The sequence below is a fragment of the Microtetraspora fusca genome, from assembly GCF_001570365.1.
Classification (GTDB): Bacteria; Actinomycetota; Actinomycetes; order Streptosporangiales; family Streptosporangiaceae; genus Microtetraspora; species Microtetraspora fusca.
The window spans coordinates 1-55,295 of the sequence record NZ_BBYK01000081.1 but is presented as its reverse complement, the minus strand read 5'-3'; the positions used below and the strand labels follow the sequence as shown (position 1 = coordinate 55,295).

51 protein-coding genes and 1 tRNA gene are annotated in these 55,295 nt (G+C 70.1%); 31 read left to right on the top strand and 21 right to left on the bottom strand.

The genetic code is table 11. From position 1 onward, the window contains the following. Positions 1-18: 18 nt before the first annotated feature. Entirely contained in the window at positions 19-576 is a 558-nt protein-coding gene (locus AWQ68_RS37185; RefSeq protein WP_084464828.1) for a GNAT family N-acetyltransferase, read from the bottom strand. Positions 577-775: 199 nt separating this feature from the next. On the opposite strand from AWQ68_RS37185, the gene AWQ68_RS37180 reads away from it, so the two are divergent. Both AWQ68_RS37180 and AWQ68_RS37175 read left to right on the top strand, forming a co-directional pair. After that, positions 776-1,087, top strand: coding sequence for a transposase family protein (locus tag AWQ68_RS37180; protein ID WP_066950480.1), 312 nt, complete (start codon positions 776-778; stop codon positions 1,085-1,087). A 307-nt stretch (positions 1,088-1,394) separates the two neighbouring features. Beyond that, on the top strand, positions 1,395-2,021 hold the full coding sequence (locus AWQ68_RS37175; RefSeq protein WP_066950477.1) for a hypothetical protein: 627 nt from the start codon (positions 1,395-1,397) through the stop codon (positions 2,019-2,021). Positions 2,022-3,111: 1,090 nt separating this feature from the next. On the opposite strand, the gene AWQ68_RS37165 is transcribed toward AWQ68_RS37175, so the two are convergent. Beyond that, positions 3,112-6,450: a WD40 repeat domain-containing serine/threonine protein kinase gene (locus AWQ68_RS37165; RefSeq protein ID WP_169809061.1), complete on the bottom strand. Its 3,339-nt coding sequence runs from the start codon at positions 6,448-6,450 to the stop codon at positions 3,112-3,114. 112 nt (positions 6,451-6,562) lie between these two features. On the opposite strand from AWQ68_RS37165, the gene AWQ68_RS37160 reads away from it, so the two are divergent. The 3 genes from AWQ68_RS37160 to AWQ68_RS37150 all read left to right on the top strand — a co-directional run bounded on the left by AWQ68_RS37160 (position 6,563) and on the right by AWQ68_RS37150 (position 8,966). After that, positions 6,563-7,075 carry a hypothetical protein gene (locus tag AWQ68_RS37160; protein ID WP_066950469.1) on the top strand — a complete coding sequence of 171 codons (513 nt, stop codon included), beginning with the start codon at positions 6,563-6,565 and terminating at the stop codon, positions 7,073-7,075. Positions 7,076-7,488: 413 nt separating this feature from the next. Next, the gene (locus tag AWQ68_RS37155) at positions 7,489-8,733 is read left to right on the top strand and encodes a tyrosine-type recombinase/integrase (RefSeq protein WP_066950466.1); all 1,245 of its coding nucleotides are present in this window, start codon (positions 7,489-7,491) and stop codon (positions 8,731-8,733) included. Then, positions 8,730-8,966: a helix-turn-helix domain-containing protein gene (locus tag AWQ68_RS37150; RefSeq protein ID WP_066950463.1), complete on the top strand. Its 237-nt coding sequence runs from the start codon at positions 8,730-8,732 to the stop codon at positions 8,964-8,966. The genes AWQ68_RS37155 and AWQ68_RS37150 overlap by 4 nt, the downstream gene beginning before the upstream one ends. A gap of 306 nt (positions 8,967-9,272) precedes the next feature. On the opposite strand, the gene AWQ68_RS37145 is transcribed toward AWQ68_RS37150, so the two are convergent. Next, positions 9,273-9,572 (bottom strand): tyrosine-type recombinase/integrase, encoded by a 300-nt coding sequence (locus AWQ68_RS37145; protein WP_066950461.1) that lies wholly within the window; start codon positions 9,570-9,572, stop codon positions 9,273-9,275. A 490-nt stretch (positions 9,573-10,062) separates the two neighbouring features. Here AWQ68_RS37145 and AWQ68_RS45465 point away from each other — a divergent pair, with 490 nt between their 5' ends. Continuing rightward, positions 10,063-10,464, top strand: coding sequence for a helix-turn-helix domain-containing protein (locus AWQ68_RS45465; RefSeq protein ID WP_245656481.1), 402 nt, complete (start codon positions 10,063-10,065; stop codon positions 10,462-10,464). Between the two features lie 278 nt (positions 10,465-10,742). Here the strand turns inward: AWQ68_RS45465 and AWQ68_RS37135 are convergent, their stop codons facing one another. The 3 genes from AWQ68_RS37135 to AWQ68_RS37125 form a co-directional block, all read right to left on the bottom strand. Continuing rightward, the gene (locus AWQ68_RS37135) at positions 10,743-10,949 is read right to left on the bottom strand and encodes a cold-shock protein (protein ID WP_061253952.1); all 207 of its coding nucleotides are present in this window, start codon (positions 10,947-10,949) and stop codon (positions 10,743-10,745) included. 1,124 nt (positions 10,950-12,073) lie between these two features. Beyond that, a tRNA-Pro gene (locus AWQ68_RS37130) sits at positions 12,074-12,147 on the bottom strand. Between the two features lie 82 nt (positions 12,148-12,229). Further along, positions 12,230-13,132 carry a metallophosphoesterase gene (locus tag AWQ68_RS37125; protein ID WP_066950458.1) on the bottom strand — a complete coding sequence of 301 codons (903 nt, stop codon included), beginning with the start codon at positions 13,130-13,132 and terminating at the stop codon, positions 12,230-12,232. A gap of 81 nt (positions 13,133-13,213) precedes the next feature. Between AWQ68_RS37125 and AWQ68_RS37120 the strand changes: the two genes are divergently transcribed. Continuing rightward, on the top strand, positions 13,214-13,669 hold the full coding sequence (locus AWQ68_RS37120; protein ID WP_066950455.1) for a GatB/YqeY domain-containing protein: 456 nt from the start codon (positions 13,214-13,216) through the stop codon (positions 13,667-13,669). A gap of 191 nt (positions 13,670-13,860) precedes the next feature. Here the strand turns inward: AWQ68_RS37120 and AWQ68_RS37115 are convergent, their stop codons facing one another. Continuing rightward, positions 13,861-16,077, bottom strand: a complete 2,217-nt coding sequence (locus AWQ68_RS37115) for a transglycosylase domain-containing protein (RefSeq protein WP_066950452.1) — start codon at positions 16,075-16,077, stop codon at positions 13,861-13,863. A 258-nt stretch (positions 16,078-16,335) separates the two neighbouring features. Between AWQ68_RS37115 and AWQ68_RS37110 the strand changes: the two genes are divergently transcribed. Then, positions 16,336-16,632, top strand: a complete 297-nt coding sequence (locus tag AWQ68_RS37110) for a WhiB family transcriptional regulator (protein WP_061253934.1) — start codon at positions 16,336-16,338, stop codon at positions 16,630-16,632. Positions 16,633-16,664: 32 nt separating this feature from the next. Here AWQ68_RS37110 and AWQ68_RS37105 read toward each other — a convergent pair whose 3' ends face one another. Next, positions 16,665-17,858, bottom strand: a complete 1,194-nt coding sequence (locus AWQ68_RS37105) for an ArsA family ATPase (protein ID WP_066950449.1) — start codon at positions 17,856-17,858, stop codon at positions 16,665-16,667. Positions 17,859-17,931: 73 nt separating this feature from the next. After that, positions 17,932-18,936: an ATPase BagA gene (gene bagA / locus AWQ68_RS37100; protein WP_066950446.1), complete on the bottom strand. Its 1,005-nt coding sequence runs from the start codon at positions 18,934-18,936 to the stop codon at positions 17,932-17,934. A 233-nt stretch (positions 18,937-19,169) separates the two neighbouring features. Here bagA and AWQ68_RS37095 point away from each other — a divergent pair, with 233 nt between their 5' ends. The 5 genes from AWQ68_RS37095 (at position 19,170) to AWQ68_RS37080 (ending at position 22,621) form a co-directional block, all read left to right on the top strand. Next, entirely contained in the window at positions 19,170-20,105 is a 936-nt protein-coding gene (locus AWQ68_RS37095) for a slipin family protein (RefSeq protein WP_245656479.1), read from the top strand. A gap of 56 nt (positions 20,106-20,161) precedes the next feature. Beyond that, entirely contained in the window at positions 20,162-20,314 is a 153-nt protein-coding gene (gene sp36 / locus AWQ68_RS43185) for a Sp36 family protein (RefSeq protein ID WP_157529890.1), read from the top strand. Further along, a complete protein-coding gene (locus tag AWQ68_RS37090; RefSeq protein ID WP_066950440.1) occupies positions 20,314-20,775 on the top strand; it encodes a RidA family protein in 462 nt (153 codons plus the stop codon). Before sp36 ends, AWQ68_RS37090 begins: the two co-directional genes overlap by 1 nt. 185 nt (positions 20,776-20,960) lie before the next feature. Further along, entirely contained in the window at positions 20,961-21,803 is an 843-nt protein-coding gene (locus AWQ68_RS37085) for an NUDIX hydrolase (protein ID WP_066950437.1), read from the top strand. Next, positions 21,800-22,621, top strand: coding sequence for an MBL fold metallo-hydrolase (locus AWQ68_RS37080; protein WP_066950434.1), 822 nt, complete (start codon positions 21,800-21,802; stop codon positions 22,619-22,621). Before AWQ68_RS37085 ends, AWQ68_RS37080 begins: the two co-directional genes overlap by 4 nt. On the opposite strand, the gene AWQ68_RS37075 is transcribed toward AWQ68_RS37080, so the two are convergent. Further along, a complete protein-coding gene (locus AWQ68_RS37075) occupies positions 22,618-23,298 on the bottom strand; it encodes a Crp/Fnr family transcriptional regulator (protein ID WP_066950431.1) in 681 nt (226 codons plus the stop codon). The genes AWQ68_RS37080 and AWQ68_RS37075 overlap by 4 nt on opposite strands. Positions 23,299-23,380: 82 nt before the next feature. On the opposite strand from AWQ68_RS37075, the gene nth reads away from it, so the two are divergent. Then, complete coding sequence (gene nth, locus AWQ68_RS37070; RefSeq protein ID WP_066950428.1) at positions 23,381-24,100, top strand: endonuclease III; 720 nt, start codon at positions 23,381-23,383, stop codon at positions 24,098-24,100. 91 nt (positions 24,101-24,191) lie between these two features. After that, positions 24,192-24,884, top strand: a complete 693-nt coding sequence (locus AWQ68_RS37065) for an NUDIX hydrolase (RefSeq protein WP_066950426.1) — start codon at positions 24,192-24,194, stop codon at positions 24,882-24,884. Between the two features lie 7 nt (positions 24,885-24,891). On the opposite strand, the gene AWQ68_RS37060 is transcribed toward AWQ68_RS37065, so the two are convergent. Beyond that, positions 24,892-25,443: a HEAT repeat domain-containing protein gene (locus AWQ68_RS37060; RefSeq protein ID WP_066950422.1), complete on the bottom strand. Its 552-nt coding sequence runs from the start codon at positions 25,441-25,443 to the stop codon at positions 24,892-24,894. Positions 25,444-25,515: 72 nt separating this feature from the next. On the opposite strand from AWQ68_RS37060, the gene AWQ68_RS37055 reads away from it, so the two are divergent. Next, positions 25,516-26,700 carry a MarP family serine protease gene (locus tag AWQ68_RS37055; protein ID WP_066950420.1) on the top strand — a complete coding sequence of 395 codons (1,185 nt, stop codon included), beginning with the start codon at positions 25,516-25,518 and terminating at the stop codon, positions 26,698-26,700. Positions 26,701-26,936: 236 nt separating this feature from the next. Here AWQ68_RS37055 and AWQ68_RS37050 read toward each other — a convergent pair whose 3' ends face one another. From AWQ68_RS37050 to acs, 5 genes are all read right to left on the bottom strand, one after another. Beyond that, positions 26,937-27,431 carry a DUF309 domain-containing protein gene (locus AWQ68_RS37050; RefSeq protein ID WP_066950417.1) on the bottom strand — a complete coding sequence of 165 codons (495 nt, stop codon included), beginning with the start codon at positions 27,429-27,431 and terminating at the stop codon, positions 26,937-26,939. Between the two features lie 47 nt (positions 27,432-27,478). After that, positions 27,479-28,399, bottom strand: coding sequence for an alpha/beta fold hydrolase (locus AWQ68_RS37045; RefSeq protein ID WP_066950414.1), 921 nt, complete (start codon positions 28,397-28,399; stop codon positions 27,479-27,481). After that, the gene (locus tag AWQ68_RS37040) at positions 28,389-28,901 is read right to left on the bottom strand and encodes a phage holin family protein (RefSeq protein ID WP_066950412.1); all 513 of its coding nucleotides are present in this window, start codon (positions 28,899-28,901) and stop codon (positions 28,389-28,391) included. Before AWQ68_RS37040 ends, AWQ68_RS37045 begins: the two co-directional genes overlap by 11 nt. A 25-nt stretch (positions 28,902-28,926) precedes the next feature. Next, complete coding sequence (gene nhaA / locus AWQ68_RS37035) at positions 28,927-30,087, bottom strand: Na+/H+ antiporter NhaA (RefSeq protein WP_245656477.1); 1,161 nt, start codon at positions 30,085-30,087, stop codon at positions 28,927-28,929. Between the two features lie 192 nt (positions 30,088-30,279). Further along, complete coding sequence (gene acs / locus AWQ68_RS37030; protein ID WP_066950406.1) at positions 30,280-32,256, bottom strand: acetate--CoA ligase; 1,977 nt, start codon at positions 32,254-32,256, stop codon at positions 30,280-30,282. Positions 32,257-32,500: 244 nt separating this feature from the next. Here acs and AWQ68_RS37025 point away from each other — a divergent pair, with 244 nt between their 5' ends. The 8 genes from AWQ68_RS37025 (at position 32,501) to AWQ68_RS36995 (ending at position 40,761) form a co-directional block, all read left to right on the top strand. Continuing rightward, positions 32,501-33,277, top strand: coding sequence for a Fic family protein (locus AWQ68_RS37025; protein WP_066950405.1), 777 nt, complete (start codon positions 32,501-32,503; stop codon positions 33,275-33,277). 829 nt (positions 33,278-34,106) lie between these two features. Then, positions 34,107-35,147 (top strand): septum site-determining protein Ssd, encoded by a 1,041-nt coding sequence (gene ssd / locus AWQ68_RS37020; RefSeq protein ID WP_066950403.1) that lies wholly within the window; start codon positions 34,107-34,109, stop codon positions 35,145-35,147. 98 nt (positions 35,148-35,245) lie between these two features. After that, positions 35,246-36,397: a TadA family conjugal transfer-associated ATPase gene (locus AWQ68_RS37015; protein WP_066950494.1), complete on the top strand. Its 1,152-nt coding sequence runs from the start codon at positions 35,246-35,248 to the stop codon at positions 36,395-36,397. Then, entirely contained in the window at positions 36,385-37,092 is a 708-nt protein-coding gene (locus tag AWQ68_RS37010; RefSeq protein ID WP_066950401.1) for a type II secretion system F family protein, read from the top strand. Before AWQ68_RS37015 ends, AWQ68_RS37010 begins: the two co-directional genes overlap by 13 nt. A 669-nt stretch (positions 37,093-37,761) precedes the next feature. After that, the gene (locus AWQ68_RS37005) at positions 37,762-38,199 is read left to right on the top strand and encodes a type II secretion system F family protein (RefSeq protein ID WP_245656475.1); all 438 of its coding nucleotides are present in this window, start codon (positions 37,762-37,764) and stop codon (positions 38,197-38,199) included. 610 nt (positions 38,200-38,809) lie between these two features. Next, positions 38,810-39,565, top strand: coding sequence for a DUF4244 domain-containing protein (locus tag AWQ68_RS46320; RefSeq protein WP_373281574.1), 756 nt, complete (start codon positions 38,810-38,812; stop codon positions 39,563-39,565). Positions 39,566-39,682: 117 nt separating this feature from the next. After that, positions 39,683-40,153 carry a TadE family type IV pilus minor pilin gene (locus AWQ68_RS44040; protein ID WP_066950398.1) on the top strand — a complete coding sequence of 157 codons (471 nt, stop codon included), beginning with the start codon at positions 39,683-39,685 and terminating at the stop codon, positions 40,151-40,153. Between the two features lie 239 nt (positions 40,154-40,392). Further along, on the top strand, positions 40,393-40,761 hold the full coding sequence (locus AWQ68_RS36995) for an Rv3654c family TadE-like protein (RefSeq protein ID WP_218007211.1): 369 nt from the start codon (positions 40,393-40,395) through the stop codon (positions 40,759-40,761). Between the two features lie 217 nt (positions 40,762-40,978). Here AWQ68_RS36995 and sftH read toward each other — a convergent pair whose 3' ends face one another. After that, a complete protein-coding gene (gene sftH / locus AWQ68_RS36990; protein WP_084464824.1) occupies positions 40,979-43,291 on the bottom strand; it encodes a DEAD/DEAH box helicase in 2,313 nt (770 codons plus the stop codon). Between the two features lie 175 nt (positions 43,292-43,466). On the opposite strand from sftH, the gene AWQ68_RS36985 reads away from it, so the two are divergent. From AWQ68_RS36985 to AWQ68_RS36965, 5 genes are all read left to right on the top strand, one after another. Next, a complete protein-coding gene (locus AWQ68_RS36985) occupies positions 43,467-43,817 on the top strand; it encodes an STAS domain-containing protein (protein ID WP_061253913.1) in 351 nt (116 codons plus the stop codon). A 16-nt stretch (positions 43,818-43,833) separates the two neighbouring features. Next, a complete protein-coding gene (locus tag AWQ68_RS36980; RefSeq protein WP_066950395.1) occupies positions 43,834-44,262 on the top strand; it encodes an ATP-binding protein in 429 nt (142 codons plus the stop codon). Positions 44,263-44,670: 408 nt separating this feature from the next. Next, positions 44,671-47,019, top strand: a complete 2,349-nt coding sequence (locus AWQ68_RS36975; protein ID WP_066950392.1) for a sodium-translocating pyrophosphatase — start codon at positions 44,671-44,673, stop codon at positions 47,017-47,019. Positions 47,020-47,193: 174 nt separating this feature from the next. Then, positions 47,194-47,664: a SixA phosphatase family protein gene (locus AWQ68_RS36970; RefSeq protein ID WP_066950389.1), complete on the top strand. Its 471-nt coding sequence runs from the start codon at positions 47,194-47,196 to the stop codon at positions 47,662-47,664. Next, on the top strand, positions 47,642-49,849 hold the full coding sequence (locus tag AWQ68_RS36965; protein WP_066950387.1) for an FUSC family protein: 2,208 nt from the start codon (positions 47,642-47,644) through the stop codon (positions 49,847-49,849). Before AWQ68_RS36970 ends, AWQ68_RS36965 begins: the two co-directional genes overlap by 23 nt. On the opposite strand, the gene serB is transcribed toward AWQ68_RS36965, so the two are convergent. Further along, positions 49,833-51,056 (bottom strand): phosphoserine phosphatase SerB, encoded by a 1,224-nt coding sequence (serB, locus tag AWQ68_RS36960; protein ID WP_066950384.1) that lies wholly within the window; start codon positions 51,054-51,056, stop codon positions 49,833-49,835. The genes AWQ68_RS36965 and serB overlap by 17 nt on opposite strands. A gap of 144 nt (positions 51,057-51,200) precedes the next feature. Between serB and AWQ68_RS36955 the strand changes: the two genes are divergently transcribed. Both AWQ68_RS36955 and AWQ68_RS36950 read left to right on the top strand, forming a co-directional pair. Continuing rightward, entirely contained in the window at positions 51,201-51,932 is a 732-nt protein-coding gene (locus AWQ68_RS36955; protein WP_066950380.1) for a GNAT family N-acetyltransferase, read from the top strand. After that, on the top strand, positions 51,929-52,996 hold the full coding sequence (locus AWQ68_RS36950; protein ID WP_157546357.1) for a lysophospholipid acyltransferase family protein: 1,068 nt from the start codon (positions 51,929-51,931) through the stop codon (positions 52,994-52,996). Before AWQ68_RS36955 ends, AWQ68_RS36950 begins: the two co-directional genes overlap by 4 nt. A gap of 205 nt (positions 52,997-53,201) precedes the next feature. Here the strand turns inward: AWQ68_RS36950 and AWQ68_RS36945 are convergent, their stop codons facing one another. From AWQ68_RS36945 to AWQ68_RS36935, 3 genes are all read right to left on the bottom strand, one after another. Beyond that, positions 53,202-53,765, bottom strand: coding sequence for a DUF11 domain-containing protein (locus tag AWQ68_RS36945; protein WP_066950376.1), 564 nt, complete (start codon positions 53,763-53,765; stop codon positions 53,202-53,204). Positions 53,766-53,936: 171 nt separating this feature from the next. Then, complete coding sequence (locus AWQ68_RS36940) at positions 53,937-54,941, bottom strand: S-adenosylmethionine:tRNA ribosyltransferase-isomerase (protein WP_066950374.1); 1,005 nt, start codon at positions 54,939-54,941, stop codon at positions 53,937-53,939. After that, positions 54,938-55,295, bottom strand: a 358-nt coding sequence (locus tag AWQ68_RS36935; RefSeq protein ID WP_157546354.1) for an SDR family NAD(P)-dependent oxidoreductase, incomplete at its 5' end; no start/stop codon positions are given. The genes AWQ68_RS36940 and AWQ68_RS36935, both read right to left, overlap by 4 nt.

The window sequence follows — 55,295 nt, the reverse complement described above, 5'->3', positions numbered from 1 at the left end:
AAACTCACTGAGAAAACGTCAGTGGGCGTTGTCGTGGGCTGTCGAGCGGCCCCACATGTCGACAAGCAGGCCGTAGAGGAGGTCGTCCGTCCACTCGCCCTTGATCCAGGTGTGCTGGGGGCGCAATCCCTCCCGCAGGAAGCCCACCCGCTCCAGGAGCCGTACCGAGTTGACGTTGCGGGCGTCGCACTCGGCGGAGACACGGTGCATGCCGCGTCGCTCGAACAGATCCCGCACCACGGCGCGCACCGCCTCGGTGGCATATCCCTGACCCTGCCACTGAGGGGCGAGAGTGAAGCCCAACTCTGCCTGCATCCGGTTCTCGTGCAGGTTCACCCCCACATCACCGGCCAGACACCCCTCGGCCTTGAGTTCGATCGCGTACTGGAACCATCCGGGGCGCTCAGGTTCCCCCGCTGCGAAGTCACCGACGAGCGAGGCTGCGGACTCCAGGGACACCGGCGCGGTCCAACTCTGATAACGGGCGACCGCGGGGTCCGAACGGTAGGCGGCGAACATCCGCACGTCCTCAGGACGGAAACGGCGTAGGTACAGCCGTGGTGTCTCCAGAAGCACCCACCGAGTCTCCCATAGGAACAGCGGCCTGCATCACCAAGAAATCGGCCCTCGACCAACAACCGAACGTCGAGCAGGTCATGGCCTTGGGCCGTGGCTTCGCCTGGCGTACGTGATCTCCGGCCGTCAGGCGTCATGAGCCATCGTTAGGTGATGGCTGGCCTAGTCAGGAATATCCAGGCCGATGCGAGGAGCTTCGATGCGGACGCTCCACGTGATCGCCTATTACGCCAAGGCCACGCCCATCCTGGCCGATCCTGGCTGTCAAGGTGCAGGTCACGGCATCGTCGTTCCGTTCAAGCAACCCGCCGATGGCAACGTGCTCAGCGTCGGCAACCGCGCGCGCAACACCTTGCAACGGGCGCTGCGCAGCCTCGGCGAACGCGGCTTCGCCCTCCTCACCGAACGCTGGACAGCCCTGCAACACACCACGCTCAGCCCCAGCCGGATCGGCGACCTTGTACGAGCCGCGCTCGTCCTCGTCCACTTCGAACATCGGCGGATCAGCTGAAAACTCACTGAGAAAACGTCAATGTGGTCGCTCTCAGCCTCGCGGCGGCCGGGGTCTGTACAGCGGCTGTGGTGCTCTCGGGATCGGTCAGCGAGTCACCGCCCGTTCCGTCCACCTGTCTGCAGCGCTGGGGCGGCAACGGCATCGGCGGCTGGGTACCCGCCGCCGCCGACATCGACGGTGTGGAGAAGTCGCTCGTCCCCGGCTCTCCGGTGAGGCCCTCATCTGCGCCTACCCTGGGGACAACGCGCATCCGGGTGGCGAGCGGCTGGCCGGTTCGCGGACGCTGACGGATCAGTCGGCGGCGATGGCCCGTGACCTCGCGTACCTCCCGGTGACCACCGCCAAGATAGGCCGCCCATGCACGGCGATGGGGGGACGGATAACCAACTACCTCATCCGGTTCGCTTACCCCAACGGCCGCGCCCTGTGGGTAGGCAGCGCCGAGGAGGTCAACCAGTGCGTGAGGACCACCAACGGCACGGTCGGCAGCAACTCGTACACCGGACCCGCCATCACCACCGCCTACAAGGACGGAATTTGGCAGTCCGTACCGCCGGACGACCCCTGCCGGGCCCCCGGCGACCGAAGGGGGCAGGACAAGCAGATGGTTCCAGGACAGCCCGGCCGACTCACAGTGTGCAGAGACGCCACGTACGTAAGGCCGCCCTACCGCAAACGGCATGGCAGAGACATCGCCCGTGCCCTGGCCGAGACGCTGAACTCTCTGGACACCGTGCCGAGCCAGAACTCATGCCAGGGAATAGGAGGTGCTGACGAACGCGGCATCCGGCTCATATTCGACTATCCGGACGGACCGGCCGCAGCAGTGACGATCTGGATGGACTGCGTCCCTGCCATCAATAACGGCCTGCTCCAGGCCGACCTGGACGACCGCGTCCGCGGCCAGATCCTACGCCTCGCCCCATCCTGACGATGGAACGCGCCCTGCCCCCGCACACCCTCGATCGCGCCTGCTGCCGGCCCGGACCCGACATGATGTGTCACACAATCCGGCCAACATTTGTGGTCACGGCACAAAGCCGCGCTTGTCGACTATGGAACGTAGGCAGCGTGAGAGAGATGCCGTGATCTCAACCTTGGTTTTGGCTCAGGGAGCCGCCGAAGGTTACGTCAACCGGGTTTTCCTACAGGCTGGACTCACGCCGAACGGCACATGGATCGATCGCTGGAGTGGCCCGCGCAATGCAGCGCGTGACCTGTCGGTGCCCCCAGGCGCCGTTCAGACCGACGGTCAAATGACGGTCAAACGATCGAAGGCCCGATCGCTGTCTCCAGCGATCAGGCCCTCGACTATCGGGTCGGGGTGGCGGGATTTGAACCCACGGCCTCTTCGTCCCGAAGCAATCAAGATCGAGGGATGACCTCCGGCCATTTGGACTCTGGCCTGCGGATACGGTCCACAGTGATCCACCGTCATCCGGCCTTGTCCATGGCCGTTGTCACCCAGTTCGTCACCCAGTCGGTCCGCCGTGCTCAAGTGATCGCCGCTGCATTGCTGACTGGAACGCCGTGCGGGTGGCCACGGGCCTGCATGCGGGCGGACGCTCAAGACGGTGGCATCAAAACCTCGACCACTCGGAAGCGGGTATATGGTGCCAGACTTCCATCGCCCACTCACGGATGAGGAAGAGTGGTCGGCTGAGGACGGCGTCCCCTGCCCGCTGCACGCGCATCATGAGCCCCAGGTGCACCGATAGAGCGTTTCCTTCGTGTGTGTAGCGCAGGTCCAGTCCGTACGCCTTCGTGTGATCCCAGACCCGCTGCTCCGTCTCGGACGGCACCCGTCCGACCCAGCACGCACCATGCCGTCCAGCGTGACTTGCGGACCGTTGAGCGCATCTACCGCGACGCAGGCCAGATGCGCGGAATCGGTGTAGTAGGTCGTCACGCCTACCTTGGTGAACTGTTCTTCACAACCGGCGGAGATCGTTGCTTGGGCGCCGTCCAGCGCAGCTACGACCTCGTCGGGACTCATGCCGAACCGCGGACCCGTGGACGCTTCAGCGCGGGCAGACCTCCAGATAAGGCAGCGCGGGAACGTGCTCCGCCCACTCCTGCCGCGTCAGCGACCGCCCGGCACGCGTGCAGGCGGCCTGGGCGGCGGTCTCCGGCGCGCCGGGGAAGCTCCTGACCGTGGCGTGGCCGTCGACGGTCAGTACGCGTGAACCGTCCGGGGAGAAGGCCGCAGACCATACCTGGCCGGTCGCGGGGTCCAGCCCGCCGCCGGTATCGGCGGAGCGGCCGAGGCTGCTGCCCGAGAGCGGGTCGAACAGCAGCACCCGGCCCTGGCTCTGCGGGAACGCGATGAGGTCTTCTGCGGGAGAGTAGGCTGCGCCCGTGCCGAAGACGCCGCGCACCGGCAGGCCGACGCTCCGGCGGGTGGCGGTGTCCCAGCGGGTGATGCGTCCACGCGAGTCGTGCACGATCAGGATCGTCCCTGAACGGGTGAACCACGCCTGCCTGCCTGATTCGCCGGCGCCGATCTCGCCGAACGGCTCGCCGATAGGCACGCCGGAAGCGGTGTCGAGCAGGCGCTGGTCCCGGCCCACGACGGCCAGCCGCCGACCGTCCGGGGAGAACGCGAGCGCCTTGGGCTCCGCCGTGGGCGTGCGCCACAGCCTGCGGCGCGCGGCCCAATCCCAGAGCTCCACCGCGTGCCCGACCCCGGCCGGCAGCAGGAGCGCGAGGCGCCGCCCGTCCGGGCTGAAGGCGACCTCCCAGCTCTGCTCGCCCGCCGCGAAGTCCGCCAGGACCTTCCCCGTGGCCGGGTCCAGGACTTTGGTCCGGCCCTCGTGTACCACGGCCATCCTGCTGTCCGGGCTGAAGGCGAAGGCGACGGGGCCCGGCATGGTAGGCAGGTCCTTCCCGGTGGCAAGCGAGCGGACGGTGATCGCGTCATCGGCGTTCGAGACGACCAGATATCGCCCGTCCCCGCTGAGCACGGCCCGACTCACCGGTTCCCGCCCCGCCTCGGCCGTCAGGTCGGCGACGTCGAGTGAGAAGACCTGGTCACCCATGAGATAGCGGAACGTCGAGCCGTCGAAGGCACCGATCGGCCGGACGGCGGCGTCCCCGTCGCCGCGGACCTGGGCCTTGGTAAGTGGCTGGAGACCTGGCAGCCGCCAGAACCGGATGCTCGCCCGCGACACCGTCGCCAGCAGCCTCCCGTTCCGGCTGAAGACCGCGTCGCCGTTGTCGTCGATCCCTTCTCCGGGCCCCTGCGCCGAGCCCTTCCTGAGGTCGGCCAGTACCAGCCTGCCTCGGACGTGCGACGCTCTCCACCTGCCGTCGGGACTGACGACACCCGTGCGGGACGACAGCTCCGCGGGGACCACCTCCCATTGGTGGCCGGCGCGGACGCTCACCCGCGTGCCCTCGTTCCGGGCGACGGCCTCGGCCCACCTGGTGATCCGGTCCGACACCCGGGGAGTCGGCCAGGTGCCGACAGCCTCACCGGTGCGGACGTCCCACGCCCCGGCCCGCTCGTCGTTCGCCACAAGGAGCGTGCGGCCAGAGGGCGTCAACGCAAGGTCCGTGACCGGCCCGCCGCCAAGGTCGAGCCCTGTGACCGCCGCGACCTGCCGGCCCGAGCGAACGTCCAGCAGGCGCGCCAGGCCGCCGCGCAAGCTGACCAGCGTGCGCCCGTCGGCGGCGAAGTAGGTCAGTGCACCCGCCCCGCCACCGCTGTCGCGGAACATCGCCTGCTCGCGCTGGGCGAGCGCGCCGTTCAGCGCCGTTCTGGCCTGTGTCGTGCCCGCGAGCCGCCAGGCTGCCACACTCAGCAGCAGGCCGAGACGCGGGTCCGTGCGCCTGGTCGCGTCCGCCAGTGCGGCGAGGCGGATCGACTCCGACCTGCGTAACGCCGTCGCCAGTTCCTCGGCCTTGGCGTCGGCCTCCTTGCCCTGCCACACCGCCAGCCCGCCGCCCGTCAGCGCAATGACCAGAAGTCCCGCCAGGCTCAGCGTGACCAGCCTGGCCCGCCTGGCACGACGCCTGGTCACGCGCACCGAGGACTCCAGGAAGTCGCGCTCGACGGGCGAGAGCGTGATGTTCCTGCGGTAGGTGGCCGCCCACTGCAGGGCGCCGTCCAGGCTGGTGCTCTGGAGGAGATCTCCGTCCTTGCGTCCCGCCTCTTCCCACTGCTGCGCGGCGTTGCGGATCTGGCGGTGCGCTGCCAGACCGTCGCGGTTTGCCTCGATCCAGCGGCGCAGCCGCGGCCATGCGTGCGGCAGGGCGGGATGGGCCAGCCAGACCTCCTGCTGGTCCCGGCCAAGCAGGTAGCCGAACACCTCCATGATCCGCGTGATGGCCGCGACCTCGGGTGCGGGCCGACCCTCCACGAGCTCGGCCATGCCCGCGTGCCGGACCGCCAATTCGTCGCGCTCACCCACTGTGACCAGCCGCAGCAACACCTCGGGGACCAGCTCGCGCTCGGCCGGGCCGAGCAGCGCGTATGACTCCTCGGCGAGCGTGCCGAGCGCCGGGTCGTCGCCCGGCCCGGCCATCTGGGCCGCGGTGCGGCCGCCCTGGGCCAGCAGCCGCGCGGTGTCGAGTCGGCTGTCGCCGCTGACCAGGGCGAGCAGCAATTGCCTGGCACTTGGGCGCTCGCGTGGATCCTTCATGAGCGCCGCGCTCACCAGCGGGCGCATCAGCTCGGGCAGCGCGCTCAGGTCGGGGTTCGACGACAGCACGCGGTGCATCACCCCGCCCAGGCTCTCCGCCTCGAACGGGTCGGCGCCGGTGGCCGCGTAGAACGTGATCCCACCCCAGGCGAAGACGTCGGCGGGCTGGCCCGCCCGCTGACCGGAGAACACCTCGGGCGCCATGTAGGTAGGCGTGCCGGTGACCAGCCCGGTCGCGGTCAGCGACATCTCGGCCGTCCTGGCGATGCCGAAGTCGATGACCCGCGGACCGTCGGGCCCGAGTAGCACGTTGTCCGGTTTGAGGTCGCGGTGGACGACGCCGGCCCCGTGGATCGCCGTCAGCGCCGTGGCCACCGCGGTCGCGAGCCGGTGCAGGTCCCCGTCGTGGAAGCGGCGGCCCTCGGCGACCGCCTTGCGCAGACTGGGGCCCGGGACGTACTCGCTGACCAGGTACGGTCGCGGTCCGTCCAGCTCGGCCTCGATGACCCGGGCAGTACAGAACGAGGAGACCCGCTGAGCTGCCGCCGCCTCCTTGGCCAGTTGCGCCGCCTGGTCGCCGTGCAGGACCTTGATGGCCACCCGGGTGCCGTTCTCGGCGTACGCCTCGTAGACCACACCCTGCCCGCCGGCGCCTAAGCGACCGGCCAGCCAGTACTCGCCCAAGCGCTGCGGGTCCCCCGGAATCAGAGCTTCCACGGGAGCTTTAGATGCTTCAACTGCCGGATAGGTTCTGTCGAAAAGCTGTAGTTTTCTACACACTCGAAAGTCATTGACGCCGTCGTGCAAGCGACCCATAAGATCACCGACCGTGATCATGGCTATCGCGCTCAGCGCGTCTCTGATAACGACCGGCGCCCCCGCTCAGGCCTCGGCCAAGACGGTGTCCTTCCAGGGCTTCTCCATCCAGGTTCCGAGCACCTGGCGGACCAAGGCCGAGGGCTCCGGCCTGCGCGTCATCACCGGCGCCTGCTCCAAACAGGCCACCGAGTGCAAGAGTTTCCTCCTCGGCGGCCCTGACCAGGTGAACTACGGCCACGAGGGCGGCCCGTACCAGGTCGGCCAGCTCTACCACCCCAGCAGTGGGGTGATGGAGTGCGTGCCCGACAAGAAGCACACGGAGAGCGGGGCCAAGCTGGTCCGCAGCCGAAACGTGTCCTTCGGCGGGAAGCCTGCGCGCTACAACCAGTTCACGGTGTCGTGCGGCACCGAACTCTCCTACACCCAGCGGGTCTGGTACATGAAGTCCAAGAAGGTCATCGTCGTCGACCACTGGAAGACGCCGGGCCTGTCGTCCATCCTCCGTCAGGCCATCTGGAAATAGGGCAAGCCACCCGATCTGCCAGGCGGCAGATCGAGCGTGCCGGGGCGCATCCTGCACGGTGGGCCTGGGCCTGGGGCAGGAGGCGGTCATCGGCGTGCCGGGGCAGGGGCCTCTCCTATATAGCGGCTGGCTGCTGTCGTGCGGGGCATAGTCACTCAGCAAACGCAGAAGGCCGGCTCCGAAGATCGGAACCGGCCTCTCAGCTGGTACTTCTGGGTCGGGGTGGCGGGATTTGAACCCACGGCCTCTTCGTCCCGAACGGGTATGACGCGTTCATAGCAGCCCCTGGTCGAGTGATCGAAGGTTCGTATAATCCCAGGTAGATAGGCATTTTTAGATACCCAGCAGTGACCGAGGGGGCCCATCCGTGACGGCGGGCCCCACGGTCAAACGACGGTCAAACGATCAAGGAGGTGATCGACGGAGTGGGGTACTCGCGGAAGCGGACCGGCGGGGACGGCAAGCCCCGATACACGGCCTACTACTGGGACCTCAAGGGCGCGGAGAAGTCCGCCGGCACGTTCTCCAGCAAGAAGGAGGCGGACAAGGCTTGGCGCGATGCCGAGGCCCTGGTCGCGCAGGGGCGGGTAGGAGATCCGCGGCGCGGGCGGCAGACCTTCGAGCGGTACGTCCTCGAGACCTGGCTGCCCAATCACGAGATCGAGGCGACCACCCGGCAGAGCTACACGTACACGATCCACAGGCACCTGATCCCCGAGTTCGGCGCTATGCGGATGATCGACATCCTTCCCGAGCACGTGCGCGCGTGGGTCGCCAGCATGAAGAAGAACGGCGTCAGCCCGGCGACCATCAAGTACGCCAAGGTCCTGTTGAGCGCGATCTTCACTACGGCGCTCAACGACCAGGTGACCTATCTCCACCCGTGCCGAGGTGTGAAGACGCCCACCGTTCCCCGGAAGCCGCGCACGATCATCACGCCCGAGCAGTTCGACCTCCTATACCGAGCGCTCCCCGACGCCGACGCTCAACTCCTGGTGGAGACCTCCATCGAGACCGGCCTGCGATGGTCCACCGCGCTCCTGCTGCTCGCCGCCGACCGGGTGATCCCGCGCTTCGACGCGGCGATCTTCGCGCACACCGGGCGGGAATCGAAAGAAGTCATGCGGCATCTCGACCGTATGGAGACGATCGCGGTCGAGGCGGGCATCCCGACCGTCCGAGTCTCCGTCCCGGGCACCCGCCCCGACGCCCTCGATCCGGATCGCTTGCCTGTCTCCGTGGCGCCGTCCGGCCTGCACTCGGATGGGGAACAGGGTGTGGCCCAGCGACCATGCGCCTGCATGTATTTGATCAGGCCCGTCGGGGCGGTCATACGGTCGCTCCTGGGCTACCCGCACCCCCGTCGCGTCCCGGACGGTGTCTACGCCGAGCATGCGATCGGCCTCAGCGTGGACGAGGTCCGCCGTGCCAGGGCTGCAGAGGTGGCCTACATCCGCAACGTCTTCCCGCTGCTCGCCATCGGCTGGACCCGCGCCGACTGCCAGACCTATCTCGCCCATCGGGGATTGATCACGCCCGCGCCCGTCGGTACGCCATGCATAGGCGCCGTGGGTAGCCCCGCTGCTTCCCAACAGGCCGATCATGCATGCGAACTGCTGGATGACCTTCCCGAGGGGCGTGAGGAGGGTGCTCAATGAAACCGTTGACTCTGGCCGAGGTCCAGGCACTGCCCGCTGTCGTTCCGCTCCTCACGGCTGCCCAAGCTCTCGGACTGAGCCGTAACACTGCCTATCGCCTCGTCCAGCGCGACGAGTTTCCCTGCCGCGTCATCAGGGTCGGTGACACCTATCGAGTGCCGACCATCGGGTTGCTCGTCCTGATCGGAGCCGACAGAGAGAACGTACGGAGCGCCTTCGGTTCCAGCGCGTGAAGCCTGAGGTCATGGGAGCCCCGACGCCACACGTGGACAGGGGCTCTCCATGATTGCAAGGCTACGAGCAGCATTTGTCATCGCATCTGTCTCACGTCCGTAGGCAAATGATCAGCTCTGGTTGTCACCCCGTCTGGAGCAGTACTCCTCGGGGCCATTTGGGGGCAGACCAAGTACGCCGGAAAGGGCTAATAGGGCTGGTTAGCGGCATCTCGCGTGTTCAGGGCTCCGCCATGAGTTGCGCGGACCTGTCGTCTCCTCCGCCGTCGCCCCAGCGGCGCCATTGTGTGGCGGCTCTTGTGGAGCTCAGCGCGTCACCCGGTCGCGGCGGCGGGCGGCGCGGATCTCGGCGTCGGCGACCTTGTCGTCCAGCAGTGCGTATAGCTGGGTGGTCTCGGTGGAGGCGTGGCCGAGACGGCGGCGGACGGCTTCGATGGACACGCCGGAGTTGATCAGTTCGGTGGCGTGGGCGTGGCGCAGCTGGTGCATGTCGATGTTCAGCCCGGCCGCCGCGCAGTAGGTGGTCCAGCGGTGGCGGGCGGCGTCATAGGACAGCGGCCCGCCGGCGCCGGCGAGGTAGAGCCGGAAGGCTGCCGCGCTCGACACCGAAAATGTATGTTCGCCGCAGTAGACATTTGTGGCCGCTGGGGCTAGTGTTTCTCGCATCGTAAGGAACGGATCGGCCGGGCAGCGGAAGTACTAGCACCACGATGAACTGCCCGGAGCAAGATGAAGTTGGAAGTTGATGGCAGAAGGTCGGACGTGACGGGCCAGCGCAGTGGTTAGGGGCCCTGATCGTGGACGCGCTGCCGCAGGTGAAGCCGGATAGTGGTCCGGAAGAAAGAGATGAAGGGAGTGTTTGACGCCATCGGGATCGCCCGTTGCCGGCTGAGTCTCGCCGCTCGGGTACCGGAATTCCACGGATGGGAAGGTGGTCTACGGTCACGCATCCGCGATCCCCGCATCACCGCCGCTCAGTACGGCGGATGCGGAAACAGTGAGCCGGCCAGATATGGCCGGTAGATGGTGTTGAACTCTTCGGGGCCCCGGCGCGACAGGTGCCGGGGCCCCCTGTGCGTGTGATGGAAAGGAATGTATGGATCAACCTCGCTCGGCTGCCGAGGGCGAAACGCTCGCTCACGGCAGGATTGCGGACACGGCCGGGTCCAGGGCTGGATTCAGGGCTGAAGACCGGTTCGAGGATCGGTTCGACGATGAGGACTACCCCGCCTACAGCATGGGCGCGGCCGCGGAGATGCTCGGTGTCAGCCCCGCGTTCCTGCGGGCTCTGGGTGCCGCGAAACTGATCGAGCCGAAACGCTCCAGCGGCGGCCATCGCCGCTACTCCCGCTACCAGCTGCGGCTGGCTGCGCGCGCGCGGGAACTCGTCGATCAGGGCACTCCTGTGGAAGCCGCCTGCCGGATCATCATCTTGGAAGACCAGCTCGCCGAGGCGCTGCGCATCAACAACGCGCGCGACCGCCCGGCCGGACACTAGCACCGGCGGTGAGAAGACCCGGCAGCGTGAGGCTGACCGGGTCTTGGTGTGCAGCTTGGCGACGTGGTCGCGCTTTTCGCTGGCCTGACCTCCCGGATGCGTGCCTCCTGCCAGGTGTAATAACGTTTCGCACGCTGTCGATTACTGGTATCGAGGAGCTGTGGGGCTGTGGTGGACATCCCGTGCCGCCGATTCTCGTGCGGCAGCGATGCAGCAGCCGGAAACGTATCAGGGCTCACACCCGTGAAGGTGTGAGCCCTGATACGTGGCGCTATTTGTCAGGCGGCAACGATGTTTTCGGCCTGAGGGCCCTTCTGGCCCTGGGTGACATCGAAGGCCACCTTCTGGCCCTCGCGCAGCTCGCGGTAGCCGCCCTGAGAGACGATGTTGGAGTAGTGTGCGAAGACGTCGGCGCCGCCGCCGTCCTGCTCGATGAAGCCGAAGCCCTTTTCCGCGTTGAACCACTTCACGGTGCCAGAAGCCATGTTGATCTCCTCTTGATAGGTGCAAAGCCGAAATCCGCACTGCACGAATTCCGCGTCGCCGAGATAGGCCCACACCCGGAGAAGACCGGCAAACAAAAAATGCACCTGAGGCTACATCTGCCAGGTGCACACAAGTTCATTATGGGTACCACAACTGCAACTACGTTCAACCTAGCACACGTGAGGCGTGATACGCATACCCCGCCGCTATCCGCCTGGATGAGTCGCATTCCGCGCGGCGCCGCACTCCCGCCCCCGTATCTCAGGCCGCGCGGCCCACGGCCGTCATCCGCGCCTGCCTGCGCCGAGGCCGCCCAGGCGCTCGCCAGGACGGGGTGCGCTACCTGCCGATCCGGCCCCTGGCGGCCCCTGACTATCCGCCGCCGCGCAGCTACGGGTTCCCCGTATTGATGGCGGCGATCCACACCAAGGCATGAGGGCGCGAAGTCGCGGCTAACCGGCTGTCGGGCCTGTGGGCCTTCGTTGTCCGGTCGGCCAGGCTCAGCTCATGCTCGGCGCGGGTGCCGGCAGAGCCGTTGTGGCCTGCAGCGGTGAGGATGTCGCCGGGGCGCGCGCATGGCGTCGAAGGCGACGGCTCCGTACCCGGCAAGGGTGGCCTCCAGCGCTGTCTCGAAGTCAGCGATGCTGCGTTCGATTAGGAATGCCACACGCTTGAGCGGCGGTTCGGCATGAAACGCCTGAACGAGCTGATCGAGCCGGAGGAGCAACTGGTTCGCACCTTTGAGACGGACGTCCTCCAGCTGACTCGTGGACATCGGGCCCTGCGCCTGTGTGCCTCTTGGAGTACGGCACCAAGGCGAGGGTGCTTGATGGCGATATCGCCGAGCGTCATGTCGTACGGAGGAGGGGTGGGCATCACTGGACGCTCTGTCATCTGAGCGGTTGGACGCTGGTCGCTTGGTCGGCCTTCCTGATCTGAACAAGGCTTCGCCTGCACGGGACATCATGCAGCGATCAAGGTGTCCAGGAAAACTCGTTTGAACCTGTCGGTGCCCCCTGGAGGCGTTCAGACCGACGGTCAAGTGACGGTCAAATGACGGTCAAACGATCAAGGGCCTGACCGCTGTCTCCAGCGATCAGGCCCTTGACCTGCATCTATCGGGTCGGGGTGGCGGGATTTGAACCCACGGCCTCTTCGTCCCGAACGAAGCGCGCTGCCAAGCTGCGCTACACCCCGGTGCCACAGAGCTTGTTGCCCTGCTTGCCTCGGAAAGTCTAGCGGACTTTGGTCGTGCTTGTGTCATCCGCCGGTTCGGCGATCAGGAAGTGGTCCGCCGGGGGACGAGCGTGAGGAGCGTCGCCTCCGGCGGGCAGGCGAACCGGACCGGTGCGTACGGCGAGGTGCCGAGGCCGGCCGACACGTGCAGCCATGCGGTCTCGTGTCGGCTCAGGCCCTTCACGCGGGCCCGGTCGATGCCGCAGTTCGTCACCAGAGCGCCGTAGAAGGGGATGCAGAGCTGGCCGCCGTGGGTGTGGCCGGCGAGCAGGAGCTGGTACCCGTCAGCGGCGAACCGCGACATGTTGCGCGGTTCGGGGGAGTGCATGACCCCCAGCCGCAGGTCGGCGTCGTCGGGGGCGGGGCCGGCGATCAGGTCGTACCGGTCGCGGTCGATGTGCGAGTCGTGGATGCCGCCGACGTGGACGTCCAGATCGCCCACCTTGAGGCGCGCGGTCGTGTTGTTCATGTCCAGCCATCCGGCCGCGGTCATCGCGGCCCCCAGCTCGTCCCAGGGGAGGTTCGGGATGGTCTGCCGGCCATCGCTCTTGGACGTACGCCAGAGGTACCTGGCGGGGTTCTTGGGGCGCGGCGCGTAAAGGTCGTTGGACCCGTACACGAACATGCCGGGCCGGTCGAGCAGGGGCTCGACGGCGCGCATGTAGGCCGGGACCGCGTCGGGGTGGGCGAGCGTGTCGCCGGTGTTCACCACCAGGTCGGGCTGGAGGGACGCGAGTGAGCGCACCCAGTCGATCAGGCGGGACCGCCGGGGGGTGAGGTGCAGGTCGGAGATCTGCAGGATCCGCACCGGCCGTTGCCCCGGAGCGAGTACGGGAACGTCGAAGCGCCGTAGCCGGAACCAGTTACGTTCCAGGACGGACGCGTAACCGAGACCCGCCACGCCGAGGCCGAGCAGGGACAGGGGTACCGCGACAGCTTTCCTCACAGTGCCATCATGCCCGACCCGCGCCGCGGCTCAGGGATAACGAGGCGAGAACCGATCCGCCGAGGCGGCAAGATGGACCCTATGAGTGCGTTGAAGGACAAGCTGAAGGCCGATCTCTCGGCTTCGATGAAGGCCCGCGACGAGGTACGCCTCCGGACCATCCGTATGGCCCTGGCCGCCGTCAACGTCGAGGAGGTGGCGGGCAAGGAGGCTCGCGAGCTCTCGGACGAGGAGATCGTCAAGGTTCTCACCCGCGAGGCGAAGAAGCGTCGCGAGGCGTCCGAGGCCTTCGCGAACGCCGGACGGGCCGCCCAGGCGCAGGCCGAGCTGGACGAGCAGGCCGTTCTTGAGGAGTACCTGCCCGCGCAGCTTTCCGACGACGAGCTGAACCGCCTGGTGGACGAGGCGATCGCGGAGAGCGGCGCCGAGGGGCCCAAGGCGATGGGGCAGGTCATGAAGGTCCTCAACCCGAAGATCGCGGGTCGCGCCGAGGGCGGCCGCGTCGCCCAGGCGGTACGCGCCCGTCTCGCCGGCTGACCCGGCCGCCTGCCGAAGCGCCCGCGCTCGGAGCGTGAAGCGAGCCAGGAACGAGCTGAGGCCACTCGCTTGACTCGTTGATTGGCTCGCCTACTCAAGCCGCCCGAATCGGTGCGTACGGGCGCCACAAGCGCGTCGCGGGCCGACGGTGACGACCGCCGGCCCGCGAACCACCGCCTCTGGCGGCCTCGTCAGTTGCCGAGGATGAGCGGGTCGTCGCCGCCGTTCCCGCGGCCGAACCCGCCTCGGCCGTGGTCTCTGCCGTTGCCGCGGTCGCCACGATCGCCGCCGCGATCGTCACGCTCCGGCCGACGGGGCGCACACTGGCTGCTGCACCCGCCGAACCGCGACATATCGGGCCCGACGAACGACGTGGCCGAGATGCCCTTGAGCGCCCCCAGCATGGTGTCCTTCCAGATCGGCCCCGGGATGGTGGCGCCGAACACCGAGCCGTAGGCACGCCCGCCCATGACCTGGCCGCTCAGCGGGTAGCGGACCGGGCCGCGAGGGTCGCCGAGGCTGACCGCTCCGGCGAGGTCCGGGGTGTATCCGGCGAACCAGACGGTGCGCGACTGGTCACCGGTACCGGTCTTGCCGGCCGCGTCGCGGCCGATGCCGCCGACGCCGCGCATGGTGCCGTTGGTGAACACGCCCTTCAGGATGTAGCTGGTCGCGTCGGCGATCTCCGCCTCCACGGCCTGCTTGCAGTCCGGCTTGAAGGCGGTGGACTTGCCGAACCGGTCGACGATCTCGGTGATCGCCATCGGCGCGCAGAACTTGCCGCGCGCGCCGAGCGTCGCGTACGCGGACGCCACGGTCACCGGGTCCATCTCGTTGAAGCCGAGGGTGAAGGTCTGGAACTCGCGCAGCTTCTGGCCGTCGGCCCGCTTGATGCCGAAGTCCTTGGCCGTCTTGACGACGTCGCAGAGACCGACCTTCCGCTCCAGCGTCATGAAGAAGGTGTTGACGGACCCCCAGGTGCCGGTCTTCAGGGTCTCGAACCCGCCGTTGCCGCCCTCGGAGTTGTGCTGGACGGCGCTCGGGTCGCCGACGTTCTCGCCCTTGCAGTTCTTGAAGTCGGAGTATCCGTTGGCCTGGAACGTGCCGCCGACGCTGAAGCCGTCGTCGATCTTCATGCCCTCCTTGAGGGCGGTGACCAGGGTGAACATCTTGAACGTCGAGCCGGCCTGGAAACCGGTTCCACCGCCGTGCAGGGCGTCGGCGACCACGTTGAACGACATCTCGTTCTTCTTGTGGTTGGTGCCGAACTTGCGGCTCGCCGCCATGGCCCGGATCGCGCCGGTGCCCGGCTGGATGAGCGCCTCGGACGCCACCGGCTTGTCGGACGCGTGGACGTACTTCTTGATCGCCTTCTCGGCGGCCTTCTGCATGTCGCGGTTGAGCGTCGTCTTGATGGTCAGGCCGCCCCGGTTCAGGAACTCCCGCCGGGCCTTCTCGGTCTTGCCGAACTGCGGGTCGTGCAGGATCTCGTTCTGCACGTACAGGCAGAAGTACGGGAACTCGCTCTCCTCGCACCCGCCGGGGATGGGCTTGTCCTTGTAGCCGAGCTTCTTGGCCTTGGCCTTGGTGGCCTCTTCCTTGGTGATGATCTTCAGCTCGGCCATGCGGTCGAGCACGACGTTGCGCCGCGCGATGAGGCGGTCGCGGTACGCCTTGCCCAGGTTCGGGTCGGTGTTGTTCGGGTTCTGTACGGCTCCGGCCAGCGTGGCGGCCTGCACGAGATCGAGCTCGGAGGCGTGCTTTCCGAAGAACCGCTTGGCGGCCGCCTCGATCCCGTAGGATCCGGCACCGAAGTACGCGATGTTGAGATACCTGTTGAGGATCTCGTCCTTCGCGTACTTCTTCTCGATGGCCATCGCGTAGCGGATCTCGTTGAGCTTGCGCGAGAACGTCGGCGCGAGCGCCGCGGCCCTGTCCGCGTCGGTCTCGGCCTTGTTGAAGATGACCTGCTTGACGTACTGCTGAGTGATCGAGGAGCCGCCCTGCGTGACGCCCCCCGTGGTGAGGTTCTTGACGAGGGCACGGCTCGTGCCCTCAAGATCGAGCGCACCATGCTCGTAGAAGCGGAAGTCCTCAATGGCGACGATGGCCTTCCGCATAATCGGTGCGATCTTGTCCAGCGGGACGGACTCGCGGTTCTGGAAATAGAACTGCGCGATCTGCTTACCGCCCGCGTCGAGCAGAGTGGTCTTCTCGGGAAGCGGAGGCTCGTCGAGTTCCTCCGGCCCGATGTTCAGCTCTTCTTTGACGGATTTCACCGTGATGCCCGCGCCGCCGACAGCCGGTAGCGCGATGGCCGCCGCCAGCACCCCCGCCGCACCTGCGGCGACGAACAGCCGCAGGACGGTACCGAGCGCCGTTGCCTGAGCTTTGCCTTTAGCTTGCACGTTACCAAGGGTACGCGTGTCGCGGCACTCGATCGCTACCGGAGGTGCCCACTTTACTGTCGGCCCTTACCGGCAGGACTAGTCATTCCCGGCCACATGGCCTGACATGACCATCCGGGAAATTGGTCCGCCCGGGTCTGTCGAACAGATCGTCATCTTGCGTACGTTCTCCTCTGCGGCAATGCAACCAGGAGGCTCGACGCCCGCGCCCGTCGGCCGAAATGACGACTGACCACCTTAAGGGGAGTGGGGTCGAACATGTGGATCACGGATTGGACCTCCCGTGCCGCCTGTCGAGGTGCGGATCCTGACGCGCTCTTCGTGCAGGGCGCCGCGCAGAACCGGGCGAAGCTGATCTGCCGGGGATGCCCGGTCCGTACCGAATGCCTCGCCGATGCGCTGGACAACCGCATCGAGTTCGGGGTGTGGGGCGGCATGACAGAGCGGGAACGCCGCGCGCTATTGAGGCGCCGGCCCGATGTGAACTCCTGGCGCGACCTGCTGGAGTCGGCCAAGGAAGAGTACGAGCGGACCAACGAGCTCATCGCCGGATGAGTCGGGGGTCCGTCCCCTCCCTCCTCACTCGGTCATGAGGCGAGGAGTTCTCCGATCTCGCGCAGCCCGTCCAGATCGTGGACGTCCTCGGCCATCGCCGGGACGTGGGCGATCGGCACGGTCGGGTGCGCCGACGTGAAGTGTTCCTGCTCGCGCTGCTCGCGGGCGGCAAGCTGCATCCGTCCTGCGTGCAGTCGCAGGACGGCGGCGGCCAGATCGTGCTCGCCACGGGCCTCCAGGTCCTCCGCCGCCGCGGTGCTCCGGGCGGCGGAGAGGGCGGCCGCCGGCGAGCGGTGCATCCGGTTGATCACGAGCCCGGCCAGGGGCATCCGCTCCTCGGCCAGCCGCTCGACGAAGTAGGACGCCTCGCGGATCGCGTCACGCTCCGGCGTGGCGACGATCACGAAGGCCGTCCCCGGCGCCTGGAGCAGCTTGTACGTCTGCTCCGCGCGCTGCCGGAAGCCGCCGAAGACCGCGTCGAGGGCCGAGACGAACATCTGGATGTCCTTGAGCACCTGGGCGCCCAGCACCTTCGTCAGCGCGCCGGCGACGAGGCCGAAGCCGGCGTTGAGCAGCTTGAAGGCGCTCCTGCCGCCGGCCTTGGCCGGGGCCATGAGGATGCGGATCAGCCGCCCGTCGAGGAACCGGCCGAGCCGTTCCGGCGCGTCGAGGAAGTCGAGCGCGGACCGGGACGGGGGCGTGTCGACGATGATCAGGTCCCAGTCGCCGGAGCGGCGGAGCTGCCCCAGCTTCTCCATCGCCATGTACTCCTGCGTGCCGGAGAAGCTCGACGACAACGACTGATAAAAGGGATTTGTCAGGATCTGGCGGGCGCGCTCGGGGTCGGCGTGAGCTTCGATGATCTCGTCGAAGGTCCGCTTCATGTCGAGCATCATGGCGTGCAGCTCGCCCCGCGAGCCGTCCGGAGAACTGCCCCGGGAGCCCTGGGAGCCGTCGTGACCGCCCTTGGCGCCGTCCGGGGAACGGACACCCTTGACCAGGCGGGGGATGTTGTCCAGCTCGGTCAGCCCCATGGCCTGGGCCAGCCGCTTCGCCGGGTCGACGGTCAGCACGACCACGGACCGGCCCCGCTCGGCCGCGCGCAGTCCGAGGGCCGCGGCCGTGGTCGTCTTCCCCACGCCGCCGGAGCCGCAGCACACGATGATGCGCGTGTTCTCGTCGTCGAGGATCGCGTCGATGTCCAGAGCGGGCGCCGTCTTGGTCACAGCTCAGCCTTTCCACGTCGGGGCGCGCCGGGCCGGGGCCGACCGGCGGCCGCCCGTGCCGTACGGGGGCGGGTCATGCCGCGCCCAGCGCGCGGATGGTCTCCGCGAGCTCGTACAGCCCGGCCAGGTCGGCGCCGTCGGCGAGCAGCGGCAGCTCGTAGCGTGGCGTGCCCGCCTTGGCCAGGGTGGCCCGTTCCCGCTTCTCCAGGCGGGCACGGTGGGCGTGGTCGACGACCTCCCGGGCGAGGGCCTGGGCGATCGCCGTCGCGTCGGCGGAACCTCCGGCGATACCGGCCGCCTTGAGCCCCAGCGCGAGCTCGGCGTGGTCGATTCGGTTCTTCACCGCCGCGTCCAGCACGTCCTTCGGCAGGTCGACCGGGCGGACCATGTTGATGAAGATGCCGCCGACCGGCAGCCCGGCCTCGTGCAGCTCGGCGATGCCGTCCAGCGTCTCCTGGACCGGCATCTCCTCCAGGAGCGAGACGAAGTGCACCGCCGTCTCGGGCGAGGCGACGACCCCGCGCACCAGGTCGGCGTGGTTCTTGACGGGGCCGACGCGGGCCAGCCCGGCGACCTCCTGGGTGACGTTGAGGAACCGGGTGATCCGTCCGGTCGGCGGCGCGTCCATCACGACCGCGTCGTAGACGCGCCGACCGGACCTGTCGCGACGGCGTACGGCCTCGCTGGTCTTGCCGGTGACGAGGACGTCGCGCAGGCCGGGGGCGATGGTGGTGGCGAAGTCGACGACGCCCATCCGGGTGAGCGCCTTGCCCATCCGCTTGAGGCCGTAGAACATCTCGAGATATTCGAGCATGGCCTCTTCGGGGTCGATCGCCAGGGCGTACACGTCGCCGCCGCCGGGCGCCACGGCGATCTTGCGCTCCTCGTACGGCAGCGGCGGCAGGTCGAAGATCTGGGCGATGCCCTGCCTGCCCTCGACCTCGACGAGCAGCACCTTGCGTCCGCCCGCCGCGAGGGCCAGGGCCAGGGCGGCGGCGACGGTGGTCTTGCCCGTGCCGCCCTTTCCGGTGACGACGTGCAGCCGCACGCCGTCCCAATCGGTGTCCCGAGAGCTCACGGCTCCTCCTCGCCAGGGGACGTGGAAATGGCGTCGGAGACGCCGCCGCGCCGGGTTGTTCGCTCGCTCCGCTCGCTCACGGTTTGAAGGCTACCCAAAGGTCACATGTCGATTTCGCGGAGGCCGTCCCTTGTGAGCCCTTGCGATACGGCTTGTGCGTCGATTGGGTTGGGGGCGGACGTCATGGCTTTTTACACAACGGGTGGAAAGGGGTAGCGAGCGTGGAGTCGGTCGTGTTCGCGCTTGTTCTGTTATTGGCGATCTTCATGCTGATCGTGCTGGCGCGGAGCATCCGGGTCGTGCAGCAGTTCGAGACAGGCATCGTCTTCCGTCTCGGGCGCATCCAGTCGAACGTCCGGGGGCCGGGAGTCCACCTGGTCGCTCCGATGATCGACCGGATGCAGAAGGTCAACATGCAGATCGTCACGATGGGCATCCCCGCCCAGGAGGGGATCACCAAGGACAACGTCTCGGTCCGGGTGGACGCCGTCGTCTACTTCCGGGTCATCGACCCGATCAAGGCCGTCGTCAACGTGCAGAACTACCTCTTCGCGGTGTCGCAGGTCGCCCAGACCTCGCTGCGGTCGGTCATCGGCCAGTCGGAGCTGGACCAGCTCCTGTCCGACCGTGACGCGCTGAACGCCCGGCTCAAGAACGTGATCGACGAGCCGACCGAGGGGCCCTGGGGCGTCAGGATCGAGCGGGTCGAGATCAAGGACGTGGCGCTCCCCGAGGGCATGAAGCGGTCGATGTCCCGCCAGGCCGAGGCCGAGCGTGAGCGCCGCGCCCGCATCATCACCGCCGACGGCGAGTTCCAGGCGTCCAAGCGGCTGGCCGCCGCCGCCAAGGAGATGTCGTCCGACCCCGCCGCCCTGCAGCTGCGCCTGCTGCAGACCGTGGTGGAGGTCGCCGCGGAGAAGAACAGCACCCTCGTCATGCCGCTGCCCGTCGAGATGCTGCGCTTCTTCGACCGGATGGCTCCCGACGCGGCCAAGCCTGGCGCGGCGTCGCCGGAGGAGCCCGAGTCGGTGGAGGAGGTCATGGACGAACTGCCCGCGATCGAGTCCCAGACCGCCGTTCCCGGCCTGTCCGGCCTTCCCGGTACGACGGGCGAGGCGGACCGCGCTCCGACCGTCCAGAGTCCCGTCTGGGACCGCGACACTCACTGACTCGCAGGCGATCGGCCCCTGGGGCGCTGCGGATGAACCGTCGCTAACCTGGCCCCATGACCAAGTGGGAATACGTCACCGTGCCGTTGCTGACGCACGCGACGAAACAGATTCTGGACAACTGGGGCGAGGACGGCTGGGAGCTGGTCTCCGTCATCCCGGGTCCGAACCCCGAGCAGCTTGTCGCCTACATGAAGCGGGAGAAGTGATGACCACGCCCGAGCAGCGCATCGCCGACCTGGGCCTCACCCTGCCTGAGGTGGTGGCTCCGCTCGCCGCCTACGTGCCGGCCGTACGCACCGGTGACTACGTCTACACCTCCGGCCAGCTCCCGATGGTCGGAGGCAAGCTGGCCGTCACCGGCAAGGTCGGGGCCGAGGTCTCCGCCGAGGAGGCCGCGGCGCAGGCGCGGATCTGCGCGCTGAACGCCCTGGCCGCGGTGAAGTCCGTGGTCGGCGACCTGTCGAACGTCGTCAGGATCGTGAAGGTCGTCGCCTTCGTGGCGAGCGCTCCGGGCTTCACCGGCCAGCCGCAGGTCGCCAACGGCGCCAGCGAGCTGCTCGGGGAGATCCTCGGGGACGCCGGCAAGCACGCGCGCAGCGCCGTCGGCGTGGCGGTCCTCCCGATGGACGCCCCGGTTGAGGTCGAGCTGGTCGCCGAGGTCCGCTGACCCTCCTTGTACGCGGTGTGATCACGCGCGGGGTGTCCGCCTGCGGGCGCACTCCTCGCGTGATCGCCGCCGGAGCACGGCGTTCCGGCGTCTCGCGAGCGGGGAAGTGACATCCCGCCGGATATACCCGGCATTTTCGTACGCGTCATGATTGGTCACCAGAGGCGCTACCGCGTGGAGGATGTATGGCGATCCCGCTTCCGGGAGAGATCGGGCAACGGGCGCGGGACGTCCTCGCGGGACGTGTCCCCGTGGTGCCCGCGAGGGACGCGGCCACCGTGGTGGTGCTCCGCGACAGCCCGCTTGAGGTCTATCTCCTGCGCAGGAAGGCGACGATGGCGTTCGCCGCGGGCGCGTACGTCTTCCCGGGCGGCTCGGTGGACCCCCGGGACACCGACCACGCCGTCGCCTGGGCGGGTCCTTCGCCCCGTGAATGGGGCGCGGCCTTCGCCGCCGACGAGCGGACCGCGCGCGGGCTGGTGTGCGCCGCCGTACGGGAGACCTTCGAGGAATCCGGCGTGCTGCTGGCCGGGCCCAGCGCGACCACGATCGTGGCGGACACCACCGGCGACGACTGGGAGGCCGACCGCCTCGCACTGATCGCCCGCGAGCTCTCGTTCGCGGAGCTCCTCGACCGGCGGGGCCTCGTGCTGCGCTCCGACCTCCTGCGGCCGTGGGCGCACTGGATCACGCCCGAGATCGAGACCAGGCGGTTCGACACCCGCTTCTTCGTGGCCGCGCTCCCGCCGGGTCAGCGTACGCGCGATGTCGGGGGAGAGGCGGACATGGTCGCCTGGATGCCGCCCGCCGCCGCCCTGGCCCGGGGCGCGGCCCGGGAGATCATGCTCATGCCACCGACTTTCACGACGTTGACCGAACTGTCCGGATTCGAGACGGTCGACGACGTACTGCGCGCGGATCGCATGATCACTACCGTCCTGCCGTCGGCCGCCGAGGTGGACGGCGAGATGGTCCTCATCGTCCCCGATCTCGGCGAGCTCGCCGGGCCCGGAAGCGGGGGGCGATGAGCGGCATCCGGATCCCGGTCGAGGGCACCTCTTCCGGCGCTTGGGACGGTTCGAGCATCGACGGCTCCGGTACGGCGCACGCCACCGCCCTGCTGGCCCCCAACCCCTCGCCCATGACGCTGGACGGCACGAACACCTGGGTCATCGGGCGGGCGGAGACCGTGATCGTGGTGGACCCGGGGCCGGACCACGACGGGCACCTGCGGCGGGTGGCCGGCCACCTCGGCGGCCGCCGGGTGGCGGCGGTGCTGCTCACCCACGGTCACGACGATCACAGCGGAGGCGCCCGGGGGTTCGCCGAGATGGTGAACGCGCCGGTTCGAGCGCTCGACCCACGCCACCGGCTGGGCGACGAGGGGCTGGGCGACGGCGACGTCATCGATCTCGACGGCCTGGAGATCCGGGTGGTCGGAACGCCCGGGCACTCCTCCGACTCGCTCTGCTTCTGGCTGCCGGAGGACCGGGCGATGCTGACCGGCGACACGATCCTGGGCCGGGGGACGACGGTGATCGCGCCGGACGGGGACCTGGCCGACTACCTGCGCAGCCTGGACCGCCTGCGGGCGGGGGCCGAGATCCTCGCCGCGGAGGCGCTGCTGCCCGGTCACGGACCGGTCCTGGCCGATCCCGCGGGGGTCCTGGACGAGTACATCGCCCACCGGCGGCAGCGGCTGGACCAGATCCGCCAGGCCATCCGGGACGGGGCCAAGGACGCCCGGCAGATCGTCGAGATCGTCTACGCGGAGGTGGACCCGGCGCTGTGGCCCGCCGCCGAGATGTCGGTGGCGGCCCAGCTCGCGTACCTCAAGTCGCTCTAGCGGGAGCGGTTGTAGAGCCGCTCCATGTCCAGGATCACCACGGCCTTGGCCTCGATGCGCAGCCACCCGCGCTGGGCGAAATCGGCCAGCGCCTTGTTGACCGTCTCGCGGGAGGCGCCGACGAGCTGGGCCAGCTCCTCCTGGGTGAGGTCGTGGTGGACCCGCAGGCCGTCCTCGGTCTTCCGGCCGAAGCGGTCGGCGAGGTCGAGAAGCTGCTTGGCCACCCGTCCCGGCACGTCCGTGAAGACCAGGTCGGCCAGCACGTCGTTGGTACGGCGCAGCCGCTGCGCGAGGGCGCGCAGCAGGTGCAGGGCCACCTCGGGCCGGCCGGTCAGCCAGGGCCGCAGGTCGTCGTGGCCCAGCCCGGCCAGCCGCACGTCGGTCAGGGCGATGGCGGAAGCCGTACGGGGGCGGGGGTCGAACAGCGAGAGCTCGCCGAACATCTCGCCAGGGCCCAGCACGCTGAGCAGGTTCTCCCTGCCGTCAGGTGCGGTGCGGGCCAGTTTGATCTTTCCTTCCAGCACCACGTAGAGCCGGTCGCCGGTCTGGTTCTCGCTGAACAGGGTCTGTCCCTTGGACAACTCGACCTCGGTGACGCTGGTCCGCAGTGCCGCGGCGCCCTCACGGTCGAGCGCGGAGAACAGCGGCGCCTTGCTCAGTACGTCTTCGGTGCTCACGGTGCCTCCTTGCAATGGTCGCGCTCGATCGTTGGCGCCGTGCAAGCCATTGTGACCTACGCCGTCCGCGTACTCTTACGGGGTGTCCCGCAAAGTCCAGACGGCTGGGGAGTCCCGGCTCGCTCTCGTTCGCCGCGCGCGGCGGATCAACAGAATCCTGGCGGAAACCTATCCTGACGCCCATTGCGAACTCGACTTCGCCAACCCCCTTGAACTGCTGGTCGCCACGATCCTCTCGGCGCAGTGTACGGACAAAAGGGTAAATATGGTTACTCCGGTGCTTTTCGCGAAGTATCGGACACCGGCCGACTACGCCGCGGCCGACCGGACACAGCTCGAAGAGATGATCAAATCCACCGGATTCTTCCGGGCCAAGGCGAACAGCGTCATCGGCATGGCCCAGGCGATCTGCGACCGCCACCACGGCGAGGTGCCGGGCACGCTCAAGGAACTCGTCGCCCTCCCCGGAGTGGGCCGCAAGACCGCCAACGTCGTGCTCGGCAACGCGTTCGACGTCCCCGGCATCACCGTGGACACCCACTTCGGACGGCTGGCCCGGCGCTTCGCGTGGACCACCGAGACCGATCCCGTCAAGATCGAGCACGAGGTCGGCGACCTGATCCCCAAGTCCCAGTGGACGATGCTCTCGCACCGCCTGATCTGGCACGGCCGCCGCATCTGCCACGCCCGCCGGCCCGCCTGCGGCGCCTGCCCGGTCGCCGCCCTGTGCCCCGCGTACGGCACCGGCCCCACGGACGCGGCGGAGGCGGCCAAGCTCGTGAAGGAAGGCCCCTTTTCCTGAGGCCGCCGAGCGGACGGCGATCGTCGGGAAGTTCGGCCGCCGCTCCGCGGTTGTACGGCTCGCGCGGCTCGACCTGCATTCGGAGGAGACATTGGTTCCCGGCTGGCTGACGGACCTGGCGGCGGAAGCCGTACGGAACCCCGTGCCCGAGGTGCTGCGGCCCCCGGGCGACGGCGCCGGCCGGCAGGCCGCGGTGCTCCTGCTGTTCGGGGAGGGGCCGTCGGGGCCGGACATCCTGCTCATCCAGCGCAGCTCCAACGGCCGCAGGCACGCCGGCCAGCCGGCGTTCCCCGGCGGCGGCGTGGACCCGGGCGACGACGGACCCGTGGGCGCCGCGCTGCGGGAGGCCCAGGAGGAGACCGGGCTCGACCCGAGCGGCGTGGAGATCGTCGGCACCATGCCCGAGCTGTACGTCTGGCGCAGCCACAACCGGGTGACCCCGGTCCTGGCGTGGTGGCGCACGCCGTCCGCCGTGCACGCGGCCTCACCGGACGAGGTCGAGTCCGTGGAGCGCATCCCGATCAGCGAGCTGGTCGATCCCGCGAACCGGCTGCTGCTGCGCTACCCGCGGGGCCGGGCCACGCCCGAGGAGGACGCGTCCCGCAGGTACGCGGGCGAGCCGGAGGGCGCGCCCGCGTTCCGGGTGCGCGGCCTGCTGGTCTGGGGCTTCACCGCGGGGATCCTCGACCGGGTGCTCGCCATGTCGGGCTTCGAGCGGCCCTGGGACCGCTCGCGCGTCGAGGACCTGCCGCCCGACGTGCTGAAGCTCGCCTCACGCGGCTAAGCGCACCTCAGACGGGACGCGGGCCGGCGCCTCCGGAGGAGGACGAGCCGAGGTGGCCGACGAGGCTCATGCCCAGCGTGGCCCAGTCCGCGACGTCGTCGTCCGGGTCGCTCGCCAGCAGACGCAGCGCCGCGAGCCCGGCCGAGTCCGGCGGGTTCCCCATCACGTTGGGCAGCGCGTACGCGGCGCCGTACCGGACGGAGTGGTCCGGGTGGGACGCCAGCTCGATCACCGAGGGCAGCGCCCGCGCGTCGCGCAGGTGGCCGAAGGCGATCAGCACCGAGTACAGCACGCGCGGATCCTGCTCGCTGGCCGCGAGATAGCGCAGGATGGGGAGCGTCTTGTCGGCGAAGGGCCGGTCGCGGCCGAGCTCACCGAGGATGTCCACCCCGAGGACGCGCTCCGCGGTCGTGTTCCCGGCGCACAGGCGTCTGGCCAGGGTGAAGGTCTCCAGATCGCCGCGCTCCTGGAGCACGGCTATCGCCTGCCAGCGGACCGCGCCGTCCGGGTCACCGTCGGCCAGCGCGATCTGGATCAATTCCTCGACCGGTCCCCCCATGACGTCACGATATCGAGCCGGGGTGAAAGAAGGTGTGCACGATGACGGGCGTGGCTGGATACCGTTGAATCTGTGCGCGGCGATCTCCTCGACCTTATTCTGATCGGCCTGGTGGTGGCCTTCGCCGTTTCCGGCTACCGGCAGGGCTTCATCATCGGGGCGTTCAGCTTCGTCGGGTTCATCGGCGGCGCCGTCCTCGGGATGTTCATCGCGCCCCCGATCGCCGGGGCGATCGTGAGCGGCGACACCGAGCGCGCCCTGCTCGCCATCGTGATCGTCTTTCTCGCCGCGACCATCGGCCAGTTCGCGTCGTCCACCGTGGGCGCCGTGGTGCGCAGCCACGTGACGTGGGAGCCCGCCCGCCTGGTCGACGCCTTCGGCGGCTCGCTGGCCAGCGGGCTCTCGGTGCTGCTCATCGCCTGGCTGCTCGGCTCGCTGATCGTCTCCATGGGCTTCCCTCTGCCCAAGGAGCAGATCAACGGCTCGGTCGTCTGGCAGGCGGTGGACGAGGCCATCCCGAACGGCGTACGCGCCCTGCAGAAGCCGTTCCGCGACTTCGTCGACTCCTCCGAGTGGCCCGAGGTGATCACGTCCATCGGCGGGCAGAACGTGCCCCCGCCGGACGAGGGCCTGCTCAGGGGCAGCCCCGGGCTGACCCGCGCGCGGCGGGCGATCGTCAAGATCCAGGGCACCGCGCCGAGTTGCCGCAAGCGCATCGAGGGCACCGGCTTCGTCTACTCCCGCAACCGCGTGATGACCAACGCCCACGTCGTCGCCGGGGTCAGCCAGGAGCTGCGGGTCACCGACTCCGGAGGGTCGCAGCACAGCGCCCGTGTCGTGCTCTACAACCCCGACCGCGACATCGCGGTGCTGTACGTGCCCGGGCTGAACGTGACGCCGCTGCGCTTCGACCACACCGCGAGAAGCCGCGACAACGCGATCATCGCGGGCTACCCGAAGGGCCACGGGTTCACCCCGCTCGCCGCGCGGATCAGGATCAAGCAGCCCGCCGAGTCGTACGACATCTACAACCGGCACAAGGTCGAGCGCGAGGTCTACGCCATCCGCGGCGTCGTGCAGCCCGGCAACTCCGGCGGTCCGCTGCTCAGCCCCGAGGGCCGGGTCTACGGCGTCATCTTCGCCGCCGCGACCGACCAGGCCGAGACGGGGTACGCCCTCACCGCCGACGAGGTCCGTCCCGACGCCGACGGCGGCAGCGCCGCGCTGGCCCCCGCCAACACCCAGGAGTGCGACTAGTGCCCCTCCCGGCAATCTTTGCCCCGTCGCGTCGCCCAGGGCGGCACCTCGCCGCGTTGACGCCCCACCCACGAAAAGTCCTCGCAAGCTCGGACTTTCCGCGGGGCCCGGGAATGTCGGCCGTAGGCTCCGCTACGGCCTCCTCCTCCGCCTTGCGATGCACCACCCTGGACACCGCTCCGTCCGGGCAAACCTTGCCGGTCACGGCACAAGGCGTACTGCTTGGGCCGGTGCCCCTAGCTCCGCGCCAGGTGGCCGAGGATCTCGCCGATCGCCGTCCCCGCGTCGGCCTCCCGTGTGCCGATCCCGCTCACGATCCGGCCCGCCGCGTCGGCCACGCCGTCCAGGTCCAGCCCGTACGGCGCTGTACCCGGCGGGAGGGAGCGGCCGTAGGCGAGGGCACGGGCCGAGCCGCGGGAGAGCAGGGTGGCGGCCCCTGAGAGGTTGTCGCGCTGGAGATGGGTGAGGCCCACGCAGATCTGGGCGAGCCCCTGCCACAGCTCCCGCTCGCCGCCGGGGCCGGTCTTCCAGCGGGCTTCGAGGACCTCGTGCGCGTGGAACGGCCGCCCGGCGGCCAGCAGCCGCGCGGCCTCGGCCAGCGCCTCCTTGGCGTCCGGCGCGTAGTCGTCGGGGACCCGGGGCACGCCCTGAGCGCCGCGGGGCAGCGGCCTGCCGTACTCGTCACGGGGGCGGGCGTTGCGGGGACGGCCCGCCTCGTCGCGGTCGCGCATGATCCCTCCAGATCGCTCGATGTCGGGGGAGCGGCCGTCGTGGGGCGTTAGCGGTCCGGCTCCGGGTCGGCGAGCCAGGCGACCAGCTCGGCGTCGAACTGCTCGGGGCGCTCCTCGTGGGGGAAGTGCCCGGCTCCTTCGAGCATGCGCCAGCGGTAGGGCGCGGCGACGAAGCGGCTGGACCCCTGGGCCGTACGCGGGAGGATGCAGGAGTCGAGCGCGCCGTGGAGCTGGAGCGTCGGCGCCTCGATCTCGGCGCGCATCTGCCGGGCGTAGCGCAGGCCGTCCGGCCGGAACTGGGACCGGAAGAACCAGCGGTGGTACTCGAGCGCGCAGTGCGCGACGCCGGGGATGCCGAACGCGTTCCGGTAGGTCAGAGCGTCCTCCTCGGACGGCCACCCCGGCCCCGACCACTCCTCGAGCAGCCGCCCGACGAGCGCGCCGCCGTCGGCGGTGAGCCGGCGCTCGGGCAGCGCGGGCAACTGGAAGCCGAGGGTGTGACCGCTGGCCCTGAGCTGTCCCAGCGGGTCGGTGAGCAGCGACGCCCGCAGCCGCAGCGGGTGCGGCGCCGAGACCGGGACCAGCCGGCGGACCACCTTGGGGTCGAACGCGGCCATGGTCCAGGCCAGCAGGCCGCCCCAGTCGTGGCCGACGACGATCGCGCCGGTCTCGCCCAGCGCGCGGACCAGGCCGGCGCCGTCCATCGCCAAGTTCGGCAGGTCGTAGCCGCGCGGCGGCTTGTCGCTCGCGCCGTATCCGCGCAGATCGACCGCGACCGCGCGGTAGCCGGCCGCGGGCAGCGACACGAGCTGGTGCCGCCAGGTCCACCAGAACTGGGGAAACCCGTGCAGCAGCAGCACCAGCGGGCCGTCACCCGCCTCCACCACGTGGAACCGGGTGCCTCCCGCGTGCACCGTGCGATGCGTCCAGGGCCCCTCGATCTGGACGAGGGACTCGTCAGTCGCCATGGCCCGGGGACTCGCTGCTCACCGTCTCGCGGTGCGCGCCGACCTGCCCGGCCGTCGGGCCGGTGTACGGCTTGCGCGGCGGAGCGGTCTCGGGGAACAGGCTGGGCACTTCGGCCTCGGCCGCCTCGCCCTCCTCGCCGCCGCCCTTGAGGCTCTTGATGGTGCGGGTCGTCCGGCGCATGCGGGTCAGGCCCTTCAGCCGGCGGTAGCCGACGAAGACCAGTCCGCCCGCCACCACCAGATAGAACACCGTGACGATGACGAACGCGAGCCACTGGGACAGCCCGGCCGCCACCAGGGCGTACGCGATGGCGAACGAGGCGAGGATCAGGCACAGGTGGCCGATGAAGGCCGCGGCGCCGAACAGCCCGGCGGCCGTCCCCACCCGTTTGGCGTCGAACTTCAGCTCGGCCTTCGCCAGCTCGATCTCCGAGCGGACGAGTGTCGAGATATGCGTGCTCGCCTGGGCGACGAGCGCGCCGAGCGATTCGTCCTCGGGCATCAGTGTTCTCCTATTCTGCGAACCATCAAACATCATCCCGTGCCCGCCTGCGCACGCGGACGTGCAGGAGGATCGCGGCCAGTACGGACGCGATGAAACTCGCGACCAGCACCGCCGTGGTGATCTTCTCCATGCCGGGGTAGGCGCGGTCGCCGATCAGCAACGCGACCGTGAAGCCGATCCCGGCGAGTACGGACACGGCCGCGAGGTCGCGCCAGTACAGGTCCTCGTTGATCCTCGCGAAGCCCAGCCGGACCGACAACCAGGCGCCTCCGAAGACACCGAGGAACTTGCCCACGACCAGTCCGATGATGACGCCGAGCGTGATCTTCTCGGTGAGGACCGCGCCGAGCGACTGGGGGTCGAGCCGGACCCCGGCGGCGAAGAAGGCGAACACGGGAACCGCGAAACCGGCCGAGATCGGCCGGACGAAATGGTCGGCGCGCTCGGCGGGCGAGCTCTCCCCGTCCGCCCCCGCGCGGACGCGGGTGAGCAGGCCGCAGATCACCCCGGCGACGGTGGCGTGCACGCCGCTCTCGTGCACCAGCACCCAGGCGGTCACGCCGAGCGCGATGAAGATCAGGGGGTTGCGCACCCGCTTCCACTGCAGCAGTCCGTACAGGGCGAGGACGGCGACCGCGGCGAGCAACGGCGTGAGATGCACCTGGTCGCTGTAGAAGAGGGCGATGACGCTGATCGCCCCGAGGTCGTCCACCACGGCGAGGGTGAGCAGGAAGGCGCGCAGCGCGTCGGGCATCGCGGAGGCGGTCACGGCGAGGATCGCCAGGGCGAACGCGATGTCGGTCGCGGTCGGGATCGCCCAGCCGCGCGCGGCGCCGTCCACGCCCGAGCTCACCGCGAGGTAGAGGACCGCGGGCACGATCATCCCGGCGATCGCGGCGACGATCGGCAGGGCCGCGTCCCGGAGGTTGGACAGCTTGCCGTGGACGAACTCCTCCTTCACCTCCAGGCCGGCGACGAAGAAGAAGACGGCGAGCAGGCCGTCGGAGGCCCACTGGTAGAGCGAGAGGTTCAGCGGACCGGGAACGGTCTCCCTGAGCGCCTGGTAGGAGCCCGACCACGGCGAGTTGGCCCAGATGAGCGCGGCCACGGTCGCGGCGAGCATGATGACGCCGCCGATCGTCTCGGTCCTGAGCGCCTCCGCGAGTTGCCGGGCGTAGTTCACCGTCGGCCGGACAGGCCAGACTTCGGCAGCGCGACGCAATGATCCCCCTCGGTGAGCCGGAGCGTCGTGGGCGGTCCCCGCGACGGCCGACCAGACTTCCCGGCACACCTGCTGCCAAGGCTACCTATGTCCTGGCATGTAAACGGGCGCGGGTGTTCGCCCGGAACACCCGCGCCCGCCCGGAAATCCCGGTCAGTCCTCGCTCTTCGCGCTCGGCAGCTTCTCGGAGATGAGATTCATCACGGAGCTGTCGGTCAGCGTCGTGACGTCGCCGAGGGAACGGTTCTCCGCGACGTCGCGGAGCAGCCGTCGCATGATCTTGCCGGAGCGGGTCTTGGGCAGCTCGGGCACGATGAGGATCTGCCGCGGCTTGGCGATCGGGCCGAGCGTCTTGGCCACGTGGGTGCGCAGTTCGCTCCCGATGTCGTCGCTCTCCTCCGCGCTGCCGCGCAGGATGACGAACGACACGATCGCCTGGCCGGTCACCGGGTCGGTCGCGCCCACGACCGCCGCCTCCGCGACCTTCGGGTGGCTGACCAGCGCGCTCTCCACCTCGGTGGTCGAGATGTTGTGGCCGGAGACGAGCATGACGTCGTCCACGCGGCCGAGCAGCCAGACGTCGCCGTCGTCGTCGCGCTTGGCGCCGTCACCGGCGAAGTACATCCCGTCGAAGCGCGACCAGTAGGTGTCGATGTAGCGCTGGTCGTCGCCCCAGATCGTGCGGAGCATCGACGGCCATGGCTCGCGGACCACGAGGAAGCCGCCGCCGCCGTTCGGGACCGAGTTGCCCTGGTCGTCGACGACGTCGGCGACGATGCCCGGCAGGGGACGCATGGCCGCGCCGGGCTTGGCCGAGGTCACGCCCGGAAGCGGGCTGATCATGATGGCGCCCGTCTCCGTCTGCCACCAGGTGTCCACCACGGGGCAGCGGTCGCCGCCGATGTGCGTGCGGTACCACACGTACGCCTCGGGGTTGATCGGCTCGCCGACCGAGCCGAGGACGCGCAGGGACGACATGTCGAACTTGGCCGGGATGTCGTCACCCCACTTCATGAACGTCCGGATCGCCGTCGGCGCGGTGTAGAGGATCGTCACGCCGTACTTCTGGACGACCTCCCAGAAGCGGCCGCGGTGCGGGGTGTCCGGGGTGCCCTCGTAGAGGACGCTCGTCGCGCCGTTGGCCAGCGGGCCGTACACGATGTAGGAGTGGCCGGTGACCCAGCCGATGTCGGCGGTGCACCAGTAGACGTCGGTCTCCGGCTTGAGGTCGAAGACGGCGTGGTGCGTCCAGGACGTCTGGGTGAGGTAGCCGCCGCTGGTGTGCAGGATGCCCTTGGGCTTACCGGTGGTGCCGCTCGTGTAGAGGATGTACAGCGGGTCCTCGGCGTCGTGCGGCAGGGCCGTGTGCTGGTCGGACTGCCGCTCGACGAGGTCGTGCCACCACACGTCCTTGTCCGTCGTCGCGACCTCCTGACCGGTCCTGCGGACGACCACGACGTGCTCGACACCGGGGCACTCGCGCACCGCCTCGTCCACCGTCGGCTTGAGCGCGCTCGGCGCGCCGCGGCGGAAGCCGCCGTCCGCGGTGATGACCACCTTGGCGTCCGCGTCGTCGATGCGGCTCTTCAGCGCGCTCGCGGAGAAGCCGCCGAAGACCACCGAGTGGATCGCGCCGATGCGGGCGCAGGCGAGCAACGAGATCGGCAGCTCGGGGATCATCGGCATGTAGATGGCGACGCGGTCGCCCTTGCGCACGCCGAGCTCCTCAAGCGCGTTGGCCGCCTTGCAGACCTCGCGCTGGAGGTCGGCGTACGTGAGGGTGCGGCTGTCGCCCTCCGGCTCGCCCTCCCAGTAGTAGGCGACCTTGTCGCCGCGGCCCGCCTCCACATGGCGGTCGACACAGTTGTAGGCCACGTTGAGCTTGCCGCCCACGAACCACTTCGCGAAGGGAGGGTTCCATTCCAGCGTGCTGGTCCACCGCTCAGCCCAGGTCAGCCGCTCGGCCGCGCGCTCCCAGAAGCCAAGCCGGTCCTCCGCCGCCTCGTCATAATCGGCCGCGGTGACGTTCGCGGACGCCGCCAGATCGGCCGGTGGTGCGAACCGGCGATTCTCGGTCAGCAGGTTCGAGAGCGTCTCCTGAGTCTCGTGACCAGAGGGTTCGGAGGTCACAACGTACTCCTTCGCATGGCGGTCATGATTGTCGCGTCCCACTTCACCAGTCCGGAAGCGCCCAGGACAAGAGGTCTAGACAGGTCCGTACCGACAGGGCCTTGGTTGGCTGAAGAGGGGCATTCACCTGTTATCTGGATACCTGATGAAACACAGTGGAATGCGATAGGGGGTGCCGGTTTGTGCGTTCAACGGCAGGACCTCCTCGTTGAATGACGCCTACTCGCCGGTATGGTCGGTTCCCGTGAGCGACCCATTGGCAGTCATCGCCGAACTTCCCGGAGTGCCCGAGGCCGTACAGGAGGCGCGCGAGGCGGTCGACCGGCTTTACGGTCACCGCGTGCTCAGGCGGCGAAGCCCCGAGGTCTCGGCCGAGTCGGCGCTGCGCGGCGCCCGCGCGTCGGCCGCGCTCGAAGGTGCCGATGTGCCGCTGGAGAAGCTGCGCTCGGGAGAGGCGACCGACCCCACCGTACAGGGCGCGCTCCGCGTCTCCGCCGAGCTGGGACGGCTCGGCAAGACCTGGCGTACGGCTCCGCGCCAGGTGCTGGCCCGGCTGCACGCCCTCGCCGCGGCCGGCCTGACCGCCGACCCGGGACGTCCGAGGACCGAGCCGACGTCCGTCGACCCCATGGGCCTCGGCCCGGCCCCGGGCCCCGAGGAGACCGGCGCACGGATGGCCGCTCTGGCGGATCTCGTCGCCGGCGACAGCGGCGCGCCCGCGCTCGTCCTCGCCGCCATCGTGCACGCGGAACTGGTCGTGTTGCGGCCGTTCGGAATGGTGGACGGGGTCGTGGCCCGCGCCGCCGAGCGGCTGACCCTGGTCGAGCACGGGCTCGATCCCAAGTCGCTCACCGCCGTGGAGGTCGGGCACGTCGATCTCGGAGACGCGTACGCGGAGGCGTTGCGGGCCTACCTGACCGGTACCGCCGAGGGGGTCGGCGTCTGGGTGCGGCACTGCGCCTCGGCCGTGGTGCTCGGTGCGAGGGAGACGACCGCCATCTGCGAGGCCCTGTCCCGCTGACGTCCCTTCCTGGAACGGCAAGGTTCTCAGCCCCGGGTGAACCGGGTTAAAGAGGCCCGAAACGACAGCAGACGGCGTCCCTGGAATGGGACGCCGCCGCCAGTACGTCGCACCGGGTTACCAAGCGTGCACCTCTTATTTGTCGGAGCGGGACAAGCCCATCCCGACACGCCTCCCGCGGCTGGTCGCGCGTGGGTACCCGGCGGCCGTACCCGGGCACTAAGCCCGTCCTCACCTTTCTACGTCGGATTTCCGTGCATGGGAACCCCTCAGGCCAAGACCTTTACCGACGGTCGCGAACAGACCCGAGGGGATGTGCGGACGCTCTCTTGCCCCAGGGGATATTGGATCGTTACACACGTTTCCGATCACATTGTGTGATCGTTTTAGGTCGCGGATTGACAACGACTGTGGAGAGACAGAGGGCGCCGGAGGAAAGAAACCCGCCCAATCGGGCGATTGGCGCTCGACGCGGCTGCCGAGATCAGGCAGCATACGGTGGTGACTCTCATTACGCAGAGTTGACCTGCCCGTTGGGCGGCCTTGGCGACTCCCTTGCCAGGCCATGGGCAACTGTTGAAAGCTTTCTTCTGAATACGGATCCGGCCCTACCCCCCCAGTGCCGGACCGGTAGGCGACCCCCGCTCTCCCCCCCGGCGGGGGTCGCCCCTTTCGGGGTAGATCTCGCCCGGACCTGCCGAGTGAACGGCCGGCGTGGTCGCTCTCCTTCGCCTCCACAGGGGACGAGTTATCCCCAGAACGCCGTTCGACGAGGCCGAGGGCGGTGCCGTACTCGCAAGGTGGTCTTCCTGCCAGGAGGGAGACTTCTATGCACCGGCCGCTGGCCATCACGGACGATCAGGAACTCCTCGACGACCTCCTCCGCATCGCCGCGGCGGCCGGAGTCGAGCTCGATGTCGCGCACGCCGCAGCACATGCCCGGCCGTACTGGGGCGGCGCGCCGCTGGTCCTCGTCGGAGGCGACCTGGCGGACGCGCTCGCCGCCACCGGCCCGCCCCGGCGGCAGGACGTGCTGCTGGTGACACGCGGTTCCGACGATCCGTCGATGTGGCGGCGATGCGTCGCCGTCGGTGCGCGGGCGGTGGTCGAGCTGCCCCAGGCCGAACGGCTCCTGGTCGACGAGCTGGGCGAGGCGGTCGAGCCCGTGAGCAGGGCGGGCACTGTCGTGTGCGTCTCGAGCGGCGGAGGCGGCGCGGGCGCGACCGTCCTGGCGGCGTCACTGGCCCTGACGGCCTCACGGCGCGGGCTGCGGACCCTCCTGGTGGACGCCGATCCGCTGGGCGGCGGCATCGACGTGGTCCTCGGCGAGGAGGAGGCGACCGGAGCCCGCTGGCCGGACATCGCGGGCCGGGAGGGGCGGGTCAGTTTCGCGGCGCTTCAGGACGCGCTGCCCACCTTCGGCGAGCTGACCGTGCTGTCCTGGCATCGCGGGGAGCCGGCCGCCGTCCCCGCTCAGGCCATGCGGGCCGTGCTCGACGCCGCCGGGCGCGGCTGCGACCTGGTCGTCACCGATCTGCCGCGCCACCTGAGCGGCGCCGAGCCGGAGGCGCTGTCCCGGGCCGCCGCCACGCTGGTCGTCGTCCGCTCCGATGTGCGAGGCGTGCTCGCCGCCGGGCAGGTCCTGGCGCAGCTCCGCCGCCACACCGCGGACCTCCGGTTGGTGGTGCGTTCCGGCGCCCTCGCCCCCGAGGTCGTCGCGGCCTCTCTCGGCGTGCCGGAGGCCGGCGTGCTGCCGGATCAGCGGGGCCTCGCCCAGGCGCTCGACCGGGGCGCGCCGCCTCCGCTGGGCCGCACGCCCCTGGGCCGGTTCTGCTCGGGCCTGCTCGACACCCTGCTGGAGGCGTCGTGAGCGCGCGTGCCGGACAGGCCGTTCTGTACGGCTCGGCGCAGGCGGCAGCGGCACGGCCGACCGAGCCACGAGGTGTGAGCGAGCCGCCGTCCGATCCCATGGTCGCCCCGGATCTCGTCGAGGCGGTGCGGGTCCGGCTCGCCCGTTCGGGACTGGAGCCGACCGCGGCCAGGGTGGCGGCCGCGCTCAGGGCCGAGCGAGCGGTGCTCGGAGACGCCGAGGTGCTGGCCATCGCACGCACCCTGCGCGCCGATCTCATCGGCGCGGGGCCGCTCGAAGGGCTCCTCGCCGAGCCGGACGTCACCGATGTGCTGGTCAACGGGGCCCGAGAGGTGTGGATCGACGACGGCCGGGGGCTGCGGCGCACCTCCGTCACCTTTTCCGGCGATGAAGAGGTCCGTCGCCTCGCCCAGCGGCTCGCCGCGGCGGCCGGTCGCCGACTCGACGACGCCAGCCCGTACGTGGACGCCAGGCTGGCCGGTGGCGTCCGGCTGCACGCCGTGCTCCCTCCGATCGCGCCGGACGGCCCCTGCATGTCGCTTCGCCTCCCGTCGCGCCGCACGTTCACGCTTGAGGAGCTCGTCCCCGGCATCGGAGCGGCGGTGCTCCGCGAGATCCTGGCGGCGCGGCTCGCCTTCCTCGTCTCGGGAGGCACCGGCACGGGAAAGACCACCCTGCTTTCGGCCATGCTGTCTCTCGCCGACCCGGGCGAGCGGCTGCTGCTCGTCGAGGACTCCGCCGAGCTGCGACCTCGGCATCCTCACGTCGTACGTCTGGAAACCCGGCCGCCCAACCTCGAAGGCGCGGGCGGCGTGACCCTCCGTGATCTCGTACGGCAGGCGCTCCGCATGCGGCCGGACCGTGTGGTGGTCGGAGAGGTGCGGGGAGCCGAGGTCGTGGACCTGCTGGCCGCGCTCAACACCGGGCATGAGGGCGGGTGCGGGACGCTTCACGCGAACGCGGCGACGGATGTGCCGGCCCGGTTGGAGGCTCTCGCCTGCGCGGCCGGGCTGTCCAGGGAGGCGGTGCACAGCCAGCTCGCGGCCGCGCTCGACGTGGTCGTCCATCTCGTCCGCGATCCCGCATCCGGACGGCGGAGGGTCGCCGAGATCTGCGTCCTGGAGCGCGACGCCTCCGGCCTGGTGACCGCCGTTCCCGCCCTGACCTTCGGCTCCGACGGCAGTGTGGCCTCCGGTGCCGCGGCTCCGGGGCTCGCGGCCCGATGTCCGGGGCTCCCATGGGGGTCGTAACCGTGCTGGCCGCCGCGCTCGCGGTATGGGTCTGGACCGGCTCAGGCGCGGGGGCTGTTCGTCTGGCCGGACTTGCCGGTGCCGATCGCCCCGCGCCGAGACGCCTGCCTGCCCTGTTCGACCGGCCCCGTCCGGATCGCCAGGCCGCGGCCTGGCGTGCGCTCTCCATCGAGCTCTGCCAGGGGATCGTGGCCGAACTCGCCGCCGGCGGCACGCCAGGCGAAGCGGTGTCGCGCGCCGTCGCCGCGCTCACCCCTCCGGACGCGGACGCGCTCGGTCCGGTGGTCGCGGTCGCCCGGGACGGGGGCGACGTCGCTGCCGCGTTGCTCCGCGCCGTCCCATCTCGAGGAGGCGAGGGCCTCGTACGGCTCGCCGCCTGCTGGCGGGTCAGCGTCGCCACCGGCGGTGGCCTGGCCGCGCTTGTGGAGCGCCTCGGCGGGTCGTTGCGCGAGGCGGAGGCCCATAGGCAGGACCTTGACGCCCAACTGGCCGGTCCTCGGGCCACCGCTCGCCTCCTCGCCGTCCTGCCCGCGCTCGGCCTGCTGATGGCCGCCGGGCTCGGCATGAGCCCGTTGACGTTCCTCCTCGGCGAACCGGCCGGGATCGGATGTCTCGTCACCGGGCTCGTCCTGGACGGCGTAGGCGTGTGGTGGACCAACCGGCTCGTCGCCCGCGCGGCAGAGGCATCCCCATGAGCGTGCGGGTTACGGCGCCTCTGACGTCGCATGGGCCTCCTGGCCTGAATCGAGGCGGACGTCCCCGGAGACAGAGAGGCGACTACGAGGCGATGAGATCGGATCTGACCTGATGCGTGGAGATCCAGGGAAGGAAATCCGGCCATGGTGACGTTGATCGCCGTCGCCTTCGCCGCCCTCGCGGTGCTCGCATGGCCTGCGCGTGTCCCTCCCTCCGACAGGTTGCGTGCGATCGCCGGTTCCGGTGGCGGGACGGGCCCGCTGCGTGGACCGCACCATGGTGCCGATCTCGGAGCCGCAGGGCCTTCGGCTCCGAGATCGGCTGGGAGCGCGGGGGCGTGGCCTGTGCCGACCGGTGCGTACGGCTCTGCTCCCCTCTCGTCGTGGATCGCCCCCGGGGAGACGGGGCGAAGAAGCGACGGCGGAGAGATCGGCGAGTTCAGATCATCTCTGGGATCGATCCGCACTGAGGCGGGAGCGGAAAGCGATACGAAGGCCATCTCCGCGACCTGGCTTCGCGGGCTGGTGATCGCCGCTCCGGCAGGTGTGGTCGCGTTCCTCATGTTCGGTGGAGCGCCTGGTGCGGTCGCCGGCGTCCTGGTCGCCGGGGGCGTATGGGCGATCGCGCGCAGGCGTGAGTCGGCCGATGTCCGCCGCCGTCGTGAACGTATGGCGACAGACCTCCCGTTCGCGGTGGACCTCATGGTGGCCTGCCTGCGCGCCGGGCAGCCGGTGATCGGCGCGGTGGACGCGGTAGCGGACGCCCTCGGCGGACCGTTGGGGGAGCGGCTCTCCTGGGTGGCCGGTCAGATGCGACTCGGCGCGGAGCCGGAGGCGGCGTGGGGCGCTCTCGCCGAGGACCCGTCGCTCGCGCAGCTCGCTCGGGCGATGATCAGGGCTGTCCGGCGCGGGGCTCCGGTCGCCGAGGTGCTCATCAGGCTGGCGGATGACGCGCGCCAGGCGGCCCGCGCGTCCTCGTCGGCGGCTGCGCGCAAGGCGGGGGTCCAGGCGGTCGCTCCGCTCGGGCTGTGCTTCCTGCCCGCGTTCGTCCTTCTCGGGATCATCCCCGTGGTCGCCGGACTCGCCGCCCAGGTCCTTGCGCCATAGCCGCTGGCACAGGGACTCCACCAGATAGACCCCTGGGCAACGCGGACAAAAGGGCCGCTCGGACGCCGCGCTTCCCGTCCATTCCGTTCACGTCTGGACATCATGGGTTGCGTTTTTCTGAGGTCTGGATGCCGCACCCGTTTCCTTGCAAGCTGGACACAGCATCCGTTGCTGTTCGTCCTATGTACATCAGGCCCCGTTCGGACGGCGTTCGCGTATGCGTAGCCTGCGACGACAATGCGGCCTGGTGTGAAGGTGTTTACGTCATTGGACGGCAGCGTCTCCGCGGTTGTCGCGCGCAAATGCTGGGCCGGTCGGCGATGGCGACAGTGAGGCGTTGGCCAGCAGGTTTGATCACAGGACTGCTGTGGACAGCTCTCTCCACACCTGTGGATAACCCCCGGCCTTCGGAAAAGGAGGTCACCGGCACGCGCGGTCGAAGATGCCGCTGTAGACGCTCCGCTAATTAACAGGAGCCGCGTTTTCCACAGTTGCTCGCGGCGTCGCGTCTTATCCACAGAACCGCGTTCGGCCTGGGGGGAAGCCCGCCTGTTGGCAGAACCTTGGGGCATCCACGGAAGGTCCGTGGCGGGTCCGATCAGGGGGATCGATGGGCATGTGGATCGGCAAATTCGGCGAAACCGCAGAGCCGCTACGCCAGGCGTTCCGGACAGTTCTCCGGGGCGCGGTGCGGCTGTCTCAGAGGCCGACGACGGGCGAATATGGGCCGGTCCCCGGACGGGCAACGGGCTGTCGGCGAGACGCGAGGCGACGTGCGCCTTTGGCGTGTCTGTCGGCGGATCCTGATCCTGTTACCGCGGATCACCACCCGGTTGATCGCGTCGGTGCGGTGGAGTCGCACCTCGCAGTGCCTCAGCGTGATCTGGGTAAGCAAGCTCGTCCTGGGGGCGGCGGGCAGCCGACCCAACGGGCAGACGCAGGTCCGCGACTGGGCCGCCGTGCTGCACTGCGCCAATCAGCCGCTAATCGTTTCCAAGCCCCAGCGGAGCGGCTTCACGCCGACCTCTGTCGCGGAGCCGACCAATCCGGAACCGGTCGCCCGATTGCGGAAGCCGCCATTTCGACTGCAGGGCGTCGGCTCGAAAAAAGAAGGCGCCCACGTAGTGCCACGCGTGCCGTATCCGCATTGATCGGCGCAGTGCGGGCCCACGCCCGATCCACCGCCGTCCAATGGACCTTGATCGCCCGTACAAGAGCCGAAGCCGGCATGTCGACAGCTGAATACGCGGTGGGCACCATCGCCGCCTGTGCGTTCGCCGGTCTTCTCTTCAAGATCGTGACCAGTGGTGAAGTCAGAAGCATGCTGACCGCCCTGATCCAGAAGGCTCTCAAGCTGGCCGGGTGACACATGGGCGCGGGTGCTGGGGCCGTGAAGGGCGAATGTGCGAGCGTCAGGCGGTGGCGTCCGCGCCGCCGGCCGTTGCGGCGCGGAGATCAGGGTTCCGTCACGGCCGAAGCCGCAGTGGGACTCCCGGCCCTGGTCGCCGTCCTCGGCGCAGCGCTGTGGGCGGTGGCTCTCGTCGGTGCTCACCTGGCGTGTGTGGACGCGGCGCGGGCGGGAGCCAGGGCGCTGGCCCGGGGCGAGCCCGTCGCCGAGGTGCGCGCCGCAGCGGCGCTCTCGGCCCCGCCGGGAGCGGAGATCGTCATCTCGATGGCAGGTGAGATGGCGCGAGTGACGATCTCGGCCCAGGTCCGGCCGACCTGGGGACGGATGCTTCCGCCCGTCCACATCGAGGCGTCGGCCAGCGTCGCCGTCGAACCCGGCGTCCTCGACCTCTCCACCGGCGTGTCCGGCGCGGCCTGGATATCCCGCAGCGCGGCCGATGCAGGGCGAGCGGAGGGGCCGACGGAGGTGGAGACGGCGGTGAAGCAGACGGTGGGCGAAAGGCGCGCGAGAGGTCGGAAGAGCGGTGGGCGGCGAGAGGTGAGCTAGGGGGCACACCGGGGCCGTGGAACGACGGCCCGTGGAACGACGGCCCGTGGAACGGCGGGACACACGGTGGGAAGTGAGGGGGAGGGTGGAGAGGGCGGAGCCGGAGGCGGGCGGGTGCGACGGCGGGGAGGGAGGTCGGAAGGACAGTGGGGCAAGAGGTGAGCTCGGGGGCAGGAGGCGAGGGTGGGCGAGCGGCCAGGTGGGGAGGTCCGGAGCCGGTCGCGCGCGGCGCGGCAGGGGTGGCCGGGCGCGATCAGAAGGAGAGAGGGGCGGCCACGATCTGGATGGTCACGCTCATGGCCGTGGTGTGGATCGTCGCTCTGGTCGTCCTCCAGACGGGCGCGGCGAGGGTGGCACGCCACCGTGCGCAGAGCGCGGCGGATCTCAGCGCTCTGGCGGCGGCCGCACAGGCCCTCTCCGGCCCCCAGAACGCTTGTGGACGCGCCAGAGCGGTGGCGGTGGCCAACGGAGCGCGGATGGACTCCTGCGACCTTTCCGAGGGCGTTGTGAGCGTCACCGCGTCCGTTCCGGTGCCCCGGATCCTGCCCCTGCTCGGCAGCGCCACCGCGACGGCTCGGGCCCGCGCCGGACCCGTAACCACCCCCTGAGCGCCGGGGAAGGCCCGCCCGGGGCGCGTGCCCGAGGGAGGGCCCGCCGGGAGTGCGTGCCGGAGGCCGGCGTGCGGTCAGGGGGTGAGGAGGGTGTCGAGCAGGCGTGCGGTCGGGAGGTGAGGAGGGTGTCGAGCAGGCGTGCGGTCGGGAGGTGAGGAGGGTGTCGAGCAGGCGTGAGGTCAGGGAGGTGAGGAGCATGTTGGCAGGGGTGCGGTCAGGAGGTCAGGAGGATGTCGAGCAGGCGGAGCGCGCCGGCCTTGTCGAGTGGCTCGTTGCCGTTGCCGCACTTGGGGGACTGGATGCACGACGGGCAGCCCTGGTCGCATTCACACGAGGCGATGGCCTCGCGGGTCGCGGAGAGCCAGTCGGCGGCGCGGGCGAAGCCGCGCTCGGCGAAGCCCGCGCCGCCGTCGTGGCCGTCGTAGACGAAGACGGTGAGAAGGCCGGTGTCCTGATGAATCGGGGTGGATACGCCGCCGATGTCCCATCGATCGCATGTGGCGAAAAGGGGGAGCAGGCCGATGGAGGCGTGTTCGGCGGCGTGGGCGGCGCCGCCGAGATCCACCGGCTTGCCCTCTGTGGCCGTCATCAGGGGCGCGAGCGCGGAGTCGGGCAGGGTCCACCAGACCGCCCGCGTGTGCAGGGTCCGGGGCGGCAGGTCGAGCGGCTCCTCGCCGAGGGACTCGCCGGTCTGGGTGCGCCGCTTGATGTACGACACGACCTGCTGGGTCACCTCCACCGAGCCGAAATGCAGCTCGCCCGGGCCGAAGGGGCGCGCCCGGAGCGACTCGACCACCCGGATGTCGGTGACGTCCCGGGCATAGGTGGAGTAGTCGGGCTCGGCGGCCGTGACAAGGGCGACGTCGCCGTCGAGATCGAGCAGGTCCACGACGAACGTCTCCCCCTGATGGAGGTAGACCGCTCCGGGATGGACGGACATGTGGGCGGAGGGCTCGTCCACGGTGCCGAGGAGCCGTCCGGTGTCGGCCTCCACCACCTGGATCGGGGCCCCGCCCGCGCCGCGGATGTCGGCCAGGTCGCAGGCGCGCTCCCGGCTGGTCCAGAACCAGCCGGTGGCGCGCTTGCGCAGCATCCCACGCGCCACGAGGTCGTCCAGGACGTCCGTGGCGGTGGGGCCGAAGATCTCCAGATCCGGCTCGGTCAAGGGGATCTCCGCGGCGGCCGCGCACAGGTGGGGCGCCAGCACGTACGGATTGTCCGGATCGAGGACGATCGCCTCCACCGGGCGGCCGAACAGCGCCTCCGGGTGGTGGACGAGGTAGGTGTCCAGAGGGTCGTCCCGGGCGATGAGCACGGCGAGGGCGTCCTGTCCCGCCCGCCCGGCCCGCCCCGCCTGCTGCCACAGGGAGGCGCGGGTGCCCGGCCACCCCGCGATGAGGACGGCGTCCAGCCCGGACACGTCGACGCCGAGTTCCAGGGCGTTGGTGGTGGCCAGACCCGTCAGCTCTCCGGAGCGCAGCGCTTTCTCCAGATCCCGCCTGTCCTCGGCGAGGAAGCCCGCGCGGTAGGCCGCCACCTGGGCCGGCAGCTCGGGGGAGACCTCCTCCAGATTCCTGCGGGCGGCGAGCGCGATCGTCTCGGCGCCGCGCCGGGACCTGACGAAGGCCAGCGTCCGCACCCCTTCGACGACGAGGTCGGAGAGCAGGTCGGCGGTCTCCGCGGCGGCCGTCCGGCGGATCGGGGCACCGTTCTCGCCCCGCAGGTCGGTCAGGGGCGGCTCCCAGAGGGCGAAGGTCGCGGAACCCCGGGGGGAGGCGTCCGCGGTCACCTCGGCCATTTCCAGGCCCGTCAGCCGGCTTCCGGCGACGGCGGGGTCGCTCGCCGTGGCGGAGGCCAGCAGGAAGGTCGGGCTGGAGCCGTACTTGGCGCAGATCCGGCGCAGCCGGCGCAGGATCTGGGCGACGTGCGAGCCGAAGACGCCGCGGTAGCCGTGGCACTCGTCGACGATCACCAGGCGCAGCCGCCGCCAGAACGAGGACCACCGGGCGTGGCCGGGGAGCATCGACCGGTGCAGCATGTCGGGGTTCGTCAGGACGTAGTTGGCATGCCGCCGCACCCAGAGACGTTCGTCGGCGGGCGTGTCACCGTCGTAGGTGGCCGCCCTCACCTGGGCCAGCGCCAGTGCCCTGATCGCACGGAGCTGGTCGGCGGCCAGCGCCTTGGTGGGGGTGAGGTAGAGCACCGTGCCGCCCTCCACGACGTGGGCGACGGCCGGGAGCTGGTACGCCAGGGACTTTCCCGAGGCGGTGCCAGTGGCAATGATCACGTTTTGGCCACGTCGGACGTGCTCGGCGGTGTCGAGCTGGTGCTGCCAAAGGCCCGATATGCCGTGGTTCTCCAAGCGGCTCACCAGCACGTCAGGGGCCCATTCAGGCCATCTGGCCTGGCCCGCCTGACGTGCTGGAACGTGCTCGACATGGGTGACCCGCCCGCTGCGCGACGGCGCCGAGAGCAGCCGCGCCAGGAGAGGGCCGGTCCGACGTGAAGGTGAGGTAGACGAAGTCACTGGTTTCCACTATGGCATCTGTGGGGAGAGTCGCTCGGAGTCGGGATTTCGTATAGACACGGAGTCATAGCGTGGTTGAATGCCGCGCGTCGGGGTCGTTCTTCTGGGGCTTTCCGAGCTACCAGGATGCACGACCCCATCCGAGGACCTACGCATGCAAGGCGCTGGAGGATCTGTGGATCTGAAGTTGGACCACCATTCCGAGGACAACCTCACCATCGTCGATGTCGAAGGTGAGATCGACGTCTACACCGCGCCCCGACTGCGTGAGCTGCTGATCGACCTGGTCAACAAGGGCAACTTCCACCTCCTTGTGAACATGGAGAAGGTGGACTTCCTCGACTCGACCGGCCTCGGCGTGTTGGTCGGCGGCCTCAAGCGGGTGCGGGCGCACGACGGCTCCCTGGAGCTCGTCTGCACACAGGAGCGCATCCTGAAGATCTTCCGTATCACCGGTCTCACCAAGGTCTTCGGGATCTACGCCTCGGTGGACGAGGCCAAGGAAGCCCACGGCCGAGACAAGTGACGGCCGAGGAGCCAGCATGGCCACCGTCGAGCTGACGTTCAGCGCTCTCCCGGCCCACGTGCGTACGGCACGGCTGGTCGCGACGGCCATCGCCCGGCGCACCGGAGTGTCGGAGGCGCTGCTGGACGAGGTGCGGCTCGCCGTCGGAGAGGCGTGCTCGCGGGCAGTGGAGGCGCATCGCGTCCATTGCCCGGGAGAGCCGATCGTCATCGAGTTGCGCGACGACTCGGGACGCTTCGAGGTGACCGTCACCGACGTCGCCCCGAGCGAGGACCTCCAGCAGCCCGTGATTCCCGCGGACGGCAGTCTCGTGCCCGAGATGCCAGGCCTCGGGATCGCGGTCATCGCGGGCCTGGCCGACGACGTCGAGGTGTCATCCGGAGCCAAGGGCATGCGGATCCGCATGAGCTGGCCCGCGTCGCCCAACGGCGTAGCAGCGGTCTGATTCGAGATCGAGTGCCTCCCTGCAGGGGGCGGCGCTCGATCTTTTTGTGTTGCTCAACGTCCCCGATATACGGTCATCCGAAACACTCGATTCGGTCCGCCGTCATATTGACCGCAAAGGGTCAAGCAACCGGCTTAAGCAGGCAAAGATCACCCTATTGCGAAACGCCGTCGCGATTGGCGGTCGAAAGGGCCTTCATATCCGACGCCCCGCTGCGTAGACTCCCGGCACCGGCCAAGGTATTGCGGATGCAACCGGAAGCGGCACTGCCAACCACCCGGAAGGCGCCGCTCGGCCCGCCGAAACCTTTACAGCAGCGCCGCCCGGGACATACGAGTCGGCGTGGATAGCAGCGCATTTCTTTGTTGTTCGCGCGGACTCCAGAACCCGTCTGGCCGAGGAGGACGGATGTCTGCCTATCTCGCCGCTGACGAAGGCGCAGCGGTATCCCTGAACGGATCCCATCTCACTCTTGTCGTCGTGGTCGCCGCGGTGGCCCTGATCGCTCTCGCCGTCGCGGGCGGTCTCGTCCGCGAGGTGCTCTCAGCGGGGCAGGGCACCGAGCGAATGCAGAACATCGCCCGGGCCGTGCAGCAAGGCGCCGCCGCGTACCTCACGCGGCAGTTCCGTACGCTGGCCCTCTTCGTCGTCATCATTCCTTTCCTACTGTTCCTGCTGCCGTCGTCCTCGACCGGCGTGGCCGTGGGACGGTCCGTTTTCTTCGTGGTGGGCGCGGTGTTCTCCGCGTTGACCGGTTTCACCGGCATGTGGCTCGCCGTACGCGGCAACGTCCGCGTCGCCGCGGCCGCCCGGGGCGCGCAGGCGGGTGGTGAGGGCATCACGCCGGGCGAGAAGGCCGCGATGCGGATCGCCTTCCGCACCGGCGGCGTGGCGGGCATGTTCACGGTGGGCCTCGGCCTTCTCGGCGCGGCGATCGTCGTGCTCATCTACAAGGGCGACGCGCCCAGCGTCCTTGAGGGCTTCGGCTTCGGCGCCGCGCTGCTCGCCATGTTCATGCGTGTCGGCGGCGGCATCTTCACCAAGGCCGCCGACGTCGGCGCCGACCTGGTCGGCAAGGTGGAGCAGGGCATCCCGGAGGACGACCCCCGCAACGCGGCCACCATCGCCGACAACGTGGGCGACAACGTCGGCGACTGCGCCGGCATGGCGGCCGACCTGTTCGAGTCGTACGCGGTCATGCTGGTCGCCAGCCTGATCCTGGGCAAGGCCGCCTTCGGCACCGAGGGCCTGGTGTTCCCGCTGATCGTCCCGATGATCGGCGTCATCACGGCGATCATCGGCATCTTCACCACCGCGCCGCGCTCGGGCGACCGCAACGGGATGGCCGCGATCAACCGCGGCTTCTTCATCTCCGCGGCCATCTCCGCGGTGCTGGTGGCGGTCGCCGCCTTCGTGTACCTGCCCGCGAGCTTCTCCGAGATGAACGGCGTGAGCAAGGAGATCGCGGCTCTGGGCTCCGACCCGCGCCTGATCGCCATCGGTGCCGTGCTGATCGGTCTGGTGCTCGCCAGCGCGATCCAGATCCTCACCGGCTACTTCACCGAGACCAACCGGCGTCCCGTGAGGGAGATCGGGGAGAGCTCGCTGACCGGCCCGGCGACCGTCATCCTGTCCGGCATCTCGGTCGGTCTGGAGTCCGCCGTCTACTCCGCGCTCCTCATCGGCGGCGCCGTCTACGGCGCGTTCCTGCTCGGCTTCGGGAACGTGACCGTGGCGCTGTTCGCGGTCGCGCTCGCCGGCACCGGCCTGCTGACCACGGTCGGCGTGATCGTCTCCATGGACACGTTCGGCCCGGTCTCCGACAACGCCCAGGGCATCGCGGAGATGTCCGGCGACGTCGAGGGTGAGGGCGCCCGCGTGCTCACCTCCCTCGACGCGGTCGGCAACACCACCAAGGCCATCACCAAGGGCATCGCCATCGCGACCGCCGTACTGGCCGCGACGGCGCTGTTCGGGTCCTTCCGTACGGCCGTCGAGGACCAGCTCGCCAAGGCCAGCCAGGGCGTCAAGGAGGCGCTGGGGGCGTTCGCGAACTTCAGCCTCTCGGTCGACTCGCCGAACACACTGGTCGGTCTGGTCGTCGGCGCCGCGGTCGTGTTCCTGTTCTCCGGCCTGGCGATCATGGCCGTCGGCCGGGCGGCCGGACGCGTCGTCTTCGAGGTGCGCGAGCAGTTCCGCACCAAGCCCGGGATCATGGACGGAAGCGAGCAGCCCGACTACGGCCGCGTGGTGGACATCTGCACCCGCGACTCGCTGCGCGAGCTGGCCACGCCCGGCCTGCTCGCCGTCATGACGCCCATCGCCGTCGGCTTCGCCCTCGGGTACGCGCCGCTCGGGGCCTACCTGGCGGGCGCGATCGCCGCCGGCACCCTGATGGCGGTGTTCCTGGCCAACTCCGGCGGCGCCTGGGACAACGCCAAGAAGCTGGTCGAGGACGGCCACCACGGCGGCAAGGGGTCGGAGGCCCACGCGGCGACCGTCATCGGCGACACCGTCGGCGACCCGTTCAAGGACACCGCGGGCCCCGCGATCAACCCGCTGATCAAGGTGATGAACCTGGTGGCGCTGCTGATCGCCCCGGCGGTCGTGGCCTACGCCGACAACGTCGCGCTGCGCGTCGGCGTCACGGTCGTCGCCCTCGCGGTGGTGGTGACCGCGATCGTGGTGTCCAAGCGCCGCTCGGGCAGCATCGCCTCCAACAACGAGGAGCGCGCCCCGGAGATCGTGGCGAGCTGAGACAACCGTCCCCCGAGGGCCTTCCGCGAGCGCGGGGGGCCCTCGGCCTTTTCCGGCACATCTAGACTCAGGAGTCATGGACAAGCCATCCGGCGGGCGTACCCTCCTGCTGATCCTGCTCGGAATGCTGGCGATGTTCGCGGTGATCATCGCGCTCGCCGTCTGGGCGTCCCGATGAACGGCTCCCTGATGAAGACGCTGATCGTCGTACGGCACGCGACGGCCGCGCAGGTGCCCGGCCTGGCCGACCGCGAGCGTCCGCTCACCGACCAGGGGAGGCGTGACGCCCGCCAGGCGGGCGATCTCATCCGGCCGCTGGAACCCGGGCTCGTGCTCTGCTCGCCCTCGGTCCGCACCACGGAGACCGCGGAGCTGCTCGGGATCGACGCGCCGATCGAGATCGAGCGCGACATCTACGAGGCGTACGCCGACGAGCTGCTCGACCTGCTGCGCCGTACCGGACCCGAGGTCGAGACGCTGGTGCTCGTCGGTCACAACCCGGGCGTCCACGAGCTCGTGCTCATGCTCACCGGAGACGGGGACGTGGGTTTTCCCCCCGGGGCGTACGCCGTGATCGGGCTGCACGGCGGCTGGCAGGACCTCGACCCGGGGACCGGCGTTCTTGTCCGGGCGCACCGCCCTTAAACGTTGGGCGGGCCGGGCCGCCCGGGCGCTGAGGGTCGAGGACCCCCGCCTGGCGCTCGGGCTCGGCGTGATCGGCGGCGCCTGCGTGGCCGTCCCGCTGATCGTCGGACTCCTGGTGGGCCATCCCCGCGGAGGCGCGGTGATCAGCACCGGCGCGTGGCTGGTCGCGGTCAGGGGCGCACGCGATCCCGGAGGCATCCGGATGGCGCGGCTCCTCGGCGCCACCTTCGCGCTGGCGGTCGGCACCCTGCTCGGCATCGTGCTGGTCGGCAGGAACGAGTGGCTGCTCGTCCTGGTCACCCCGGCTCTCGCTGCGCTGGGCATAGTGGTGCCGATGGTGGGCCCGACGGCGGCGCTCGCGTTGCTGCTGACCGCGGCCAACCCGCTGCCCGTCGATCCGATCCCGCACCTGGGGCTGATGCTCCTCGGGGGACTGCTGGCCACGGTGCTGCTGCCTTTGCCGTGGCCGTGGCGGGCCACCCGTCCCCTGCCGATCGTCCTGTCGGAGACCGCCGCCTGCCTGTCCGAGCTGGTGGGCGCGGCCGCCGACGTGAGCCTCGACCAGGACGCCTGGGGCGAACGGCGGCGCACGGCCGCGACGGCCCTGGAGAAGGCCGTGAAGGCCTGCGCGCGGCGGCGCTGGCAGCGGCGCTCCCCACAGGCGGAGGCGGTGGTGGCCGCGTTCCGGCGGGTGCTGTACGAGGCGGTGACCCTGCGGGCGCTGTGCACCACGCTCTACCGCCAGCTCCCGGACGTGGACGAGCACGTGGGCGTCTCGTCGCTCACCGCGATGCTCGCCCGGTCGCTGCGCTCGATGTCGCAGGCGCTCGCCCGCCCCGAGACCGGCCTGGAGCTCCCGGCCGGGATCGACGCGTTCAAGGAGCGGGTGGACGCGCTGCGAGGCGAACGGCCGAAGGGCGAGCGCGAGCTGCTGGTCCTCGTGATGCTCCGTCAGGTCGAGAACTGTGCCGAACGGCTGACCGCGGCGGTGGAGAAGGCGGCCGGACCCGCGCTCGAACTGTCGTCGCCGCGGCTGGCCCTGCCGCAGCTCGGCGCGCGGGTCATGCCCGAGGTGCGCTACCGGCTGGCCCTCGACGATCCGGGGTTCCGGCACGCGCTGCGGGTCGCGCTCGGCACGCTGATCGCGATGCTGATCATCGTGTTCGCCAAGCCCGCCTATCCGCACTGGCTCGCGATCACCGTGCTCGTGACGATCCAGCCGACGTACGGCGAGACGATCGCGAAGGCGGGCGGGCGCACGCTCGGGACGGCGATCGGCGGCCTCATCGCGGCCATGGTCCTGCTGGCCGCGCCGCACCACTGGCCGCTGGCGATCCTGATCGCGATCGCGGCGTTCCTGGCGTTCAGCATGGCGGGCGCCCGGTTCGCGTACTGGATCATGTTCCTCAACATGTTCGTGCTCCTGCTCATCGACTTCCAGGTGCCGCAGCGGCCGCAGCTCGCCGGAGCACGCGTGGGGCTGACCTTCCTCGGCGCCGTCATCGCGCTGGCCTGCACCCGCCTGCTGTGGCCGCGCGGCGAGACGGCGCGGCTGGCCGACCGCGTGGCGCGGTTGCTGCGGACGCACGGCGCCGCCTCGCGGACACTGGCCCAGGTGAGCCGGGGCGAGCTGCCGCAGGAGAAAGCCGAGGAGGCCATCAGGAAGGCGTCACGAGCCGCCGAGGCGGTGTCGCGGGCTCTCCGCTACATCGCGCACGAGCCGGGCGTCACGGCGCCGGAGGAGGTCGCGGAGGCGGTGGCGCTCGCGCAGCGGGTCCGCGACGACCTGATCGCGGTCACCTCGGTGCTGCGGGGAGAGCGGGTCGAGGCCGGGCCCGCCCCAGAGATCCTGGATGCCATCGCCGACCGGCTGGAGGACGCCGCCACGGCGGTGGAGGCCCGCGAGCCGTACGAGCCGGGCGGGCAGGTGGAGGCCGCGCTGGCCGACTTCGGCGGCTGGCTGGGCACGCTGGCCGAGCGTCGTCTGGAGGAGCTGGCAGCGGCGCCGGCCGACAAGGCGACCAATGTGCGGCGGACGCTGTTGCAGGCGGCGGCGGTCCGCCACGCGATGCGCTCGCTCAACGTGGAGTCGGCGCGGCTGTGCGAATGCGCCGCCGCCGTGTTCGCCGAGGACGGCGCCGAGACAGCCGGACGCGGCCCCTCGCCGGTCACCGATAAGGTGTGACGACCCCGTCCTCGGCGTCCGCGGCCTCGACCTCCTCGCGCGAGATGCCGAGCAGGTAGAGGATCGAGTCCAGGTACGGCACGTTGACGGCGGTGTCGGCGGCCTGCCGCACGATCGGCTTGGCGTTGAAGGCGATGCCGATGCCCGCCGCGGCGATCATGTCGAGGTCGTTGGCGCCGTCGCCGATCGCGACGGTCTGGCTGATCGGGATGCCCGCCTGCGCGGCGAACCGCTCCAGGGCGCGGGCCTTGCCGGGGCGGTCCACGATCTCGCCCACCAGCCGGCCGGTCAGCCTGCCGTCGACCACCTCCAGCGTGTTGGCCGCGGAGTAGTCGATGCCGAGCTCCTTGACCAGGCTGTCGGTGATCTGCGTGAACCCGCCGCTGACGATCGCGAAGCGGTAGTCGAGGCGCTTCAGCGTACGGACGAGGGTGCGTGCGCCGGGCGTGTAGACGACTTCCTTGACGACCTGCTCGAAGATCTCCTCGGGCAGCCCCTCAAGCAGGGCCACCCGCCGGGTCAGCGACTCGGCGAAGTCGATCTCGCCGCGCATGGCCTCCTCGGTCACCCGGGCGACCTCGTCGAGGCACCCCGCGTGCCTGGCCAGCAGCTCGATCACCTCGGCCTGGATGAGGGTCGAGTCGACGTCCATCACGATGAGCCGCTTGGCCCGCCGATGCAGGCCGGAACGCTGGACGGCCACGTCCACCTGCTGAAGCGCGGCCTCGGCGGCCAGCTCGGCCCGCATGGCCGCCGGGTCGGCCCCGGACACCGCGAGCTCGATGGACGTGACGGGGTAGCTCGACAGCCGCTCGATGCGGTCGATGTTGGCGCCGCACGCGGCGATCCTGCCGCTGATCCCGGCCATGGCGGCCGGGGTGAGCGGAGCGCCGAGCACGGTGACGTGCAGGCGGCCGCGGCGCCGCTTCTCCTTGGAGACGGTGCCGGTGGAGATCTCCAGCTCCATGTCGAGGTCGGAGGCGACCTGCTCGACGGCGGTCCACAGCCCGCCCAGCGTGCCACCGGTGCCGGTCGGCGGCCCGCCCGCGTAGGCGACGAGCACGCCGAGGGTGAGCCGGCCGCGGATGACGACCTGCTCGACGTCCGCGACGGTCACGGGGAACCCGGCCAGCACGGTGAACAGACGCGAGGTGACTCCCGGCCGATCCGGACCGGTGAGTGTGATCAGGAGCGTGCGCTGGTTCATCGCCGCCAACGCTACTTGGCCCCGGTGAATGTTCGCGCATGGGGTTCACCATGCGGACGCCTGACTGCCTCCATCGGGAGGCGCGGCGGTCATTTCGGCATGTCGTGATGGTGGGGAGACAATTTGAGGGAAGGACGCGCGCCCATGACGATCTCTCTCGATACCGGTCGCTACACGGTGGGCATGGCCATGACCCCCGCGGATCTGCAGGCCGCCCAGCGGCTGCGCCACCGCGTGTTCGCCGAGGAGATGGGGGCCAGGCTGGACACGCCGGTCTCCGGCCTCGACGTGGACGGCTTCGACGCCTACTGCGACCACCTGGTCGTCCGCGACGGGCGCGAGGTGGTCGGGACGTACCGGTTGCTGCCGCCGGGCCGGGCGGACCGGCTGTACTCGGACTCGGAGTTCGATCTCGGCGCGCTCGCCGGGATCAGGCGCGAGCTGGTCGAGGTCGGCCGCACCTGCGTCCACCCGGACCACCGCGAGGGCGCGGTCGTCGGGCTGCTCTGGGCGGGGATCGCGCGGTACATGGTCGCGGGCGGCTTCCGGTGGCTCGGCGGTTGCTGCTCGATCCCCCTCGACGACGGGGGCGTGACGGCGGCGCGGATCGCCGCCGGTGTGCCTCTCGGCCCGGAGGAGTACCGGGTCCGGCCGCGCCACGCGTGGCGTCCGACCCGGCGCGTGGGGCCGCAGGCGGAGCCGTCCGGTCGCTTCGTGCCGCCCACGCTGCTGCGCGGCTATCTGCGCCTGGGTGCGTGGGTGTGCGGCGCGCCGGCGCACGACCTGGACTTCGGCACCGCGGACTTCTTCGTGCTCCTGTCCATGGACCGGGTGGACGGGCGCTACCTCCGTCACTTCCTCGGGGGCGGGCGGTGACCGCGACCGCGATGACCTCCGCGCCTCCGCGTACGGCTGCCGCCCCGGTGTCGGGCATGGGGGGCGTCCCGTGGCTGCGGCCGAGCCCGTGCCTCCCCGACGCGTGCGTGGAGCCCCCGGTAGCCGTCGCGGGTCCGGTCCGCCGCGCCCTGCGCCTCACCGGTGCGGCGCTGGTGGTGCTCGCCGGACTCCCGCTCTCCGTCGCCGCCCGCGCGGCGGGTACGACGCGCAGGGGCCGCATGGTGGGGATGTGGGCGCGCACCCTGCTCCGTGCCCTCGGCGTACAGCTGGATGTGCGGACCGGGTTCGCGTTCGTGGCCGGATCGCCCCTGTGCCAGGCGCTGGAGAGCACTGGAGGCGGCGGAGAGGCCAGGCGGACGCCTGAAGCCCGGGACGGCCGGGGAACGCTGGTCGTGGCCAATCATGTCTCGTGGCTGGACCCGCTCGTCGTGGCGGCGGCGGTGCCCGCACGCCCCCTGGCCAAGCGCGAGATCGGCGCGTGGCCGCTGATCCGCACGCTCGCGGCGGGGGCGGGCGCGCTGTTCATCGACAGAGAGCGGCTCTCGGCGCTGCCAGAAGCGGTGGGAAGCGTCGCGGAGGCGCTACGCGCGGGCGACAGCGTCGTCGCGTTCCCCGAGGGGACGACCTGGTGCGGGCGCGGCATGGGGGAGTTCCGTCCCGCGGTGTTCCAGGCGGCGATCGACGCGGCCGCGGCGGTGCGGCCGGTGACTCTGCGCTACCGGGAGGGCGACGCGACGTCCACCCGGGCCTGCTACGTGGGGGAGGACTCGCTCCTCGCGTCCGTGCTCCGCGTGGTGGCCACGCGCCGCCTCGTGGTCGAGGTGACGCGGTTCCCCGAGGTACGGCTCGCAGGGGCCGGGAGACGGCACGCGCAGCGCCTGGCCCTCGCCAGGGTCGCCGAGGCGTACGTGCGGACCGGGATGGCGGACGCGCCGGAGCGCCACGCCGTGGCGCGACGTGAAACGGCCTCTCGGCCCGTACCGGAGCGGCGTCCGAGGGCGGCAGACGCGGTGCTCGGATCGGCGCACCTGGGAAGAGCCTGACAGCGGCGGAAGATCAGTGCGGGGCGGCCGGACGGAGGCGTCCCATCGGGAGGGAGACTGGGCGGAGCCTCCGACCGGCGTTCCGGACATCACCCGGGCGCCCGCGGAAAACACCGCGGGTGGGGGACGACGCCGCGAGGCGCCGTCCCGGAAATCACCCGCGGGCCGGGACGACCCGTGGAAAAGACCTACCTGTGGGAAAGACCTAGCGGACGACCGCGGTCTTGACCTTCTTGGTGTAGATCCAGCCCTTGATGCCGAGCTCCTTCAGGCGCTTCTTGTCGAGGTTCTCGGCGCCGTGCGGGACGTCGAAGTTGATCGCGCCGACCTCGCCCACCTGGGTGCCGCGCGCGGTCTTCTTGAGGCGGAACTGGATGGACAGCCAGTCGCTCTCGTCCACCTCAAGCACGTGCGGGGTCCAGCACCAGAACTCGCTGCCCTCCCAGTCGCACTCGGTGCCCTTGGGACCGTTCCAGTAGAGCTTGTTCTTGGTGTCCACACCCTTGGGCAGGGTGCCGCCGATCCAGTAGTAGTCCGCGTCGTACGGACCGGTGTTGGTCGCGGTGAAGGTGTACTTGACCCAGGCGCCGGGCTTGGCCTTCTTGGTGTACTTGACGTTCGAGATCTTGAAGACGCTGAACGGGTCGCTGGCCGTGGTGGCGGCGGTCGTCGCCGTCGTGGCCCCGGCAGGCGCCGCGGCGAGCAGCGTGGCGCCCGCGAGCGGGGCGACCAGCGCGAGCATGGCGATCTTGGCGATCGGCTGACGCATGTGTTTGTCTCCCGGAGAGGACTAAGGGGGGAAGTAGGAAAAAGGCCCCCCAGTAAACGCTCAGGTTCTACCATCCGGGAGATCACCGGTAAAGATCTTTTTTATGAAAGTTTTACTGCTTCTCGGGTTTAGAGGGGAAATGTCGCGATCTGTCGGATTCTTTGACGCCGGCTAAAGGATGAGGTGCGTGTCGCCGAACTCGTGCCAGAGGTAACCGCCGTCCAGCGCCGCCTGATAGGAGCGCGACAGCAGCTCGCGCCCGGCGATGGCGGACAGCATCATCAGATGGCTGGAGCGCGGCTCGTGCAACCCCGTGATCAACCCGTCCACCGCTCGTACACCTTCGGAGGGGGTCACGATGTGCGACGTCCACCCCTCCGCCGCCTCCACCACACCGGTCCGCGCCGCGCTCTCCAGGGCGCGCACCACAGTGGTGCCCACGGCGACGACCCGTCCGCCGCCCTCGCGCGTCAGGTTCACCAGGCGGGCGGTGGACTCGGGCACCCGGAAGCGCTCGGGATAGGGAGGCTCGTCCTTCTCCGGCGACGCCACGCCGGTGTGCAGCGTGATCGGCGCGACCACGACGCCGCGCGCGACCAGGGCGGTGACCAGCTCGGCGGTGAAGGGTCGGCCCGCGCTCGGCATCTCGGCGCTGCCCGGCGTGACGCCGAACACCGTCTGGTAGTGGTCCAGCGGCCAGTCCCGCTCCACGTACGAATAGCGGATCGGAACGCCGTGTTTGCGCAGGTAGTCCGGCACATCGCGGTCCAGTTCCGCCCGCCACAGACGGGGCGTCTCCCGGCACAGCAGCCGCAGCGTGGCCTGCCCGGGCAGGGGAAGCCACTCTCCCGGCGACCCGCCCGCGTAGGGCGCGGTCCCGCGCTCCGTGCGACTGCGCAGCTCGACCAGCAATTCCCCGCCGGGCAGCTCGCCGGAGAAGTGCACCGCCAGGCGGTCGAGCCGCACCGCCGCCGCCACGGTCGCCGAGTTGTTCACCAGGAGGAGGTCGCCCGGCGCGAGGATCGCCGGCAGCTCCCGGAACGTCCGATGCGCGATCTCCCCGGTGTCCTTGCGCGACACGAGCATCCGTACGCCGTCCCGCCCGAGGCCGCGCGCCTCCGGCGGCTCGTGCGCCTCCAGTACGGCGGGCAGCGTGAAGTCGACGGCCGGGCTCATTCCAGCGTGTCCCTCGTGAACCGGCCGCTGGCCGGGCGGGCGGCGACGAGGCGCAGCAGCGCGGGTGCGACGGTCTCCGGCTCGGGGGCGGCGGCCGCCTCCTCGGCGCCGACCGCGTCGGCGAGCATCCGCGTGCGCATCTCACCGGGATCGACCCACCAGACCGCGACGCCCGGTTCCTCGGCGGCCAGCACGTTCGAGATCTGGTCGAGCGCGGCCTTCGTCGCGCCGTAGCCGCCCCAGCCCTCGTACGGCTCGACGGCCGCGTCGGAGGAGATGTTCAGCACCGCTCCACCCGACCCGCGGAGGGCGGGCAGCGTGGCCTGGATCAGCGCGAGCGGCCCCCGCGCGCGA

Coding starts and splice junctions, on each gene's coding strand:
- AWQ68_RS37180 (WP_066950480.1), top strand. CDS start 776: ATGCGGACGCTCCACGTGATCGCCTATTACGCCAAGGCCACGCCCATC.
- AWQ68_RS37175 (WP_066950477.1), top strand. CDS start 1,395: ATGGCCCGTGACCTCGCGTACCTCCCGGTGACCACCGCCAAGATAGGC.
- AWQ68_RS37150 (WP_066950463.1), top strand. CDS start 8,730: ATGAAACCGTTGACTCTGGCCGAGGTCCAGGCACTGCCCGCTGTCGTT.
- AWQ68_RS45465 (WP_245656481.1), top strand. CDS start 10,063: ATGGATCAACCTCGCTCGGCTGCCGAGGGCGAAACGCTCGCTCACGGC.
- AWQ68_RS37135 (WP_061253952.1), bottom strand. CDS start 10,949: ATGGCTTCTGGCACCGTGAAGTGGTTCAACGCGGAAAAGGGCTTCGGC.
- AWQ68_RS37120 (WP_066950455.1), top strand. CDS start 13,214: ATGAGTGCGTTGAAGGACAAGCTGAAGGCCGATCTCTCGGCTTCGATG.
- AWQ68_RS37110 (WP_061253934.1), top strand. CDS start 16,336: ATGTGGATCACGGATTGGACCTCCCGTGCCGCCTGTCGAGGTGCGGAT.
- sp36 (WP_157529890.1), top strand. CDS start 20,162: ATGACCAAGTGGGAATACGTCACCGTGCCGTTGCTGACGCACGCGACG.
- AWQ68_RS37090 (WP_066950440.1), top strand. CDS start 20,314: ATGACCACGCCCGAGCAGCGCATCGCCGACCTGGGCCTCACCCTGCCT.
- AWQ68_RS37085 (WP_066950437.1), top strand. CDS start 20,961: ATGGCGATCCCGCTTCCGGGAGAGATCGGGCAACGGGCGCGGGACGTC.
- AWQ68_RS37080 (WP_066950434.1), top strand. CDS start 21,800: ATGAGCGGCATCCGGATCCCGGTCGAGGGCACCTCTTCCGGCGCTTGG.
- AWQ68_RS37060 (WP_066950422.1), bottom strand. CDS start 25,443: ATGGGGGGACCGGTCGAGGAATTGATCCAGATCGCGCTGGCCGACGGT.
- AWQ68_RS37050 (WP_066950417.1), bottom strand. CDS start 27,431: ATGCGCGACCGCGACGAGGCGGGCCGTCCCCGCAACGCCCGCCCCCGT.
- AWQ68_RS37045 (WP_066950414.1), bottom strand. CDS start 28,399: ATGGCGACTGACGAGTCCCTCGTCCAGATCGAGGGGCCCTGGACGCAT.
- AWQ68_RS37040 (WP_066950412.1), bottom strand. CDS start 28,901: ATGCCCGAGGACGAATCGCTCGGCGCGCTCGTCGCCCAGGCGAGCACG.
- ssd (WP_066950403.1), top strand. CDS start 34,107: ATGCACCGGCCGCTGGCCATCACGGACGATCAGGAACTCCTCGACGAC.
- AWQ68_RS37015 (WP_066950494.1), top strand. CDS start 35,246: ATGGTCGCCCCGGATCTCGTCGAGGCGGTGCGGGTCCGGCTCGCCCGT.
- AWQ68_RS37010 (WP_066950401.1), top strand. CDS start 36,385: ATGGGGGTCGTAACCGTGCTGGCCGCCGCGCTCGCGGTATGGGTCTGG.
- AWQ68_RS37005 (WP_245656475.1), top strand. CDS start 37,762: ATGGCGACAGACCTCCCGTTCGCGGTGGACCTCATGGTGGCCTGCCTG.
- AWQ68_RS46320 (WP_373281574.1), top strand. CDS start 38,810: ATGGGCATGTGGATCGGCAAATTCGGCGAAACCGCAGAGCCGCTACGC.
- AWQ68_RS36980 (WP_066950395.1), top strand. CDS start 43,834: ATGGCCACCGTCGAGCTGACGTTCAGCGCTCTCCCGGCCCACGTGCGT.
- AWQ68_RS36975 (WP_066950392.1), top strand. CDS start 44,671: ATGTCTGCCTATCTCGCCGCTGACGAAGGCGCAGCGGTATCCCTGAAC.
- AWQ68_RS36970 (WP_066950389.1), top strand. CDS start 47,194: ATGAACGGCTCCCTGATGAAGACGCTGATCGTCGTACGGCACGCGACG.
- serB (WP_066950384.1), bottom strand. CDS start 51,056: ATGAACCAGCGCACGCTCCTGATCACACTCACCGGTCCGGATCGGCCG.
- AWQ68_RS36955 (WP_066950380.1), top strand. CDS start 51,201: ATGACGATCTCTCTCGATACCGGTCGCTACACGGTGGGCATGGCCATG.
- AWQ68_RS36945 (WP_066950376.1), bottom strand. CDS start 53,765: ATGCGTCAGCCGATCGCCAAGATCGCCATGCTCGCGCTGGTCGCCCCG.
- AWQ68_RS36940 (WP_066950374.1), bottom strand. CDS start 54,941: ATGAGCCCGGCCGTCGACTTCACGCTGCCCGCCGTACTGGAGGCGCAC.